Source organism: Pseudomonas frederiksbergensis, assembly GCF_000802155.2.
Classification (GTDB): Bacteria; Pseudomonadota; Gammaproteobacteria; order Pseudomonadales; family Pseudomonadaceae; genus Aquipseudomonas; species Aquipseudomonas frederiksbergensis_A.
Window position 1 is genome coordinate 55,376 of the sequence record NZ_JQGJ02000014.1, and the last position, 54,738, is coordinate 110,113.

Annotated in this window: 59 protein-coding genes, 1 tRNA gene and 1 pseudogene (2 of these 61 only partly in view); 39 read left to right on the forward strand and 22 right to left on the reverse strand. The window is 61.1% G+C overall.

Annotation, left to right across the window (positions count from 1 at the left end; all coding sequences use genetic code 11):
* The 3 genes in view from JZ00_RS21900 to JZ00_RS21910 are tightly spaced (at most 55 nt apart) and all read right to left on the reverse strand, a layout consistent with a single transcriptional unit that may run on beyond the window.
* On the reverse strand, positions 1 to 994 hold the 5' portion of the coding sequence (locus tag JZ00_RS21900; RefSeq protein WP_039593304.1) for a tripartite tricarboxylate transporter permease. Its footprint begins 521 nt before the window's first position; only the first 994 of its 1,515 coding nucleotides appear in the window; it begins with the start codon at positions 992 to 994; its stop codon lies beyond the left edge, outside the window.
* A gap of 1 nt (position 995) precedes the next feature.
* Positions 996 to 1,457: a tripartite tricarboxylate transporter TctB family protein gene (locus tag JZ00_RS21905; RefSeq protein ID WP_039593305.1), complete on the reverse strand. Its 462-nt coding sequence runs from the start codon at positions 1,455 to 1,457 to the stop codon at positions 996 to 998.
* 55 nt (positions 1,458 to 1,512) lie between these two features.
* Entirely contained in the window at positions 1,513 to 2,505 is a 993-nt protein-coding gene (locus JZ00_RS21910) for a Bug family tripartite tricarboxylate transporter substrate binding protein (protein ID WP_039593306.1), read from the reverse strand.
* A gap of 421 nt (positions 2,506 to 2,926) precedes the next feature.
* Between JZ00_RS21910 and JZ00_RS21915 the strand changes: the two genes are divergently transcribed.
* Together JZ00_RS21915 and JZ00_RS21920 are read left to right on the forward strand one after the other, a co-directional pair.
* Positions 2,927 to 3,598: a response regulator gene (locus JZ00_RS21915; RefSeq protein WP_039593307.1), complete on the forward strand. Its 672-nt coding sequence runs from the start codon at positions 2,927 to 2,929 to the stop codon at positions 3,596 to 3,598.
* On the forward strand, positions 3,591 to 4,976 hold the full coding sequence (locus tag JZ00_RS21920; RefSeq protein WP_039593308.1) for a sensor histidine kinase: 1,386 nt from the start codon (positions 3,591 to 3,593) through the stop codon (positions 4,974 to 4,976). The genes JZ00_RS21915 and JZ00_RS21920 overlap by 8 nt, the downstream gene beginning before the upstream one ends.
* 56 nt (positions 4,977 to 5,032) lie before the next feature.
* On the opposite strand, the gene JZ00_RS21925 is transcribed toward JZ00_RS21920, so the two are convergent.
* Both JZ00_RS21925 and ygfZ read right to left on the reverse strand, forming a co-directional pair.
* On the reverse strand, positions 5,033 to 5,854 hold the full coding sequence (locus tag JZ00_RS21925; protein ID WP_039593309.1) for an HDOD domain-containing protein: 822 nt from the start codon (positions 5,852 to 5,854) through the stop codon (positions 5,033 to 5,035).
* A gap of 35 nt (positions 5,855 to 5,889) precedes the next feature.
* Positions 5,890 to 6,831, reverse strand: a complete 942-nt coding sequence (gene ygfZ, locus JZ00_RS21930) for a CAF17-like 4Fe-4S cluster assembly/insertion protein YgfZ (RefSeq protein WP_039593310.1) — start codon at positions 6,829 to 6,831, stop codon at positions 5,890 to 5,892.
* 149 nt (positions 6,832 to 6,980) lie between these two features.
* Here ygfZ and JZ00_RS21935 point away from each other — a divergent pair, with 149 nt between their 5' ends.
* Complete coding sequence (locus JZ00_RS21935) at positions 6,981 to 7,235, forward strand: FAD assembly factor SdhE (RefSeq protein WP_039593311.1); 255 nt, start codon at positions 6,981 to 6,983, stop codon at positions 7,233 to 7,235.
* Positions 7,219 to 7,671, forward strand: coding sequence for a protein YgfX (locus JZ00_RS30485; RefSeq protein ID WP_080942489.1), 453 nt, complete (start codon positions 7,219 to 7,221; stop codon positions 7,669 to 7,671). Before JZ00_RS21935 ends, JZ00_RS30485 begins: the two co-directional genes overlap by 17 nt.
* Here the strand turns inward: JZ00_RS30485 and nadB are convergent.
* Entirely contained in the window at positions 7,640 to 9,256 is a 1,617-nt protein-coding gene (nadB, locus tag JZ00_RS21945; protein ID WP_039593312.1) for an L-aspartate oxidase, read from the reverse strand. The genes JZ00_RS30485 and nadB overlap by 32 nt on opposite strands.
* A gap of 558 nt (positions 9,257 to 9,814) precedes the next feature.
* Between nadB and rpoE the strand changes: the two genes are divergently transcribed.
* The 4 genes from rpoE to JZ00_RS21965 all read left to right on the forward strand — a co-directional run bounded on the left by rpoE (position 9,815) and on the right by JZ00_RS21965 (position 13,628).
* Positions 9,815 to 10,396, forward strand: a complete 582-nt coding sequence (rpoE, locus tag JZ00_RS21950; RefSeq protein WP_003172477.1) for an RNA polymerase sigma factor RpoE — start codon at positions 9,815 to 9,817, stop codon at positions 10,394 to 10,396.
* Positions 10,397 to 10,426: 30 nt separating this feature from the next.
* Positions 10,427 to 11,014, forward strand: a complete 588-nt coding sequence (locus tag JZ00_RS21955; RefSeq protein WP_039593313.1) for a sigma-E factor negative regulatory protein — start codon at positions 10,427 to 10,429, stop codon at positions 11,012 to 11,014.
* Positions 11,015 to 11,022: 8 nt separating this feature from the next.
* The gene (locus JZ00_RS21960) at positions 11,023 to 11,970 is read left to right on the forward strand and encodes a MucB/RseB C-terminal domain-containing protein (RefSeq protein WP_039593314.1); all 948 of its coding nucleotides are present in this window, start codon (positions 11,023 to 11,025) and stop codon (positions 11,968 to 11,970) included.
* A 230-nt stretch (positions 11,971 to 12,200) separates the two neighbouring features.
* A complete protein-coding gene (locus JZ00_RS21965) occupies positions 12,201 to 13,628 on the forward strand; it encodes a DegQ family serine endoprotease (RefSeq protein WP_039593315.1) in 1,428 nt (475 codons plus the stop codon).
* Positions 13,629 to 13,694: 66 nt separating this feature from the next.
* On the opposite strand, the gene JZ00_RS21970 is transcribed toward JZ00_RS21965, so the two are convergent.
* A complete protein-coding gene (locus tag JZ00_RS21970) occupies positions 13,695 to 15,128 on the reverse strand; it encodes a M48 family metalloprotease (RefSeq protein WP_039593316.1) in 1,434 nt (477 codons plus the stop codon).
* Between the two features lie 98 nt (positions 15,129 to 15,226).
* On the opposite strand from JZ00_RS21970, the gene JZ00_RS21975 reads away from it, so the two are divergent.
* Together JZ00_RS21975 and JZ00_RS21980 are read left to right on the forward strand one after the other, a co-directional pair.
* Positions 15,227 to 15,466, forward strand: coding sequence for a sulfurtransferase TusA family protein (locus JZ00_RS21975; RefSeq protein ID WP_039593317.1), 240 nt, complete (start codon positions 15,227 to 15,229; stop codon positions 15,464 to 15,466).
* A gap of 29 nt (positions 15,467 to 15,495) precedes the next feature.
* Positions 15,496 to 16,566 carry an AI-2E family transporter gene (locus JZ00_RS21980; RefSeq protein WP_039593318.1) on the forward strand — a complete coding sequence of 357 codons (1,071 nt, stop codon included), beginning with the start codon at positions 15,496 to 15,498 and terminating at the stop codon, positions 16,564 to 16,566.
* 75 nt (positions 16,567 to 16,641) lie between these two features.
* On the opposite strand, the gene JZ00_RS21985 is transcribed toward JZ00_RS21980, so the two are convergent.
* Together JZ00_RS21985 and JZ00_RS21990 are read right to left on the reverse strand one after the other, a co-directional pair.
* The gene (locus JZ00_RS21985; protein WP_039593319.1) at positions 16,642 to 17,115 is read right to left on the reverse strand and encodes a peroxiredoxin; all 474 of its coding nucleotides are present in this window, start codon (positions 17,113 to 17,115) and stop codon (positions 16,642 to 16,644) included.
* A 10-nt stretch (positions 17,116 to 17,125) separates the two neighbouring features.
* Positions 17,126 to 17,686 (reverse strand): glycine cleavage system transcriptional repressor, encoded by a 561-nt coding sequence (locus JZ00_RS21990; protein WP_003184325.1) that lies wholly within the window; start codon positions 17,684 to 17,686, stop codon positions 17,126 to 17,128.
* A gap of 315 nt (positions 17,687 to 18,001) precedes the next feature.
* Between JZ00_RS21990 and dapA the strand changes: the two genes are divergently transcribed.
* The 5 genes from dapA to JZ00_RS22015 all read left to right on the forward strand — a co-directional run bounded on the left by dapA (position 18,002) and on the right by JZ00_RS22015 (position 21,691).
* Complete coding sequence (gene dapA, locus JZ00_RS21995) at positions 18,002 to 18,880, forward strand: 4-hydroxy-tetrahydrodipicolinate synthase (RefSeq protein ID WP_039593320.1); 879 nt, start codon at positions 18,002 to 18,004, stop codon at positions 18,878 to 18,880.
* A 17-nt stretch (positions 18,881 to 18,897) separates the two neighbouring features.
* The gene (gene bamC, locus JZ00_RS22000; RefSeq protein ID WP_039593321.1) at positions 18,898 to 20,013 is read left to right on the forward strand and encodes an outer membrane protein assembly factor BamC; all 1,116 of its coding nucleotides are present in this window, start codon (positions 18,898 to 18,900) and stop codon (positions 20,011 to 20,013) included.
* 4 nt (positions 20,014 to 20,017) lie between these two features.
* Positions 20,018 to 20,776, forward strand: a complete 759-nt coding sequence (locus JZ00_RS22005) for an MBL fold metallo-hydrolase (RefSeq protein WP_039593322.1) — start codon at positions 20,018 to 20,020, stop codon at positions 20,774 to 20,776.
* A gap of 28 nt (positions 20,777 to 20,804) precedes the next feature.
* Entirely contained in the window at positions 20,805 to 21,518 is a 714-nt protein-coding gene (purC, locus tag JZ00_RS22010; protein WP_030141208.1) for a phosphoribosylaminoimidazolesuccinocarboxamide synthase, read from the forward strand.
* Between the two features lie 83 nt (positions 21,519 to 21,601).
* Positions 21,602 to 21,691, forward strand: a tRNA-Ser gene (locus JZ00_RS22015).
* Between the two features lie 106 nt (positions 21,692 to 21,797).
* Here the strand turns inward: JZ00_RS22015 and JZ00_RS31260 are convergent.
* A complete protein-coding gene (locus JZ00_RS31260) occupies positions 21,798 to 21,935 on the reverse strand; it encodes a hypothetical protein (protein ID WP_196304753.1) in 138 nt (45 codons plus the stop codon).
* A gap of 428 nt (positions 21,936 to 22,363) precedes the next feature.
* On the opposite strand from JZ00_RS31260, the pseudogene JZ00_RS32040 reads away from it, so the two are divergent.
* From JZ00_RS32040 to JZ00_RS22025, 3 genes and pseudogenes are all read left to right on the forward strand, one after another.
* Positions 22,364 to 23,140 (forward strand): annotated as a pseudogene (locus tag JZ00_RS32040) (MCP four helix bundle domain-containing protein); the annotation flags it as partial.
* A gap of 78 nt (positions 23,141 to 23,218) precedes the next feature.
* A complete protein-coding gene (locus JZ00_RS32045; RefSeq protein ID WP_412177688.1) occupies positions 23,219 to 23,998 on the forward strand; it encodes a methyl-accepting chemotaxis protein in 780 nt (259 codons plus the stop codon).
* Between the two features lie 13 nt (positions 23,999 to 24,011).
* Complete coding sequence (locus JZ00_RS22025; protein WP_039593324.1) at positions 24,012 to 24,758, forward strand: phytanoyl-CoA dioxygenase family protein; 747 nt, start codon at positions 24,012 to 24,014, stop codon at positions 24,756 to 24,758.
* Positions 24,759 to 24,769: 11 nt separating this feature from the next.
* Here the strand turns inward: JZ00_RS22025 and JZ00_RS22030 are convergent, their stop codons facing one another.
* The 3 genes from JZ00_RS22030 to JZ00_RS22040 form a co-directional block, all read right to left on the reverse strand.
* Positions 24,770 to 25,138: a cupin domain-containing protein gene (locus tag JZ00_RS22030; RefSeq protein ID WP_039593325.1), complete on the reverse strand. Its 369-nt coding sequence runs from the start codon at positions 25,136 to 25,138 to the stop codon at positions 24,770 to 24,772.
* A gap of 103 nt (positions 25,139 to 25,241) precedes the next feature.
* Positions 25,242 to 26,048, reverse strand: a complete 807-nt coding sequence (locus tag JZ00_RS22035; protein WP_039593326.1) for an AraC family transcriptional regulator — start codon at positions 26,046 to 26,048, stop codon at positions 25,242 to 25,244.
* Between the two features lie 62 nt (positions 26,049 to 26,110).
* The gene (locus JZ00_RS22040; protein ID WP_039593327.1) at positions 26,111 to 26,302 is read right to left on the reverse strand and encodes a YegP family protein; all 192 of its coding nucleotides are present in this window, start codon (positions 26,300 to 26,302) and stop codon (positions 26,111 to 26,113) included.
* 164 nt (positions 26,303 to 26,466) lie between these two features.
* Here JZ00_RS22040 and JZ00_RS22045 point away from each other — a divergent pair, with 164 nt between their 5' ends.
* The 10 genes from JZ00_RS22045 (at position 26,467) to JZ00_RS22090 (ending at position 36,570) form a co-directional block, all read left to right on the forward strand.
* Positions 26,467 to 27,402 (forward strand): LysR substrate-binding domain-containing protein, encoded by a 936-nt coding sequence (locus JZ00_RS22045; RefSeq protein WP_039593328.1) that lies wholly within the window; start codon positions 26,467 to 26,469, stop codon positions 27,400 to 27,402.
* A 69-nt stretch (positions 27,403 to 27,471) separates the two neighbouring features.
* Entirely contained in the window at positions 27,472 to 27,837 is a 366-nt protein-coding gene (locus tag JZ00_RS22050) for a 5-carboxymethyl-2-hydroxymuconate Delta-isomerase (protein ID WP_039593329.1), read from the forward strand.
* Between the two features lie 378 nt (positions 27,838 to 28,215).
* A complete protein-coding gene (locus JZ00_RS22055) occupies positions 28,216 to 29,583 on the forward strand; it encodes a glutamine synthetase family protein (protein WP_162488975.1) in 1,368 nt (455 codons plus the stop codon).
* A 164-nt stretch (positions 29,584 to 29,747) separates the two neighbouring features.
* Complete coding sequence (locus JZ00_RS22060; RefSeq protein WP_039593331.1) at positions 29,748 to 31,400, forward strand: phosphoethanolamine transferase; 1,653 nt, start codon at positions 29,748 to 29,750, stop codon at positions 31,398 to 31,400.
* Between the two features lie 68 nt (positions 31,401 to 31,468).
* On the forward strand, positions 31,469 to 32,110 hold the full coding sequence (locus JZ00_RS22065) for a class I SAM-dependent methyltransferase (protein ID WP_039593332.1): 642 nt from the start codon (positions 31,469 to 31,471) through the stop codon (positions 32,108 to 32,110).
* A 121-nt stretch (positions 32,111 to 32,231) separates the two neighbouring features.
* The gene (gene rnd, locus JZ00_RS22070; RefSeq protein ID WP_039593333.1) at positions 32,232 to 33,365 is read left to right on the forward strand and encodes a ribonuclease D; all 1,134 of its coding nucleotides are present in this window, start codon (positions 32,232 to 32,234) and stop codon (positions 33,363 to 33,365) included.
* A complete protein-coding gene (locus JZ00_RS22075) occupies positions 33,362 to 33,655 on the forward strand; it encodes a YcgL domain-containing protein (protein ID WP_039593334.1) in 294 nt (97 codons plus the stop codon). Before rnd ends, JZ00_RS22075 begins: the two co-directional genes overlap by 4 nt.
* A gap of 122 nt (positions 33,656 to 33,777) precedes the next feature.
* Positions 33,778 to 34,710 (forward strand): D-2-hydroxyacid dehydrogenase, encoded by a 933-nt coding sequence (locus JZ00_RS22080; protein ID WP_039593335.1) that lies wholly within the window; start codon positions 33,778 to 33,780, stop codon positions 34,708 to 34,710.
* A 150-nt stretch (positions 34,711 to 34,860) separates the two neighbouring features.
* Positions 34,861 to 35,310 (forward strand): YcgN family cysteine cluster protein, encoded by a 450-nt coding sequence (locus JZ00_RS22085; RefSeq protein WP_039593336.1) that lies wholly within the window; start codon positions 34,861 to 34,863, stop codon positions 35,308 to 35,310.
* 30 nt (positions 35,311 to 35,340) lie between these two features.
* On the forward strand, positions 35,341 to 36,570 hold the full coding sequence (locus JZ00_RS22090) for a hypothetical protein (protein WP_039593337.1): 1,230 nt from the start codon (positions 35,341 to 35,343) through the stop codon (positions 36,568 to 36,570).
* A gap of 217 nt (positions 36,571 to 36,787) precedes the next feature.
* Here JZ00_RS22090 and JZ00_RS22095 read toward each other — a convergent pair whose 3' ends face one another.
* The 4 genes from JZ00_RS22095 to JZ00_RS22110 form a co-directional block, all read right to left on the reverse strand.
* A complete protein-coding gene (locus JZ00_RS22095) occupies positions 36,788 to 37,165 on the reverse strand; it encodes a YgaP family membrane protein (RefSeq protein WP_039593338.1) in 378 nt (125 codons plus the stop codon).
* Positions 37,166 to 37,242: 77 nt separating this feature from the next.
* Entirely contained in the window at positions 37,243 to 37,713 is a 471-nt protein-coding gene (locus tag JZ00_RS22100; protein WP_030141187.1) for an RNA methyltransferase, read from the reverse strand.
* Between the two features lie 176 nt (positions 37,714 to 37,889).
* A complete protein-coding gene (locus JZ00_RS22105) occupies positions 37,890 to 38,264 on the reverse strand; it encodes a YajD family HNH nuclease (protein WP_003184246.1) in 375 nt (124 codons plus the stop codon).
* 48 nt (positions 38,265 to 38,312) lie between these two features.
* Positions 38,313 to 38,999 carry a spermidine synthase gene (locus JZ00_RS22110; RefSeq protein WP_039593339.1) on the reverse strand — a complete coding sequence of 229 codons (687 nt, stop codon included), beginning with the start codon at positions 38,997 to 38,999 and terminating at the stop codon, positions 38,313 to 38,315.
* Between the two features lie 76 nt (positions 39,000 to 39,075).
* Between JZ00_RS22110 and JZ00_RS31805 the strand changes: the two genes are divergently transcribed.
* A complete protein-coding gene (locus JZ00_RS31805) occupies positions 39,076 to 39,360 on the forward strand; it encodes a hypothetical protein (RefSeq protein ID WP_039593340.1) in 285 nt (94 codons plus the stop codon).
* Here the strand turns inward: JZ00_RS31805 and JZ00_RS22120 are convergent.
* Positions 39,357 to 39,830, reverse strand: a complete 474-nt coding sequence (locus tag JZ00_RS22120; protein WP_039593341.1) for a cyclic nucleotide-binding domain-containing protein — start codon at positions 39,828 to 39,830, stop codon at positions 39,357 to 39,359. The genes JZ00_RS31805 and JZ00_RS22120 overlap by 4 nt on opposite strands.
* A 129-nt stretch (positions 39,831 to 39,959) precedes the next feature.
* Positions 39,960 to 42,014 carry a S9 family peptidase gene (locus JZ00_RS22125; RefSeq protein WP_039593342.1) on the reverse strand — a complete coding sequence of 685 codons (2,055 nt, stop codon included), beginning with the start codon at positions 42,012 to 42,014 and terminating at the stop codon, positions 39,960 to 39,962.
* Between the two features lie 159 nt (positions 42,015 to 42,173).
* Here JZ00_RS22125 and JZ00_RS22130 point away from each other — a divergent pair, with 159 nt between their 5' ends.
* From JZ00_RS22130 to JZ00_RS22160, 7 genes are all read left to right on the forward strand, one after another.
* Positions 42,174 to 42,668 carry a hypothetical protein gene (locus JZ00_RS22130; RefSeq protein ID WP_039593343.1) on the forward strand — a complete coding sequence of 165 codons (495 nt, stop codon included), beginning with the start codon at positions 42,174 to 42,176 and terminating at the stop codon, positions 42,666 to 42,668.
* A gap of 31 nt (positions 42,669 to 42,699) precedes the next feature.
* Entirely contained in the window at positions 42,700 to 43,476 is a 777-nt protein-coding gene (locus JZ00_RS22135) for a class II glutamine amidotransferase (RefSeq protein ID WP_039593344.1), read from the forward strand.
* A 12-nt stretch (positions 43,477 to 43,488) separates the two neighbouring features.
* Positions 43,489 to 44,031, forward strand: coding sequence for a DUF2937 family protein (locus JZ00_RS22140; protein ID WP_039593345.1), 543 nt, complete (start codon positions 43,489 to 43,491; stop codon positions 44,029 to 44,031).
* Between the two features lie 218 nt (positions 44,032 to 44,249).
* Positions 44,250 to 45,536, forward strand: a complete 1,287-nt coding sequence (locus JZ00_RS22145; protein ID WP_039593346.1) for an MFS transporter — start codon at positions 44,250 to 44,252, stop codon at positions 45,534 to 45,536.
* Between the two features lie 63 nt (positions 45,537 to 45,599).
* Complete coding sequence (locus JZ00_RS22150) at positions 45,600 to 46,352, forward strand: 5-oxoprolinase subunit PxpA (protein WP_039593347.1); 753 nt, start codon at positions 45,600 to 45,602, stop codon at positions 46,350 to 46,352.
* Positions 46,349 to 47,053: a 5-oxoprolinase subunit PxpB gene (pxpB, locus tag JZ00_RS22155; protein WP_039593348.1), complete on the forward strand. Its 705-nt coding sequence runs from the start codon at positions 46,349 to 46,351 to the stop codon at positions 47,051 to 47,053. The genes JZ00_RS22150 and pxpB overlap by 4 nt, the downstream gene beginning before the upstream one ends.
* Entirely contained in the window at positions 47,050 to 47,970 is a 921-nt protein-coding gene (locus tag JZ00_RS22160; protein ID WP_039593349.1) for a 5-oxoprolinase subunit C family protein, read from the forward strand. Before pxpB ends, JZ00_RS22160 begins: the two co-directional genes overlap by 4 nt.
* Positions 47,971 to 48,071: 101 nt before the next feature.
* Here JZ00_RS22160 and JZ00_RS22165 read toward each other — a convergent pair whose 3' ends face one another.
* The 3 genes from JZ00_RS22165 to JZ00_RS22175 all read right to left on the reverse strand — a co-directional run bounded on the left by JZ00_RS22165 (position 48,072) and on the right by JZ00_RS22175 (position 51,438).
* Positions 48,072 to 49,250: a vWA domain-containing protein gene (locus JZ00_RS22165; RefSeq protein WP_003198888.1), complete on the reverse strand. Its 1,179-nt coding sequence runs from the start codon at positions 49,248 to 49,250 to the stop codon at positions 48,072 to 48,074.
* Positions 49,251 to 49,284: 34 nt separating this feature from the next.
* Positions 49,285 to 50,130, reverse strand: coding sequence for an AAA family ATPase (locus tag JZ00_RS22170; protein WP_003184225.1), 846 nt, complete (start codon positions 50,128 to 50,130; stop codon positions 49,285 to 49,287).
* A gap of 231 nt (positions 50,131 to 50,361) precedes the next feature.
* Positions 50,362 to 51,438 (reverse strand): DUF748 domain-containing protein, encoded by a 1,077-nt coding sequence (locus tag JZ00_RS22175; protein ID WP_039593350.1) that lies wholly within the window; start codon positions 51,436 to 51,438, stop codon positions 50,362 to 50,364.
* A 127-nt stretch (positions 51,439 to 51,565) separates the two neighbouring features.
* On the opposite strand from JZ00_RS22175, the gene cysK reads away from it, so the two are divergent.
* The 3 genes from cysK to JZ00_RS22190 all read left to right on the forward strand — a co-directional run.
* A complete protein-coding gene (gene cysK, locus JZ00_RS22180) occupies positions 51,566 to 52,540 on the forward strand; it encodes a cysteine synthase A (protein ID WP_039593351.1) in 975 nt (324 codons plus the stop codon).
* A gap of 220 nt (positions 52,541 to 52,760) precedes the next feature.
* The gene (locus JZ00_RS22185) at positions 52,761 to 53,699 is read left to right on the forward strand and encodes an aspartyl/asparaginyl beta-hydroxylase domain-containing protein (RefSeq protein ID WP_039593352.1); all 939 of its coding nucleotides are present in this window, start codon (positions 52,761 to 52,763) and stop codon (positions 53,697 to 53,699) included.
* 334 nt (positions 53,700 to 54,033) lie between these two features.
* Positions 54,034 to 54,738, forward strand: the 5' portion of a protein-coding gene (locus tag JZ00_RS22190; protein ID WP_039593353.1) for a DMT family transporter. It continues 159 nt past the right edge of the window; only the first 705 of its 864 coding nucleotides appear in the window; the start codon lies at positions 54,034 to 54,036; its stop codon lies beyond the right edge, outside the window.

The following is a 54,738-nucleotide window of genomic DNA, read 5'->3' on the forward strand; positions in this document are numbered from 1 at the left end:
CGGTGGTGCCCGAACCGGGAACGCCGAGGGTCAGCATCGGTACGAGTGCGCCGCAGGCTGCGCCGCCGATGGCGGTTTCCGGGGCCGCGAGGCCGCGCTTGTCGCCCTGGCCGAACGTACCGCTGGCGCCGGCCATGCGTTTTTCAGTCATGTAGGCCACGGCACTGGCCAAGGTCGCCCCGGCACCTGGCAACACGCCCATGATGAAGCCGAGCACGCCGCAGCGCATGTTCACCCAGAACACCGAGGCCGCTTCCTTGACGTTGAACATCATCCGTCCGGTGGCTTTCACCGCTTCCTGGCCGCGGTGGGTTTTTTCCAGCAGCAACAGGATCTCGCTGATGGAGAACAGGCCCAGCACCAGCACGACGAACTGGATGCCATCGGTCAAATGGATGTTGTCACCGGTGAAGCGGTAGACGCCGCTGTTGGCGTCGATGCCGACGCACGACAGGAACAGGCCGATCAACGCCGCGATAAACGTCTTCAGCGGGCGATCGCCAGCCATGCCGCCCAGGCAGACGATGGCGAACACCATCAGTACGAAATATTCCGCCGGTCCGAAGGCAATGGCCCATTTGGCCAGCAAGGGAGCAAACAGCACCATCCCGCAGGTGGCGATGAGCGCGCCGAGGAACGAACTCCACGCCGACAGCGACAAGGCGACCCCGGCCAAGCCTTGGCGAGCCATTGGATAACCGTCCAGCGTGGTCATTACAGTGGACGCTTCGCCTGGGATGTTGAGCAGGATCGAGCTGATACGCCCGCCGTATTCACAGCCCAGGTAAACGGCCGCCAACAGGATCAACGCCGACTCCGGCGGCAGGCCCAGGGCGAAGGCAATCGGGATCAGCAGCGCCACGCCGTTGATCGGGCCCAGGCCCGGCAGCAGGCCAACGACGGTGCCGATCAACGTGCCGCTCAACGCGGTGACCAGGTTGTACGGGGTCAGTGCAACGCCAAAACCCTGGCCGAGATAATTCAGGGTATCCATATCAATTCTCCAGGACGTCGAGCAGGCCCAGGGGCAGCGGCACGTCCATCAGCTTGTCGAACAATAGATAAAGACCAATGGCCATCAGGCTGATGATCACCACGCTCGGTACCCAGCGGCCGCCATACAGGCGCGCCATCGGCACACCGGTGACAATGCTGGCGAGGATGAAGCCCAGGGGTTCGAAGGTCCCGGCGAAGACCAACAGGAGCAACACGCAGATGCCGATTTTCTGCAAGGTTTCGCGGTCCAGTTGCGGGTCGTCTTCGCTGTGTACGACCGGCGTGGGGCGAAACAGCATGTACAGCAGCGCCAGCCCCATCAGCCCGAGTATCAGCAGGGGAAAGGCACGCGGGCCGACGGGTTCATAGGAAAAGGCTGCCTGATAAGGCCAAGCCATCAGCGCCAGGCCGATACAGGCCAGCAACAGCACTGCGGCAACAATACGTTGGATGACGAACATGACTAACTCCTGGGCGGCGCCGGTTGTACCAGCGCCGCCGCGAGAACAGAGGCGATTACTGGATCAGGCCGAACTCTTTGGCCAGCATCTTGTAGTCGGCCACTTGTTTCTTCACGTAGGTATCCAGTTCGGGGCCGGTCAAGGCAAAGGGGAACAGTTCGCGCTGATCGCGCAGCTTGGCGAACTCGTCGGAGGCCAGCAGCTTGTCGAAGGCATTTTTCCACCATTCGTATTCTGCATCGGTGACCTTCGGGCCCAGGTAGAAGCCACGTACCACCGGCCAACGGATGTCGTAGCCTTGTTCCACCGCGGTCGGGATGTCTTTCATTTCCGGCTCGTCCAGGCGCTTATCGGAGAACACCGCCAGCAGACGCATGTCGCCGCTCTGGATATGTGGCATGGAGTCGGAGATGTCCGTACTGCCCACCTGGATATGGCCGCCGAGCAGGGCCGTGGCGATTTCACCGCCGCCTTCAAGGGCCACGTAGCGCAGTTTGCGCGGGTCGATACCGGCGGCCTTGGCAATCAATGCGGTCTGCATCCAGTCCTGGCTGCCGACGGTGCCGCCGGAGCCGATCACCACCGAGCCAGGATCTTTCTTCAGGGCCTGTACCAGATCGTCAAGATTTTTGTAGGGCGAATCGCTTTTCACGGCGATGGCGCCATAGCTGGTGCCGACGGCAGCGAGCCAGCGCACGTTGGTTTCATCAAAACGGCCAAACTTGCCTTGCGCCAGGTTCAGCAACGAACCGCTGGACCAGGCCACCAACGTGCCTGCGTCGGCCGGGCGTTGTGCGACCACTGCGTTGTAGGCCACCGCGCCGACACCGCCGGGCATGTAGGTGACGCGCATCGGCTTGGTCAGCAGCTTTTCATTGACCAGTGCGCTTTGCGCCAGTTTGCAGGTCAGGTCGAAACCACCACCTGGAGCGGCGGGGGCGATGCATTCGGGGCGCTTTGGCTCTTTGGATGGATCGGCGGCGAGCGTTTGCCCGGCGAGCATCAGGCATCCAACGGCAAGGGCTACTTTACGCAGTGCTAGGTTCATTGTTGTCTCCACAGGAGTTGTTGTTTTGTGTTTCAAATCAGGCTTCGCAGCGCATGTACGGTGCAGACTTGCAAACGCGTTTCAAAGACGCGGCAGTGCGGTCTGCGCAGTGGCACAGGCAAGGGTAGTCTGGTTGGGGCAGGAAAGGCGGGTGGGCATTGAAGCCATGAGCTGTAGGGACAGCATGATGAATACTCCGCTTATTGTTTTTATTCGGCGAAAACGCTTCGAGGCGTTTTTCGTTTCGCGAGGTGTCTCGCGACCGGCAGTCGAAACTGTCCGTGGAGCGACTCTAGCGGCCCAACCTTTCGCTAACCTTTCAAAAGCTTTCAGGATGATTTTTGGCTTCACAGTGGCGGATGCGGCTGTAAACTCCGCGCCAAAGAATGGCGCCGGCCATCCCTGAATCGAGGAAAAACCCATGCGTGTTCTGCTCGTCGAAGACCATCTGCAGCTGGCCGAAAGTGTCGCCCAGGCGCTCAAGAGCACGGGTTTGACAGTGGACGTGCTGCACGACGGGGTAGCCGCCGACCTGGCCCTGGGTAGCGAGGAATATGCGGTGGCGATTCTCGATGTCGGATTGCCACGCATGGACGGTTTCGAGGTGCTGGCGCGCTTGCGGGCGCGGGGCAAGACCTTGCCGGTGCTGATGTTGACCGCTCGCAGCGACGTCAAGGACCGCGTCCATGGCCTCAATCTCGGCGCCGATGATTATCTGGCCAAGCCATTTGAACTGACCGAGCTGGAAGCCCGGGTCAAGGCGTTGTTGCGCCGCAGCGTGCTCGGTGGCGAGCGCCAGCAGCGCTGCGGTGGGTTGGTCTACGACCTGGACACCCGGCGTTTTACCCTGGATGAGGAACTGATGACCTTGACCTCCCGCGAGCAGGCGGTCCTGGAAGCGCTGATTGCCCGCCCTGGGCGGGTGATGAGCAAGGAACAACTGGCATCCCAGGTATTTGGCCTGGACGAAGAAGCCAGCCCTGACGCCATCGAAATCTACGTTCATCGACTGCGCAAGAAGCTCGATGGCCATGCGGTGGCGATCGTGACGTTCCGGGGCTTGGGCTATCTATTGGAAACCCGCGATGCATAAGCCCGACAGCCTGCGCTGGCGGCTGCTGCGCAATCTTGCGTCGTTGCTGGTGGTGCTGATGCTCGCCAGCGGCCTCAGCGCCTATTGGAATGGTCGCGAAGCGGCCGATACCGCCTACGACCGGACGCTGTTGGCTTCGGCCCGGACCATCGCCGCCGGCCTTTCCCAGCGAGACGGCACGCTCAGCGCGGACGTGCCTTACGTGGCCCTGGACACCTTCGCCTATGACAGCGCAGGGCGTATCTACTACCAGGTCAACGATATCCACCAGAAGTTGATTTCCGGCTACGAAAACCTTCCCGGTCCGCCGCCGGGTACGCCGCGCACGGACGATTACCCAGCGCTGGCACGTTTCTACAACGCCACCTACCAGGGCCAGAATGTGCGGGTCGTGAGCCTGCTCAAGGCCGTGAGCGAGCCTGAGATGAACGGCATGGCGGAAATTCGCGTGGCGGAAACCGAAGAAGCGCGGGTCAGCATGGCGCGCAGCTTGATGGCCGATACGTTGCTGCGGTTGGGCATGCTGGCCGTGGGGGCGCTGTTGTTGGTGTGGTTCGCAGTGAGTGCCGCGCTGCGTCCGCTGGAGCGCTTGCGCACCGCAGTGGAAGAGCGCCAACCGGATGACTTGCGGCCGCTGCCGCTGGTGGAAGTCCAGCACGAGTTATGGCCGCTGGTGCGAGCGCTCAACCATTTCACTGAGCGCCTGCGCGGCCAATTTGAACGCCAGGCGCAATTCATTGCCGATGCCGCTCATGAGCTGCGAACGCCCTTGGCCGCCCTCAAGGCGCGCCTGGAGTTGGGCTTGCGCGCCAGCGAACCGGCCACGTGGCGCGAAACCCTGGAGACCGCGGCCCAGGGCACCGACCGCTTGACTCACCTTGCGAACCAGCTGCTGTCGCTGGCCCGAGTGGAAAATGGCGCGCGGGCGATTGCCGAGGGTGGCGCGCAATTGCTTGACCTGAGCCAGCTCGCCCGTGAACTGGGCATGGCCATGGCGCCATTGGCTCATGCCCGGGGTGTCGCATTGGCGCTGGAGGCCGATGAGCCCGTCTGGCTGCGGGGCGAACCGACTTTGCTGAACGAGCTGTTGAGCAATCTGGTGGACAACGCGCTGGCCCATACGCCATCGGGTGGTAACGTGATCCTGCGGGTCGCCGCGCCGGCGGTGCTGGAGGTCGAGGATGACGGCCCCGGCATTCCTGAAACCGAGCGGGAGCGGGTGTTCGAGCGCTTCTATCGACGCAACCAGCAAGTGGCCGGTTCGGGCTTGGGGTTGGCGATCGTCGGGGAAATCTGCCGCGCGCACCTGGCACAGATCAGCCTGCATGATGGGCAGGAGAGCGGATTGAAGGTGCGGGTGAGTTTTATCCCTGGTTGACAACAACGCGTAACCCTGTGGCGGGGGAGCTTGCTCCCTGGCCGCAACAGGCTCTGTCAGTAAAACATTGACCGCGCTTCTTCCAGGTCCGCGCAGCGGTCCTGGTTGTCCAGGTCGATGCCCAGCTTCTTGATCGCGGGGACTCCAAACGCGTCGATCCTGCTCAGCGGATGGTCGCAGTCCTTGTAGCAGTACAGCGCGGCAACCTGCACCAGGTCGACATAATCGAGTTGTTTCGAATCCCGGGTGAAATCCAGATACAACCCCGGCAATTTCACCAAGCGCTCCGGAAACTCCCAGACGCTGAGCAGCTTATCCCCCAACACGGGATGGATCGTCTCGATGACATGGTTCAGGCTGACCGGGTCCGACAGTAGTTCGTTGTTGTCTTCGGCATACGTCAGGATCGGCAGCACGCCGATCTGATGCACCAAGCCGCCCAGCGCGGCCTGGTCAGGCTTGAGGTGCGTGTAGCTGCGGCACAGCGCATAACTGACCCCGGCGATTTCCAGGCTCTTGCGCCACACTTCCCGCATCTTTTGTTCGACGACATCGGAGCGGGCATGGAATATCTGCTCCATGACCAGGCCAATCGCCAGGTTGCTGCTGTAGTTGACGCCCAGCCGGGTGATGGCCGTGTGCAAGTCCGTCACTTCCTGCGTGGCGCGCAGCAGCGGGCTGTTGACCACTTTTATCAGGCGAGCCGAGAGTGCCGTGTCACGGCCGATCACTTTGCTCAGATTGCTGACGCTGATCTCCGGATCTTCGGCGGCCCGGCGAATCTGCATGGCCACTTCCGGTAATGTGGGCAGGACCAGATCGTCATTATCGATGGCCGCCACCAAATCCCGCTGGACCTTATCCGCCAAATCGCTCATTTCGGTTCTCTAGGTGTTGCGACAAAATGTTGCGATCAACGCTGGATTTCGCGGTCGCGATCCAGTTCGTAAGGCAAGTCCAGCAATTGTAGCGCGGGGCCTTCCAAAGCACCGAGGTGCAAATTGCCATCCCCTGCCGCTTCGGCCTGCAATACCGCCAGCAGTTCAATGTTTCGCTCGGCATGGGCGGCAATGACGACCTCACCGATGGAGCTGCCGTGAGTGGGGGAAAACAGCGGGGTGCCGGGCTCCGGCAATTCGCTGGCGTCCAGTTGCAGGCGATAGAGGCGACGCTTGAGCTTGCCGAGGTACTGCATGCGAGCGACGATTTCCTGGCCGGTGTAGCAGCCTTTCTTGAAACTCACGCCGCCGACGGCTTGCAGGTTGAGCATTTGCGGAATGAACAATTCGCGCGTGGCCGGCATGACCTGGCCGATGCCCGCACGGACCTGGCCCAGCAGCCAGCGGTTCAAGTCGCCTTCGGCCAGCTCGGCGCCCAGGCGAGTGCGTAGCGTCTCGGCCTGTTCGGCGCGGGCCCAGAGCTCGGCGCGGCCGGGGGAGACGCGAATGGCGATCAAGGATTCCTGGCGGGCCACGCTGTCGGTGTCGGCCGGCAACTCCAGGCCCAGTTCGCTGAGTGCGGTGTCAGCGTTTTCCAATCCGAAGCGAACCCATGCCGGGCTTTCATCGGTGAGTTTGGATTTGGAGAACACTGCGTACTTCTTCAGGTCCGCCAGTTGGGGTTCGAGTAACTCGCTGGCCATCGCCATGAGGACGCCGTCGCCTTCGAGCACGATCCGGAAGCTCGATTGCATCCGGCCTTTTTGCGTGCAACGGGCGCCGAGGCTGGCCCGGGTGTCGCTCAGGTAGTTGAGGTTGCAGGTCAATTGGCCTTGCAGGAATTTGCCGGCATCCACGCCGCGGACCGCGAGAACGCCTTCGTGGGACAGGGTGCAGAAAAAAGCGGAATCAGCCATGGGTCATCGCAGGGTAAAAAGTCTGGTAGACATCATAAGGGGACGCCCTTGAAATGGGTAGTTTACAAAGGTTCGGCGATGACCGACCAAAGCCGTCTGTTCCGCCACGGCCGGGCCTGTATACTTGCGCTCTATTTGAGGAGCGCTCCATGGTCGAAGATGTTGAACTGAATCGCCTCTACTGGCACAGCCGCCGCGGCATGCTTGAGCTTGACGTGTTGCTGGTGCCGTTCGTGAAAGAGGTCTATCCCCACCTCGATGAGGTTGACCGTGCATGCTACGTCCGCCTGCTCGAGTGCGAAGACCAGGACATGTTCGGCTGGTTCATGGAACGCAGTGAGTCCGAGGATCCGGAGTTGCAACGCATGGTCCGGATGATCCTGGATCGTGTCCAGCCCAAGTAATCGCTTCGAATGCCGCTGGCGCGCCTCCAGACGATTGCTGGCGGCGTACCTTTTGGCGCTGGTGCTCGCCCTTGTTTCGTTGTTGCTATTGGCTATCCCCCTCGGGTATGCAGTCGTAGGTATCCTGCTGTGCCTGGGCCATGGCGCCTGGGTACTGCCGCGACATCTGTTATTGACCCATCGGCGAGCGTTTCGTGGCTTGCGTCGCGATGCCGATGGCTGGCAGCTCTGGAGCACCGGGGGCGGCTGGCAGGCGGTGCAGTTGCGGCCCGACAGCCTCGCATTGCCGATGATCGTCGTGCTGCGCTTTCGCCTCCAGGGTGAGCGGCGGGTTCGCTCGCTGTGTGTGCCCCGCGATGCGCTGGCGCCGGATGTCCATCGGCGCCTGCGGGTACGACTCAGGTTCAGCCGGCGTAGGTGGGCGGCACCAGGATAGTGTCCAGCGCCTCCGGCAACAGGTCCGGGTAATCGAGGGTGTAATGCAGTCCTCGGCTTTCCTTGCGTTCCATGGCCGAGCGAATCATCAATTCGGCCACCTGAGCCAGGTTGCGGAGTTCGATCAAGTCCCGGCTGACTTTGTAGTTACTGTAGAACTCATCGATCTCGTCGAGCAGCAGGCGAACCCGATGCTGGGCCCGTTGCAGGCGTTTGTTGGTGCGCACGATCCCAACGTAATCCCACATGAAGCGCCGAAGTTCGTCCCAGTTGTGGGCAATGATCACGTCTTCGTCAGAGTCGGTGACCTGGCTGGCGTCCCACGAGGGCAGGGCGGCCGGGATGGCGATCTGCGGCAATTGCTCAAGAATGTCGGCCGCTGCCGAGCGGGCGTAGACGAAACATTCCAGCAGCGAGTTGCTGGCCATGCGATTGGCGCCGTGCAGCCCGGTAAAGCTGGTTTCGCCGATCGCATACAGGCCTGGGACATCGGTGCGGCCGAATTGGTCGACCATGACGCCGCCACAGGTGTAATGCGCCGCCGGAACCACCGGAATAGGCTGCTTGGTGATGTCGATGGAAAATTCCAGGCAGCGTTCGTAGACCGTCGGGAAATGGCTCTTGATGAACGCTTCGGGCTTGTGGCTGATGTCCAGGTAGACGCAGTCGATGCCCAGGCGCTTCATCTCATGGTCGATGGCCCGGGCAACGATGTCCCGTGGGGCCAGCTCGGCGCGGGGATCGAAGCGTTGCATGAAGCGTTCCCCGTTGGGCAGCTTCAGGTGCGCGCCTTCGCCGCGCAGGGCCTCGGTCACCAGGAAGCTCTTGGCCTGCGGGTGGTAGAGGCAGGTGGGGTGGAACTGATTGAATTCCAGGTTCGCCACCCGGCAACCGGAGCGCCAAGCCATGGCGATGCCGTCACCGCAGGCGCCATCGGGGTTGCTGGTGTAGAGATAGACTTTTGCCGCGCCACCGGAAGCCAGGATGACGAAGCGCGCGCCGTAGGTGTCAACTTCACCGGTGCCGCGGTTGAGCACGTAGGCGCCCAGGCAGCGATCACCGTCCAGGCCCAAGCGTTTCTCGGTGATCAGGTCGATCGCGACTCGCTGCTCCAGCAACTCGATGTTCGGTCGCTGCCGGGCCTGGGCCAGCAGGGTCTTGAAAATTGCCGCGCCCGTCGCGTCGGCGGCATGGATGATCCGGCGGTGGCTGTGACCGCCCTCGCGGGTCAGGTGAAACTCGAAGCCGCCGTCTTCAGTGCCGGACTGCTCATCGCGGGTAAACGGCACGCCCTGGTCGATCAGCCATTGGATCGCCTCCCTGCTGTGCTCGACGGTGAAACGCACCGCGTCCTGATTGCACAGCCCGCCTCCGGCGTTGAGCGTGTCGTCGACGTGGGATTGGATCGTGTCGGCGTCATCCAGCACGGCCGCGACGCCGCCCTGGGCCCAGAACGTCGAGCCGTTGGCGAGGTCGCCCTTGCTCAGTACGGCGATGCGCAGATGCGCGGGCAGGGTCAAGGCCAGGCTCAATCCGGCGGCACCGCTGCCGATTACCAGTACATCATGTTGGAACTGTTGGCTCATTCGAATGATTTCCGCTCAAAGCGACCCGTGAGGGGTTGGCGCCGGACATCCGCTTCAACGGGTCAGGCAGCCTTGCAGCCCACTAGTATATAGAGGGGGGGATCGGCACAATAGCCGGGCAATCATGGCGATGTGAAACCAGCGTGACGGAAAAGCGACACGCTTCGTCGGAACAGGGTTTTCCTGAAATGGCGACAACGCGACGTTTTCGAGGACGGAACGTTGTTTATCTCGTCACGGTTGCCAAATCTTCGTTTCGAAGGGCAGAAAATAGCGGGAACTTTTGCCAAGCGGCTACGTTCAATAGACGGTTGTCTGCAAAAGGGAACAGCGTCGGGTTGGTGCAGGACTTCGATTCGAATCCTCGCCCGGCAGGCCCGGCGACAGATTATTCGCGCAGCCGGGGAATCTCGTGCTGCGTTTTTCGTGCGTGCCGGATCAGAGCGCGCCGGAAACTTGCTTGGAAGGGGGAGAACTTTTGCGAAAAGCCCGAGTCTATGTTTGCAAGCCCGGTCGATTAGTAGTGCAAGCCTCCTTCGAGCTTATCGAGGAGTGTTCATGCTAACCCAGGAAGAGGATCAGCAGCTGGTCGAACGCGTTCAGCGCGGCGACAAGCGAGCTTTCGATCTGCTAGTGCTGAAATACCAGCACAAAATTCTCGGGTTGATCGTGCGTTTTGTGCACGACACCCATGAAGCCCAGGATGTTGCCCAGGAAGCCTTCATCAAGGCCTACCGCGCACTTGGAAATTTTCGCGGGGATAGCGCGTTTTACACGTGGCTTTACCGCATCGCCATTAACACGGCGAAAAACTATCTGGTTTCACGCGGCCGCCGGCCGCCGGATAGCGATGTGAGTTCTGAAGATGCGGAGTTCTACGATGGCGATCATGGCCTCAAGGACCTCGAATCACCGGAGCGAGCGTTGCTGCGGGATGAGATCGAAGGCACCGTCCATCGAACCATCCAGCAACTGCCCGAAGATTTGCGTACGGCTTTAACTTTACGCGAATTCGACGGTCTGAGTTACGAGGACATTGCGAGCGTCATGCAATGTCCGGTGGGTACCGTGCGCTCCCGGATCTTCCGCGCTCGGGAGGCCATCGATAAAGCCCTGCAACCGTTGTTGCAGGAAAACTGAGACAGCGGCGACAGCCAAGAGAGGAACGCCATGAGTCGTGAAGCCCTGCAGGAATCGCTGTCCGCAGTGATGGATAACGAAGCGGACGAATTGGAATTGCGTCGGGTATTGAATGCCTTCGACGATGTTGAAACCCGTGAGACCTGGGCCCGTTACCAGATCGCCCGGGCTGTCATGCACAAGGACCTGCTGCTTCCGCGCCTGGACATCGCTGCGGCCGTTTCTGCTGCATTGGCTGATGAAGCCGTACCGGCGAAAGCCTCCCGTGGTCCATGGCGTAGCCTGGGTCGCTTGGCTGTAGCTGCTTCGGTCACCGTCGCGGTATTGGCCGGTGTCCGGTTGTACAACCAGGACGAGATCGCTGGCGTGCAGATGGCGCAGCAATCCAACCAGCCAAGCCTGGCAACGCCACAGGTCAAGGGGCCTGCGGTACTGGCCGGCTACAGCGAAGGTTCGGAGGCCGCTGGCCCGATGAACAACGGTGTCTTGCAAGGACAGCCAGGCTGGCACGATCAGCGCCTGCCGAACTACCTGCGCCAGCATGCCCAGCAGGCTGCGTTGAAAGGCACTGAAAGCGCGCTGCCTTACGCTCGTGCGGCCAGCTTGGAAAACCGTTAAGGAGGACCATGCGCGCCATACCTCTCTTCTCGCTTCTGCTTGGTGGCTGGTGCGTGATTCCAGCCCATGCTGGCGAGGCTCAAGACTGGCTTAATCGTCTGAGCCAAGCCGAGCAACAGCAAAGCTTCCAGGGCACTTTCGTTTACGAGCGTAACGGTAGTTTTTCTACCCATAACATCTGGCATCGTGTTCAGGATGGTAAGGTCCGCGAGCGGTTGCTCCAGCTCGACGGTTCGGCACAGGAGGTCATGCGCATTGATGGACATACTCAATGCGTCAGTGGCACCTTGATCGCCGGGCTGGGAAATACACCAGATGGCACTGCACGTACGCTCGATCCGCAAAAACTCAAGAATTGGTATGACCTTGCCGTAATCGGCAAGTCGCGCGTGGCTGGGCGTCAGGCGGTCATCGTGGCGCTGACTCCGAAGGACCAGCATCGTTATGGGTTCGAACTGCATCTGGACAAGGAAACCGGGTTGCCGCTCAAGTCCTTGCTGTTGAATGACAAGGGACAGTTGCTCGAACGCTTTCAATATACCCGCCTGAATACCGCCGCACCTTCGGAGGCTGACCTGCAGGCCAGTGCCGAATGCACGGCTGTTGCCAAGGAGCCTGACAAGGCGACGGCAGTCAAGACCGCATGGCGTTCGGACTGGCTTCCGCCGGGCTTTGAATTGACCAGCAGTGTTACGCGAAATGACCCGGACACCAAGGTGCCGGTCAACAGCCTCATGTACGACGACGGCCTGGCTCGGTTCTCGGTATTCCTGGAGCCGTTGAATGGCGCCACTGCCACCGATACCCGTACGCAGTTGGGGCCGACCGCCGCCGTATCCCGCCGTCTGACCACGCCGCAAGGCGAAATGATGGTCACGGTGGTCGGTGAGATTCCTATCGGGACGGCCGAGCGGATCGCGCTTTCCATGCGCTCCGACGTCACGGCAGCCAAATAGCCCAGTGCCCAGGTGATTCGATTGCGCAGGAGGCCGTTAACGCCAAGGCTTGATCGGTATGCGGAAACTTCCTGTCAGCATTTTCATTTGCAAAAAAACGATTTTTTTTCTATTAGGTCAGAGCCGCTCGGCTCTGGCCTTGTCTGTTTGCGGAACAAAAATACCGGAGTATCGTTCTCCCGTGTTTCTGCTCCATATCGCTTAACCATGCTCGTCGTAACGGGAGCCGTATGTCGATACTACGCTTGAAAACCTATCTCTCCATTTTTGCCACCGTGCTTGTGCTCGGCCAGGCCGTTCCTGCCGTGGCGGTCGAATTGCCCGATTTTACGCAATTGGTCGAGCAGGCTTCGCCCGCCGTAGTGAACATCAGTACGACGCAGAAGCTGCCGGAACGTCGGGTAATGGACCCGCAGATGCCCGACCTGGAAGGCCTGCCCCCCATGTTGCGCGAATTCTTCGAGCGCGGGATGCCGCAACCACGGTCGCCGGGTGGTGGCCGCCAGCGGGAAGCGCAGTCCCTGGGCTCGGGTTTCATCATTTCACCGGATGGCTACATCCTGACCAACAACCACGTGATCGCCGATGCCGATGAGATCCTGGTACGCCTGGCCGATCGCAGTGAGCTCAAGGCCAAGCTGATCGGCACCGACCCTCGGTCCGACGTGGCGTTGCTCAAGATCGAAGGCAAGGACTTGCCCGTGCTCAAGCTTGGCAAATCCCAGAATCTGAAGGCCGGCCAATGGGTCGTCGCGATCGGTTCGCCGTTCGGCTTCGACCACACCGTGACCCAGGGCATCGTCAGTGCCATCGGCCGCAGCCTGCCCAACGAAAACTACGTGCCGTTCATCCAGACCGACGTGCCGATCAACCCAGGCAACTCCGGCGGCCCGCTGTTCAACCTCGACGGTGAAGTGGTGGGGATCAACTCGCAGATCTATACCCGTTCGGGTGGCTTCATGGGCGTTTCCTTCGCGATTCCGATCGACGTTGCCATGGACGTGTCCAACCAGCTGAAAAGCGAAGGCAAAGTCAGCCGTGGCTGGCTGGGCGTGGTCATCCAGGAAGTGAACAAGGACCTGGCCGAATCGTTCGGGCTGGAAAAACCCGCCGGTGCCCTGGTGGCGCAAATCCAGGACGGTGGTCCGGCAGCCAAGGGCGGCTTGCAGGTCGGCGATGTGATCCTCAGCCTCAATGGCCAGCCGATCGTCATGTCTGCTGATTTGCCGCACCTGGTAGGTGCCCTCAAGGCCGGGGCCAAGGCCAACCTCGAAGTCATTCGCGAGGGCAAGCGCAAGAACGTTGAACTCACGGTCGGCGCTATTCCGGAAGAGGGCAAGGAGCTGGATTCGCTGCCCAAGTCCGGCGTCGAGCGCAGCAGCAATCGCCTGGGCGTCGCGGTGGTCGAACTGACCGACGAGCAGAAGCGCACCCTGGAGTTGCAAGGTGGTGTGGCGATCAAGGAAGTGCAGGAAGGTCCTGCTGCACTGATCGGCCTGCAACCAGGCGACATCATTACGCACCTGAATAACCAGGCCATCGGATCCGCCAAGGAATTCACCGATATCGCCAAGGCGCTGCCGAAGAATCGCTCGGTATCGATGCGCGTCCTGCGTCAAGGACGTGCGAGCTTCATCACGTTCAAGCTGGCCGAATAAGCCAGTTACCGGCTGAAAAAAACCGCTTCGATATCGAGGCGGTTTTTTTATGCCGGGCTGCTAGGTTCAGCCCATCATGTCCTTGACCATTCGCTCCTGCTCCATGAGCTCTCGCTGCCGTGCGTCGATCCGCGACGACAATGGGAAATTGCTTCCTGCGCGACGTTTGGCGAAATCCAGTTGTTGGATCGCCTGGCGATAGTCTCCCACCAACGCGAAGTACTCGGCGCGGGCCTGGTGCAAGCCGATGATGTTGCCCGACAGGCCGCGTGTCTCGGCGACCATGTACCAGACGTCCGGATCGTCCGGACGGCTTTTGAGCAGGGTTTCCAGCGCTTTTTCCGCATCAGCGGGACGATTCTGCTTGAGTAGCAGGTCGACACGAACTTGGTTGAGCGGGTAATTGCCCGGGTACTGGGTCAGCAGCCGGTCGACACGCGATTGAGCGTCCGGCAGCTTGTTGCTGGTGATGTCCAGATCGACCTGGGCCAGGTTGTAGATGATTTCGTTGGGCGATTTAGCCAGCAAGGGCTTGAGGTTCTCCCGCGCTTCATTCAACTGGCCGCCCTTGATCTGTGCGATCGCCAGGCCATAGCGGGCCACATCGTTCTTTGGATTTTCGTCCAGCAGCGCGCGAAAGCGCTTGGCGGCAAGCCCCGGGGTTTCTTCATACGTCAATTGGACTCGGGCGCGAATCAGCTGATAGCGCATGCTGTCCTCGATCCCCCCCGGCTTGGCCTGTTCGGCGCGGTTACGGGTGTCGGCGATACGCGACTCGGTGACCGGGTGAGTCAGCAGGAACTCGGGAGGCCTGGCATCAAAGCGGTATTGGCGCATCAGGCGTTCGAACATAGTTGGCATGGACCGTGGGTCATACCCGGCTTTTTCCAGGTTCTGGATGCCGATGCGGTCCGCTTCCTGTTCGTTCTGGCGCGAGAAGCGTCGCTGTTCCTGGATGGCGGCGGCCTGGGTCCCGGCGATGGCGGCAATCCCGGCGTCGCCACCGCCAGCGGCGGCGACCACGATACCCGCCAGCAGAGCGGCCATCATCGGCACCTGCATGCGCTGTTGTGCTTCGACGCCACGGGCAAAGTGGCGCTGGGACAAATGCGCCAGTTCGTGGGCCATGACCGACGCGTATTCGCCTTCGGTCTGTGCGTTGAGGAACAGGCCGCCATTGACCCCGACGATTCCGCCAGGAGCGGCGAAGGCGTTGAGCTGCGGGCTGTTGATCAGGATGAATTCCAGGCGCCGGTCATTGACCTGGCTGGTTTCCACCAGCTTGTAGACGCTGGTTTCGACGTAGTCCTTGAGCTGCGGGTCGTTGAGCTGTGAAACCTGGCTGCGCAGCAGAGCCAGCCAGGCGCGGCCCAATTGGTGCTCCTGCTCTGGCGAGACGATGGCAGAACTGGCATCGCCAAGTGACGGCAGGTCGTCGGCGAAGCCCGGTGAGGCGAGCAGGCAAGCGAGCGTCAGCAGGGTGGGGCGCAGAAATGTCATGCACGAAGCCTTAGTCGACAAAGACCTTACTGTAGCCGGACAGCGTGTCCGGGACCAGATATTCTAGGCGGCTCGACGACCCGTTGCGGAGTGAAACAATGATCGATGCTGTAGCCCATGATGCCGAGCTGGACGCCAGCGGCCTGAATTGCCCGTTGCCGTTGCTCAAGGCCAAGCTGGAACTCAATCGCCTGGCCAGCGGTGCGGTGCTCAAGGTAACCGCCACGGATGCTGGCTCGCAGCGCGATTTCCGCACCTTCGCCCGATTGGCCGGTCATACGCTGCTGCGCGAAGAGGACGAAAACGGCGTCTACCGTTACTGGTTGAAGAAAGCCTGAAAACAGGCGACACCCCTTAAGGATTTTTAATGTTCAAAGTGTTACGGGACTGGATTCAGCGCTACTTCTCCGATGAAGAAGCCGTGGTGCTGGCGGTGCTGCTGTTCCTGGCATTCACCGCGGTACTGACGCTGGGCGGCATGCTTGCACCGGTATTGGCAGGGATGGTGTTGGCGTACCTGATGCAAGGTCTGGTCACCACGCTGGAGCGCTTGCGACTGCCCGGTTCCGTCGCGGTAGGGCTGGTGTTTGCGTTGTTCATGGGGCTGCTTTTGGTGTTTCTGGTGGTGATCGTGCCCTTGCTCTGGCACCAGTTGGTGACGTTGTTCAACGAATTGCCGGGCATGCTCGTCAAATGGCAATCGCTGTTGTTGCTGCTGCCGGAACGTTATCCGCACCTGGTCTCGGATGAGCAGGTATTGCAGACGATCGAAGTGGTACGCGGCGAGATCGGCAAGTTCGGCCAGTGGGCGCTGACGTTTTCGCTGTCCAGCTTGCCGTTGCTGGTGAACATCATGATTTACCTGGTGCTGGTACCGATCCTGGTGTTTTTCTTTCTCAAGGACCGGGAAATGATCGGGCGCTGGGTCCGCGGTTACCTGCCCCGCGAACGGGCGTTGCTGACGCGGGTGGCCCAGGAGATGAATCGGCAGATCGCCAATTACATCCGCGGGAAAGTCATCGAGATATTTATCTGTGGCGGCGTGACGTACATCGGCTTTGTCGCCCTGGGACTCAACTATGCCGCCCTGTTGGCGCTGTTGGTGGGCATTTCAGTAGTGGTTCCTTACGTCGGCACCGTGGTGGTGACCGTGCCGGTGGCGCTGATTGCGCTGTTCCAGTGGGGCTGGAGCGATCAGTTCATCTACCTGATGGCGGTCTACGGAATCATCCAGACCCTGGACGGCAACGTGTTGGTGCCGCTGTTGTTCTCCGAGGCGGTGAACCTGCATCCGGTGGCCATCATCTGTGCGGTGTTGCTGTTCGGTGGGTTGTGGGGCTTCTGGGGCGTGTTTTTCGCGATTCCCCTGGCGACGCTGTTCAAGGCGGTGCTGGATGCGTGGCCGAGCAAGGAACCGGTGGTGGCGCCGTTGTTGTAGCTTGAGCAATGGGGTGATGCTGATGGCCCCTTTGCGAGCAAGCTCGCGAAGGGGCCAGTACCGACAGCGGGAATTTCAGCCCTTGTTCAATGCCTGAGCCGCCGTCAACACAGCATCCACATGCCCCGGCACCTTCACGCCGCGCCATTCCTGGCGCAGCACGCCATCCTTGTCGATCAGGAAGGTGCTGCGATCAACGCCCAGGTATTCCTTGCCATAAAGCTTCTTCAGCTTGATCACATCGAACAACTGGCAAACCGCTTCGTCCTTGTCGCTGATCAGCTCGAAGGGGAATTCCTGCTTGCACTTGAAGTTCTCGTGGGACTTGAGGCTGTCCCGGGAGACACCGAACACTTCGGTGTTGGCGGCCTGGAACTGCGCGTACTGATCACGAAAACCCTGGCCTTCGGTGGTGCAGCCAGGGGTGCTGTCCTTGGGGTAGAAGTAGATGACCACCTGCTTGCCCTTGAGGGCGGCGAGGCTCACGGTCTGCCCGCTGGTGGCGGGCGCCTGGAAATCGGTGACCGGCTGGTCGATGGCAACGGCCATGAACGCTTCCTTACATTGGGTTTTGTGGGCGCCACGGTTCGATCAAGGCATCCAGGTTCATCGCGTCGGCGAAATCCAGGAACTGATCGCGCAGCCAACTGATCTGGGTGCCGGCCGGCAATGTCACGGTGAACGTGGCGTTGAGCATGGTGCCGCCGGTCTGCGGGGCCTGGTAGGTATCGCAGGTCAGGTTTTCCAGTTCGACGTGATGGTCCATGAAGAACTGGCACAACTCGTTGATGATGTCCGGGCGGTAGGCCGAACTCACATAAGCCACGTAGGGCAGGGCCTGGGGACGATTCTCCAAGGCGGCGCTGCGTACCACGTTGACGGTGAACGCGTGTTTCTTGGCCAGCACGGGCAGGCTGCCCTCGAGGCGGGCCAGGGCGTCCCAACTGCCGGAGATTTCCAGCACGAGCGCGCTGCACTCGCCATGACGGGTCAGGCGTGACGTCACGACGGCGCAGCGATTCTCATGGCTGGCGCGGCACAGGACGTTAGTCAGCTCCATGGGGTTGGCGCCAAGGGCACTGATAACAAGGAATTGTTCGCGGACTGTGGGGGTGGACATGCAGCATTCCTAAAGCGATGAGCGGTCGGTACGTTTCAGCTCGTTGCGGTGCCAGCCCTGGGAAACCGAACGATTCAAGCCCTTCGTCTTGTGGATGTGCTGCGTTGCAAAGCAACGCGAATACACCGGGACACACGCAGGATCGGGGCTTGTAGCGACGAAAGCGGAGGCTGGGGACCGGCGTATGAGCTTATCGGTACCGATCAAAGCCTGAAGGGTAGCGAAAACCATCGCCAAGGGGAATGGGAGTTCGCTTGTACAAGCATCTTGGCGCCAGTACCATTACGGCTCTCTTTTTCCGGCAGGAGCGGTTTCATGATTGCGGGCAGTATGGTGGCACTGGTCACACCCATGGATGCACAAGGGCGTCTTGACTGGGCCAGCCTCAGCAAACTCGTGGACTTCCACCTTGAAAACGGCACCCATGCCATCGTTGCCGTCGGCACCACCGGCGAGTCGGCAACCCTCGATGTCAACGAGCATATCGAAGTCATCCGCGCCGTAGTCAAGCAGGTCAACGGGCGCATCCCCGTCATCGCCGGTACCGGCGCGAACTCGACCCGCGAGGCCGTCGAGCTGACCCGCAATGCCAAGGAAGCCGGGGCCGATGCGTGCCTGCTGGTCGTTCCGTACTACAACAAGCCGACCCAGGAAGGCTTGTACCAGCACTTCAAGCACATTGCCGAAGCGGTCGACATCCCGCAGATCCTCTATAACGTTCCCGGCCGCACCTCCTGCGACATGCAGGCCGAGACCGTGATCCGCCTGTCCACCGTGCCGAACATCATCGGCATCAAGGAAGCCACCGGCGACCTGAAGCGTGCCAAGGCCATTATCGATGGCGTGAGCAAGGATTTCATCGTGCTGTCCGGCGATGATCCTACCGCCGTCGAGCTGATCCTGCTGGGCGGCAAGGGCAACATCTCCGTCACCGCCAACGTCGCGCCGCGCGAAATGGCCGACCTGTGCGAGGCCGCGCTCAAGGGCGATGCCGAGACCGCACGGGCGATCAACGAAAAATTGATGCCGCTGCACAAGGACCTGTTCATCGAAGCCAACCCGATCCCGGTGAAGTTTGCCCTGGTCGAAATGGGCCTGATGCACGAAGGCATTCGCCTGCCACTGACCTGGCTGAGCACCCCCTGTCACGAACCGCTGCGGCAGGCCATGCGCCAGTCCGGCGTCCTGGTTTAATTGAGGAAGTACAACGCATGAAGCGAATGGCCGGACTTTCCGCACTTGCCTTGATTATCTCCAGCACCAGTGGCTGCGGATGGATCTGGGGACCGGAAGGTTACTTCCGCGACCGTGGTAGCGACTACCTCGAAGCGCAACAGACTGCCCCGATGCAATTGCCGCCGGACGTCAGCGTCGCCAAGCGCCTGGATCCGCTGTTGCCGATCCCGCGCAACGTCGCCGACGACAGCGTCAAGGGTGAATACATTGTCCCGCGTCCGCAGCCGCTGTCGGCCGTGGCCGATGCCAGTGATTACACCCTGCAGAAGAGCGGCGATTCCAGCTGGGTCATGGGCCAGCATCCACCGGCCGAAGTCTGGCCTGTAGCGATCCAGTTCTTCGAGGACAACGGTTTCCGCCTGGACGAACAGCGCCCGCAAACCGGCGAGTTCACCACCACCTGGCAGCGCTCCGATGAACTGTCCGCCGCCATGGCCAAGCGCCTGAGCGCCGCCGGTGTTGCAGCCGACAGCGAAACCCGCGTGCGCGTGCGGATCGAGCCGGGCGTGCAGCGCAACACCAGTGAAATCTACGTCGTCAGCGCCGAGCGTCCCGCCGGCAGCACTGCCGACGTGGCCTTCACCAATCGTTCGGTCAATACCGGTCTCGACGCTGCGCTGGTGGACGACATGCTTGCCAGCATGAGCCGTACCGCCGAACAGGGTGGTTCGGTGTCGATGCTCGCCACCCGCGACTACGACACGCCAAGCCGCGTCAGCCTGAGCGAAGACGGCAGCGGCAACCCGGTGCTCAACGTCGGCTCGGACCTCGACCGCGCCTGGTCGAGCGTGGGGCGTGCGCTTGAGCAGGGCGAATGGCGCGTTGAAGACATCAACCGCAGCCTGGGCCTGTACTACATCAACCTGGCCGAAAAAGCCGAGAAGAAAGACGAGAAACCTGGCTTCTTCAGTGGCCTGTTCGGCAGCGCGCCGGACAAGGAAGAAATCGAAGCCCGCGCCGAGCGCTACCAGGTTCGCCTGAGCAAGGTCGGCGACAACGTCCAGGTCACCGTCGAGAAAAACATCAACACCGTGGCGCCGGCCGATGTGGCTCGCAAGGTGTTGGGCGTGATTCAGGACAACCTGGGCTGATCCGATGCGTTTTGCCGTTCTCGGCAGCGGTAGCCAGGGGAACGGCACGCTGATAGCCAGTGCTGGAACCTACGTACTGGTCGATTGTGGTTTCTCCCTGCGCGAAACCGAGAAGCGCCTGTTGCGCCTGGGTGTACACCCGGCGCAACTGAGCGCGATATTGGTGACCCACGAACATGCCGACCACGTGCATGGCGTGGGTTTGCTGTCTCGGCGCTACAATCTGCCGGTGTATCTGAGCCGTGGCACGTTTGAAGGCCTGCGCAAGCCCATCGAGCCAGCCGGTTTCGTGGCAGGTGGCGAGCAACTGCGCATCGGTGGCCTGGATATCAGCGTAGTCAGCGTGGCCCACGATGCCCGTGAGCCGACGCAGTATGTGTTCAGCGACGGCGAGCGGCGCTTTGGCTTGTTGACCGACCTGGGATCGTACTGCGACAGGGTGATGGACAGTTACCGGGACCTCGATGCGTTGATGATCGAGTCCAATCACTGCCGTGACATGCTGGCCCGTGGTTACTACCCGTACTTCCTCAAGCAGCGGGTCGGCGGGGAGCACGGACATTTGAACAACCACCAGGCAGCGTTCCTGGTGGCCGAGTTGGGCTGGCAAGGCCTGCAACACCTGGTCCTGGCCCATCTGAGCAGCAAGAACAACCTGCCGCAGCTGGCCCGGCAATGTTTTGTCGACACCCTCGGGTGCGACCCGGACTGGCTGCAATTGGCCGATCAAGATTCAGGGCTCGACTGGCGACATATCGCCTAGCCCATCTACTTAGCAAGCGGAGCCCATCATGGAAAAACGTGAAGAACTCTACCGCGGCAAAGCCAAATCGGTTTACAAGACCGACGACGCTGACCGCTTGATCCTGCTGTTTCGCAACGACACCTCGGCGTTCGACGGCAAGCGCATTGAACAACTCGACCGCAAGGGTATGGTGAACAACAAGTTCAACGCCTTCATCATGCAGAAGCTCGAAGCCGCCGGCGTGCCGACCCAGTTCGACAAGCTGCTGGGCGACAACGAGTGCCTGGTCAAGAAGCTGGACATGATCCCGGTCGAGTGCGTCGTGCGTAACTACGCCGCCGGCAGCCTGGTCAAGCGCCTGGGCGTGGAAGAGGGCATGAAGCTCAACCCGTATACCTTCGAACTGTTCCTGAAGGACGACGCCAAGGGCGATCCGTTCATCAACGAATCCCACGTCGTGGCGTTCGGTTGGGGCACCGCCGAGCAACTGGCCCGCATGAAGGAGTTGTCCCTCAAGGTCAACGACGTGCTGACCAAGCTGTTCGATGACGCCGGCCTGCTGCTGGTGGACTTCAAGCTTGAGTTCGGCGTCTTCAGCGACGGCTCCATCGTCCTGGGCGACGAATTCAGCCCGGACGGTTGCCGCCTCTGGGACAAGGACACCAAGAAGAAGATGGACAAGGACCGCTTCCGCCAAGGCCTCGGTGACGTCATCGAAGCCTACGAAGAAGTCGCCCAGCGCCTGGGTGTACCGCTGTAATCGACGCAAGCATCTGATAGCACGGAAAAAATTTCGCTCGGGGGTTCGCTTCCGGCGAATGTGCTGGTATGATGCGCGCCACTGGAGAGATGCCGGAGTGGCCGAACGGGACGGATTCGAAATCCGTTGTACTGGCAACAGTACCTAGGGTTCAAATCCCTATCTCTCCGCCATTATTGTGTATGACTAAGCCCCTGAAATGGTTGAACATTTCAGGGGCTTTTTCGTTTCTGGCGTTTGGTTCAGGTCGGTTCGAGCAGGCTGGCTGAGGTGACATCTTCACCAGTTGATAGGAAGCTTGCCCGTGATTACAAGTTTATCGAACACTTTCTGACCATCACGTGCGGCTTGCCGAACATCAAGAAATGTCAGCTCATTTGGAGCGTTTTTTTTGGGCGTCTTTTTGGCTTTTTTCATGGGACCATCGGAGTCTCCGAGGTGTGATTAATAGAGTGCGGGCAAACTGGAAGGCCAGGGTCCAGCGCCATGGATCCATCCCCGTTGTGCTGCGAAGCGATCCCAGCGTTAACCCAAATCAATCAGACATACCCGGGTCTGGCTTTAGGGCTGCTTCGCAGCCCCGCGGGGCGGTGCGACGTTTCGCTAAATTCCCCTCGCCACAGGGGCTTGCGTCGATTAGCTGATCGGCATCAGCGGAAAAATGTCAGAAGATTCCCCGACGATACGGCGTCAACCCGATACGTTTTATCCAGCTCAACTCCCTCCGCACCCTGAATAACCCCAGCCCTTCACACCAAAACCTTTGTGACAATCAGACTAATGGTCTATAGCTCAAGACAAGGCTGCCGATAGGCAGGTAATCCCCCCGTGTAAGGAATGACACCATGCTGCGGTTCTTCGCCGACTTGGGCTTTCGCTGGAAAATCACTCTGCCGATAGCCTTCCTGGCTGTGTTGCTGGTCTTGATGGGGGGAGCGGGGATGCGCGGCATCAGTCAGGTGACTGAATCCAGCACGCAATTGACCAAACGTTATCTGCCGGCGATCAGTCTGTTGCTCAATGCCGACCGCGATCTTTATCAGGCTTTCGTCGCCGAGCGCAGCCTGCTGGATGGTCATGCCGATGAGCATTTGAAAGCGCTGAGCGCCAGTCATGGCGAGAATGCGAAGCAGGCCTATGACCGCGTGCAGCAATATGCCGCAATGCAACCTGGTGCCGAGGCGCAGGCATTGGTCAGTCAGTTCAATGACAGCTTCGGCAAATGGATGCAGGTGTCGCGGCGGGTCCTCGAACTGTCGGTAGGCGATCCGCAGGGGGCCAGCGCGCTGAGCTTTGGTGACAGTGAGCGCCTGTTCGAAACCATGCGTGACTCCATCGACAAGTTGGGTGAGCTGGAAGATGCAGCGTCCCACCGCGAAGGCGATGCGGCGATTGAAAACGGCGAGGCGGTCGGGGTGCACCAGGGCATGATTCTGCTGGTCGGCCTGTTCGGTTGCATCCTTGTGCTGGTTGCCCTGCCTATGGTGGTGTTGAGCCCGATGCGCCGGCTGCTGCATCGCGTCGAGCAGATTGCCGAGGGTGGTGGCGATCTGAAAGGCCGCCTCGAGGTACGTTCGGCCGATGAGCTGGGCCAGCTCAGCGGGGCCTTCAACCGTTTTCTCGACAAACTGCAACCGTTGATCGCCGAGGTTGGGCGGGTCACCGCAGAGGTGGATTCCGCAGCGCGGGCCATGGCCGATATGGCCGCGACCAACGATCGGCTGATCAGCAGCGAGCACGCGGCGCTCGACCAGGTCAGTACCGCCGCCACCCAGATGAGCGCGGCGGTGCATGAAGTGGCGCATAACGCGGTGAGCGCTTCGGATGCCGCGCAACAGGCGAGCAGCCAGTCTCGTGACGGCGCCGAGGTGGTCAGTAGCACCATCGAGTCGATCCGCCAGTTGGCCCAGGAAGTGGAGAGCGCTTCGGGCACGATCGAGGCATTGGCCCAGGAAACGTCCAGTATCGGCGCCGTGCTTGAGGTGATCCGTGGCATTGCCGAACAAACCAACCTGTTGGCGCTGAACGCTGCCATCGAAGCGGCGCGGGCCGGTGAACAGGGCCGTGGTTTTGCCGTGGTGGCCGATGAGGTGAGGGCGCTTGCGGCCCGCACCCAGGACTCCACCAAGGACATCCAGGTTCGCATCGAGCGCTTGCAGAGCGGTGTCGCCAAGGCTGTACAAGCCATGCACGTGGGCAGCAGCAAGGCCCGCGACAGTGTCGAACGCGCAGCGGGTGTCGACCAGGTACTCAGCGGTACCGGCGGTTCGATCCAGCGGATCAACGACATGGCCGCGCAGATTGCCAATGCCTGTGAGGAACAGAGCAGCGTCACTGAAGAAATAGCCCGCAACATTTCTGATATCCGCGACCTGTCCAACGAGGCGGCCGCCAATTCTGCCCAGAGCATGCACGCCAGCCAGCAGCTTTCCAATCTGTCGAGAAACCTCGCAGAGCTGACCGGCCGCTTCCGCACCTGAGACAGGTGGTGTCGTGGCGATTGACGACCTTCTGCGAGCCCTGCATCAGGACGGTTTTGTCCTGATGCCCGGTGTGTTGGATGCCGGGCAGATCGCCGACCTGCGTCGCGCTATCGACGTGCTGAAACCCCAGCACTGGGATTACAGCGGCGTCATAGATCATTACAAATGCGTGTTCAACCGGGATCCGTTCTGGTTGCCGTATTTGGAAGTGAGCGGCGTGATCGAGCTCGCCGAAGCGGCTTTGGGTGACGATTGCCACATCATCGGGCAGACGGCCTGGCGCTGTCATCCCGGGTTTGTCGGCGCTCCACTGCATCTGGATTACCTGCCGATGGAGCTGCCGCCGGCGCTGTTGGCCGACCCCGGTTTCGAACTGCCGATGCAGGTGTTCACCGCACAGTTTTACCTCGATGACATCGACGCCGACCTGAGTCCGACACGGGTGATACCCGGCAGCCACAAGGCGGGCCGCGCACCCGTGGCGGGTGAAACACACTGGCAAGGGCGTTCGGCGCAGCCAGTATTATGCAGGGCGGGCGATGTGCTGGTTATGCGCAGCGAGTTGTGGCACGCCGGCAGTGACAACCGGACCGCCGACCGCACGCGGTACATGCTCCAGGTGCACTATGGCCGGCGAATGATTGCGCAGAAGTTCTCGCCCTATCTGCACTGGCAGTTCAATCCCGTGGTACTCGCCGCCGCGACGCCTCGCCAGCGACGGCTGCTTGGTGATCATCAGGAGGCGGAGTACGACTGAGCCAGGCGCGCTCAGATCCAGACGTCATTGACCGCCGTTCGCTCGTTGGTTTCTTCACCGGTATTGATGACGCCGCGAGGCTCGATCAACAAGAGTTTCACTTCCCGCTCGGCACTGGGTTTGTGCTCGACGCCTTTCTTGACCACGTACATCTCGCCCGGGCCAATCATGACGGCGCCGTCGCGAAAGTCGATACGCAGCTCACCGTCCAGCACGATGAAGGTTTCATCGGTATCGGCGTGGGTGTGCCAGATGAAATCACCTTCGAGCCGGGCGATCTTGAATTGGTAGTCGTTCATTTCTGCGACAACCTTTGGCGCCCACTGCTCGTGGAACAACGCGTATTTTTGAGCGAAGTTAATGGGGGAGTACTGATTCATCGGGGCACGCTCCTCAACTGGAAAAAGATGAGCGCTACGTTACGGCCCGGGGCGGGGCGGGTATTGGATGATCGTGCAGCTTTTGCAGGGTGACCCATGGGCTTCAGCGCAGCATTTTCAACCAGCGCGCCGGCGAAATGCCGAAGGCTTGGGTGTGCAGTCGGGTCATGTGGCTCTGGTCGAAAAAACCACAGGCCAGGGCTGCTTCGCTCAACGGCAGGCCATGCAATACCAGGCGCCGGGCTTCGTTCAATCGGCGTTGGGTGATGTAGCGATAGGGGCTGGTGCCGTACAGGGCGCGGAAATCCCGTGACAGGCTCCACCGATCCCGACCGCTGGCCTCGACCAGGTCATCCAGGGTGATGGGTTGGCCAAGGGTGTCATGAATAAACAGGCGCGCACGCTCAGCGGCGGGGTAGTCCAGCAGCCGGCGTCCGCGTCGACGACCCGCCGCGACAGCGAGCGCCTGGGCCACATCATAGATGGCGTCGTCTTCCTCCAGCGGATCGAGACGATGCTCCAGCGTATTCAGCAATCTGCGGGTCGCAATGTTGAGCCGGGGATCGTTCGACAGCCCGCCCTCGATGAAGGGCAATGGCCTGCCACCCAGCACTTGTTGGATCAGGGAGGGCTCGATGTAGGACATCCGGTAATGAAAGCCGTCGCTGGTGCCTGCTTCGCCGTCATGAACCTCATCGGGGTGCAACACGATGGTTCCACCGGGCTGGCTATGACGTTTGCTGTGCCGGTAGTTGAAGCTCTGGACGCCGGAAAGCGTAAAGCCGATGGCGTAGGTGTCATGCCGGTGGGCGCTGTAGCCGTGACCACTGAAATAGGCCTCGATGCGCTCCAGTTTCCCCGATTCAGGCGCACGCACCAGCCAGTCGCTACGGTTATCGGGTTGAGTCATGGGCGCGACCTCTCGCTGTTCGCTGCATACGATACTTCAGGATGGTCGGCCCGTGGACGGCTTCAGATTTCTTTTACAGGTGTCTCGCCGTGCGCGCTCTTGATCAACCCGATGACGTGCAGGCAATCAGCCTTGTTCACGTAGGATTCACCGCTGGCGATAGTTTCGTGATTGCCGGCCCTCAAGCGCCAGCGCCATTGGCCTTGTCCGGTGCTTGGGGTGCCTCGGGTCTGTCGGTAGATTTCAAAATACATCGGTTCGCTCCATGCGATTTATTTATTCAGGACATGTTCTGTACATGTCGTCGCAAGCCTAGCCAAGCTGATAATTTTCGCTATTGGCAATACGTTTCCAATGATTGTGAGATATTTCAGAAAATTGCAGGGCCTGCCACACCGACTGGAACCAGGAGCAATGGATGAACCGCAACGAATTGCGCAAGGCCGACATCAACCTGATGGTGGTTTTCGAAACGTTGATGCTTGAGCGTAACGTGACGCGGGCTGCAGAAAAGCTGTTCCTCGGCCAACCGACCATCAGCTCGGCCCTCAATCGCCTCAGGGCGATGTTCAACGACCCGTTGTTCATCCGCGTCGGGCACCGCATGGAGCCGACGGCGCGGGCCGAGGAAATCATCCAGCACCTGTCGCCGGCACTGGACTCGCTGTCGGTGGCGCTGAGCCTGACCCATGATTTCGACCCAGCCAGCAGCACCATGACATTCCGCATCGGCCTGTCGGACGACGTGGAATTCGGCCTGCTGCCGCCGCTGTTGCGCAGCCTGCGCCAGGAAGCGCCCAACGTCGTGTTCGTGGTCCAGCATGTCGATTACTGGCGCATTCCCGACTTGCTTGCCTCGGGGGACATTACGGTCGGCATCAGCCAGACCCGAGGGCTGCCCGCCAATGCCAAGCGCAAGCTGCTGCGGCACATCCGGGCCCGTGTGCTGCGGGCCGATGCCTCGGACACACCGCTGACCCTGGATGAATACTGCGCGCGGCCACAGGTTCTGGTTTCCCATACGGCCAACATTGCCGGCCTGGCTGACGAATGGCTGGCGGAAATCGGCCGCAAACGCCACGTGGTGTTGTCGGTGCCACAGTACAGCGCCTTGCCGGCGTTGCTGGCCGGCACTGATCTGATCGCCAGCCTGCCGGACTACACCGCCACGGCCATGGCCGCTTCCGGCCAATTGTTCTGTGAACCCTTCCCCTTCGAGACGCCGACCGTGGATTTGTCCATGGTTTGGCTGAGCCACGTCGACAACGACCCGGCCGAGCGGTGGCTGAGGTCGCGGTTGGAGGCGTTCATGAGCGAGCGGACGCCTCTGGCGCAAGAAACAAAACCTGCCTGAACGCACCAAGTCGCGGTATGGTTGCGCAAACCCATTCCAACAGTACATTTTCGAATCGGAGTCGAACGCATGCCCCACCTGCACATGGAGTACACCGCCAACCTGACCGAGCTGAATGCCGACGTCGCGCTGTTGCGCTTGAACAATGCGCTGGTGGCATCCGGGCAGTTCGCTGCGGAGTTCGACATCAAGAGCCGGGCCGTGAAGCTCGAGACATTCCGCGTCGGGACCGGCATGGGAGAGCGGGGCTTCCTGCACGTGAAACTGGCCTTGCTCAGCGGGCGTTCGCCGGAAATCAAAAAGCAGCTGGCCGACAGCCTGCTGGCCGTGCTTCAGGACCTGGGCCCATGGCCCGCTGGGGTCAGCGTGCAGTTGTGCGTGGAGCTGCTGGATATTGACCGCGTCCCTTATGCCAAGGCCGCTATCGGCGTTTAAGTCGGGTGGGACGGGGACAATTGTTTAGCGGGTGTTGATCCAGACTCCGCTAAATGATGATTTAACGGTACACGGCGTCGTGTGACGCTTCGACCGAATACTTGCTGTGATATCCCTATGGACGGTTGGCCCGCAGGCCCTGCATACCCGCCACTCGCCGCCAACGGTCCGGCCGGCGGGCACGCACCTGCCGTGGCCCCATCATCTTGCGCGCTGCCTTGTGAATTGGCGTTTTGGGCGCTCTGGCATTGTCGTCATGCGCGCCCTCCAGACCTTTGTATTTCCTGTTGATCCTTGAACCGTGCTCGTCGTTGGCGAGCACAGGCTGACGGCGCCTGGTCGCCCGTCCGACATGAATATACGAGCGTTCCCATGAATCTGTCTTTTGCATCCGAGCAACAGGCCCAGGCGTTCCTGACGGAAAACCCGGATATCGAGCTGTTCGAACTGTTTATTGTCGACAACAACGGCGTGCCCCGGGGCAAGTGGCTGCATCGGGACGAATTACTCGCGGTCTATCAAAGTGGCCGGCCACTGCCCAGTACGATTCTGGGGCTGACCATCAATGGAGACGATGTGGAAAACTCCGGCCTGGTCTGGGACGTCGGCGACATCGATTGCCGGGCCTACCCGTTGGATGGCAGCTTGCAACGCATGCCCTGGCGGCTGATCCCGACTGCCGCGGTGCAAGTCGCCATGCATCCCCGGGAGGGCATGCCGGCGGTCATCGCCGATCCCCGCTACCTGCTCAGCCGCGTCATCGAAGGCTTGCAGGCGGACGGTTATTACCCGGTAATGGCGGCTGAGCTGGAGTTCTATCTGTTGGATGCACAGCGCGACAGCGAGGGCCGACCACAGCCGGCGCGGGACGCCGACGGCAACAGGCCTCGCCATACCCAGGTCTACGGTTTGCGTGAGCTGGAGCAGATCGAGCCCTTCCTTGCAGACCTCTACGCGGCATGCAGGCTACAGGGTATTCCCGCTCGGACCGCCATTTCGGAATACGCACCGGGGCAGGTGGAGATCACGCTTGAACACCGCTCCGACGCCCTGCAAGCCATGGATGAAGCGGTGCGCTACAAGCGACTGGTCAAGGGCGTGGCCCATAGACACGGGATGGCGGCGTGTTTCATGGCCAAGCCGTTCGAGCACCTGGCGGGATCCGGCCTGCACATGCACGTCAGCCTCGCGGATCGGGAAGGCAATAATCTGTTCGCCAGTGAAGCTGCCGATGGCACGCCGTTATTGCGTCAAGCGGTAGGCGGAATGCTCGAAACGCTGCTGGACTCGCTATTGATGTTTTGTCCGAACGCCAACTCCTACCGTCGTTTTCAAAGCAACAGCTACGCCCCGCTGGCGGCGACCTGGGGCGTGGACAATCGCACCGTCAGCCTGCGGGTGCCTGGCGGCCCGGCGTCGTCGCGGCACATCGAGCATCGTATCTGCGGCGCCGATGCCAATCCCTACCTGGCCGCGGCGGCAATATTGGCTGGCATCCATCGCGGCATCCGGGAGCGGCGTGATCCCGGTGCGCCTGTCGAAGGCAACGGCTACGCCCAGGCCGCCCAGTTACTGCCCACCGACTGGCTCACCACCTTGCGCGCCCTGGAGACTTCAACGTGGGCGCGGGACGCTTTTGGCGAGGCGTTCCTCGGTGTGTACCTGGCGGTGAAGCACGCCGAATATCGCCAGTTCATGGGTGAAGTCGGCGAGCAGGATTGGCGTTGGTACCTGAACCAGGCCTGAAGATATTCAGGTTGCTGTTTAAATAATTATTTAAGCGCAACTTTTTCACGAAAAATTGATGGTGGGCTGCCTAAAGTTTGTGTTGCCGTAGAGAAATGATTTTTTCACATTTGCCTACGGCGTCTTCTTTTCAAAGAGCAACTTTCAGGAAGTTTCCGTCCATCATGCTGACTATTAAAGCCGTGCGCCCCGAGTGGGTGACGCTGGTTGCCAGTGCCTTTTTGCTGGTGGGTTTCAATCTGGTCCTGTGGCAGCACCTGTCCACTATCACGGCATCATCGGATGGTCACGGTGTCTTGCTGTGCCTGGCCTTTGGCGTGATGGTGTTCTGCGCGTTCAACCTGGTGCTCACGCTGTTGGCTTTCCGTCCGCTGCTCAAGCCAGTGTTGATGACGCTGTTCTTGATCAGCGCGGGCGTCGCGTATTTCATGGACCAATACGGCGTGTTGATCGACGCCGGCATGTTGCGCAACTTCGCCGAAACCAATGCCACGGAAGTTCGTGACCTTTTGTCGTTTAAGTTGTTTGCCTATTTGCTCCTGTTGGGTGTGCTGCCAGCCTGGTTGTTATTAAAGACACCCATAAACTATCGTCGCTGGCCCACAGAGTTGTTAAGTAAGCTTATTGTCGCCATGGTCACGGCTGCGGTACTCGGCGGGGTGGCGCTGATCAACTACCAGGGCTTGGCGTCGCTGTTTCGCAATCATCATGAGTTGCACTTGATGCTCGTCCCGAGCAATTACATCGGCGCTTCGATCGGCTATGTGCGCGAGCAGGTCGCATCGGCCAAGCAGCCGTTCATTGCCTTGGGCGAGGATGCGAGCCGAAACCCGGCCTGGCAGACCCATTCTCGAAAATCCCTCACCGTGCTGGTCGTGGGCGAGAGCGCCCGGGCCGAGAATTTCGGCATTCTTGGCTATAACCGCGATACCACGCCGCAACTGGACAAAGAGGCCGGCCTGATCGCATTCACCGCCGTGCATTCCTGCGGCACCGAAACCGCCGTGTCAGTGCCATGCATGTTTTCCAACATGGGGCGCAAGAATTACGACGCGAGTACGGCCAAGAACGAAGAGGGCCTGCTCGATGTGCTCAAGCGCGCCGGGCTGGACGTGATCTGGCGTGACAATCAGTCCGGTTGCAAAGGCACCTGCGACCGGGTCACCGTGCAGGACGTGAGCAATCTCAAGGACCCGACGCTGTGCGCCAACAGCGAGTGCCGCGATGAAATCCTGCTCCAGGGCTTGCAGCACTTCATCGACACCCTGGACAAGGACACTGTGCTGGTATTGCACCAGATGGGCAGTCACGGGCCGGAATATTTCAAGCGCTACCCCAAGGAATACGAGCATTTCACCCCGGTATGCGAGAGCAACGCGTTGAACAATTGCAGCCGGGAGAGCATCGTCAACGGCTACGACAATACGTTGGTGTACACCGATCACGTGTTGTCGACGCTGATCGATCTGCTGCGGGCCAACCAGGACAAGGTTGATACCGCCATGCTGTACCTGTCGGACCATGGCGAGTCCTTGGGCGAATACAACCTGTTCCTCCACGGCACGCCCTACATGCTCGCGCCGGAGCAACAGAAGCATGTGGCGATGCTGGCGTGGTTCTCCGACAGCTACCAGAAGTCCTTTGCGGTCGACACCCATTGCCTGCAGTTGAGCCGGGACAAGCCCCTGAGCCAGGACAATCTGTTCCATTCAATGCTTGGGCTGCTGGAGGTCAACAGCAAGGTCTACAACCAGGACCTCGATATGTTTGCCGGGTGCCGAAGCGCGGTGATCGACGGTGTACTTGCCCGGGAATGATTCCTACACCTTTTTTTCACGCGGCATTGTTTAACCTGTTGCCCAACCTTCGTGCATGAGCTGTGAGTATGTCCGGGCAACCCCCATCCACCGTCGAGCTTGAATTCGCCAGGCTGCATGAGCAGGAGCATGCGCAGATCTGCCGCCAGCCAGTGCCGCGCCGTTTGCGCCTGACCTTCTGGCGTGACGAACAGCTGGTGCGCAACGCCATGAAAGTCGCCGGTGAGCCGGGGCTGGTGCTGGATGTCGCGTGCGGGGCGGGGCGGTTCTGGCCTGTGCTGGCCGAACATGCCAACCGGGTCATCCTCGCGGCGGCCCCCTCGCCGGACACGCTCGATCATGCCCGCAGCCATCACCCTGGCGCATTGCTCAAGCGGGTCAAGACCTTCCCCAGCTCGGCGTTTACCCTTGGGTTGTCGGGCAATGCGGTGGATTGCATTTTCTGTCTGCAATTGTTTCTGCACATCAAGGCCCGCGAACATCGCCTGGCCCTGTTGCGAGAGTTTCATCGGGTCAGTCGCGACACAGTGATCGTGTCGGTCCGGATCGAAGGGCAATTCAACATCGGCCAAGCGCCGCGCCAAGTCCTGGCTGACAGGAGCGACGTCGAGGCGGAGTTCCTGCAGGCCGGTTTCTCCATCCTGTGGTATCAGGATTTCCTTCCTGGTTTTGCCGTGAAACGGGTTTATGTACTACGTAAGGTCAGTTAATTTTCGATGTAGGACTATTCTTGCGATTGCGTAGGCGATTTCTCTCAAGCTCTTGCTCCGTAGATGCTCGCAATCGCCGACGGCGATATATACTGCGCGCCATTCTTCAAGGGAGAGCCGTGTGGCCATCGATATTCACTGGATTCGCGACAACGATAGCCTCGCTCGGTTTTGCGCCGAATGGCAACAGTTGCCGTTCGTCGCCCTCGACACCGAATTCATGCGGGTCGACACCTTTTATCCCATCGCCGGCTTGCTGCAGATTGGCGATGGCAAAAGTGCATACCTGATCGACCCCTTGACCATCGACAATTGGCAACCCTTGGCCGCGCTGCTGGAGAACCCGGCGGTGCTCAAGGTATTGCACGCCTGCAGCGAAGATCTCGAAGTCCTGCTACGCCTGACCGGCAGCCTGCCTGCGCCGCTGTTTGACACCCAACTGGCCGCCGCCTACCTGAACCTGGGTTTTTCCATGGGGTATTCGCGGTTGGTGCAGGAAGTGCTGGGCATCGAGTTGCCCAAGGGCGAGACGCGTTCCGACTGGTTGCAGCGCCCCTTGTCCGAGACACAGATCAGCTACGCCGCGGAGGACGCGGTGCACCTGGCTGAAGTGTTCGTAGAACTGCGCCCGAAGCTTTCCGAGGACAAGTACGCCTGGGTGCTGGAAGATGGCGCCGAACTGGTCGCCAACTTGCGCCGCGAAGTGGACCCCTATGAGGTCTACCGCGAGGCCAAGCTGGCCTGGAAACTGTCCCGTGCGCAATTGGCCGTGCTACGCGAACTGTGTGCCTGGCGCGAGCGCGAAGCGCGGGCTCGGGATTTGCCGCGCAACCGGATTATCCGCGAGCATTCGCTATGGCCCTTGGCCCGCACCCAACCGGATAACCTCGGCGCGCTGGCGAAAATCGAAGACATGCACCCGCGTACCGTACGTCAGGACGGTGAGTTCCTGCTGGACCTGATCAAGCGCGCCGGCAGCGTGCCGCCGGAGCAGTGGCCACCCGCCGTGGCCGAACCGTTGCCCATCGAGGCCTCGGCGCTGCTCAAGCGCCTCAAGGCGCTGGGGCAGGCTGAAGCCGAGCGCCTGGGCGTTGCCCCGGAACTGATGCTGCGCAAGAAGACCCTCGAAGCCTTGATCAAGAGCGGCTTCCCAGAAGGTCCCTACCAATTGCCCGACTCGCTGCGTGGCTGGCGTCGCGAGTTGATGGGCCAGGCGTTGCTCGACAGCCTGGCCACCGCCGGAGAACAGCCTTGAAACGTATCTGCTCCATTTATCGAAGCTCGAAGAAAAACGAGATGTACCTGTATGTGCTCAAGAGCGACGCGTTGGCCCGTGTGCCGGAGCCGTTGATGGCGGCCTTTGGCAAGGCTATCCACGCGTTCGACCTGGTGCTGAGCCCGGAGCGCCAGTTGTCCCGTGAGGACATCGCCAAGGTGCTGGAGAATCTCGATACCCAGGGCTATCACCTGCAAATGCCGCCGGCCGAAGACGAGTACATCGAGCATCTGCCTGAAGAGTTGCTGCGACGCAACGATCCGGTCTGACAATGCGCGGGGCGCCTGTCCAGGCGCCCCTTGAAATGAAAAATGATTATTGGCGATAGGCCGCAAGGATGGAGCGATACTCTGTCAGCGGTCGTCTGTACTGTTTTTGAAAGGTTTGATTCATGCGCGTTCTGATTGCCGAACACGACCACGCGGTTTATGCCCAGCTCCTGCGCCAGGCTGCACCCGATATCGAGGTGCTGACCAGCGGCGACTCTGCCGAACTGTCGCGGCTCGCCTCCGACTGCCCGGTCTGGCTCGGCCAGCCTGATCTCTTGGCGACGCTATTGCGTCAAGGGCACCAGCCCCGTTGGTTGCAATCGACCTGGGCGGGCATCACGCCGCTCTTGGCAGAGGGCTTGAATCGCGATTATCGCCTGACCCGCGCAGTCGGCATCTTTGGCCAGGTGATGGCCGAATATGTCCTCACCTATATGCTCGGGCATGAACGCGAAGTCCTGGCGCGACTGGTCAGCCAGGTGGAGCGCAAGTGGGACAACCGCCAGGGGCAAAGCCTGGCGGGGCGCAAGGTGTTGATCGTCGGGACCGGCGATATCGGCCAGCGCGTGGCGCAATTCCTGATGCCGTTTGGCGTGCATTTGTATGGCATCGCCAGCGAAGCCCGTGAGTTGGCGCCGTTCATCGAAGTCGGTGCGCTGGCTGACTTGCCACGGCTGGTGGGCGAAGCGGACTACGTGATCAACCTGCTGCCGAATACCCCGGACACCCATGACATCTACGACGCCGCGCTGTTCAAGCGATTCAAGCCCACCGGGTTGTTTATCAATGTCGGCCGTGGCGTGGCCGTGGTCGACGCAGACCTGGTGCAAGCCTTGAAGGAAGGGCATCTGGCCGGTGCGGTCATCGACGTGTGTCGCCAGGAGCCGTTGCCACAGCGGCATCCGTTCTGGACGGCCTGGGGGCTGCTGTTGACCGGCCACAGTTCGGCACCGACCTCGCCGCCGATGATGGTGCAGTTGTTCCTGGAGAACGTGCGCGCCTACCAGGCCGGTGAGGCGCTGCGTGGGGAAGTGGATTTCGCCCGAGGCTACTAAGCTCAAAGTTACTCTGGGCCTATGAGCCACCGTGGCGCGGGCTTCGTGGCCTGACAAGTCCCTGCTACCGACAGTCGCCGACGCTTGGCCTCAAGAGGCCCCGGCACTAGACTGTCGGCCTTTTCACCACGTGATGTTGATGCTCGAGCCATGGCCGCCAAAGTCGAACCGTTCTGGATACGCAAAACCCTCGATCAGCTCGATCCGCAGGAGTGGGAATCGCTGTGCGACGGCTGTGGCCTTTGCTGCCTGCAAAAGCTCGAAGACGAAGACGACAACACCGTCTACTACACACGCATCGCCTGCAAACTGCTGGACCTGAAAACCTGCCAGTGCACCGACTACCCCAACCGCCGCGACTTCGTCCCCGATTGCATCCAGCTCACGCCTGGCAAGGCCGATCAGTTCAAGTGGCTGCCGCCGACCTGCGGTTATCGCCTGGTCAGCGAGGGCAAGGATTTGCCGTTGTGGCATCACTTGGTCTGTGGCGACCGGGATGCCGTGCATCACGAACGCATCTCCCAGTCCGGGCGCATGCTGGCCGAAGGCAGCGTGGCTGAAGACGACTGGGAAGATCATTTGATTTTCCGCGCTGGCTGAACCAAAGACATCGCATCACGGGGAATGCCCATGGCTGCAGGATTTAAACAGGTACTGGCGGTGGGGCTGCTGGTGATGTGCGGACCGTTGTGGGCGGCGCAGAAAGTCGATCTGGATTATCACGTGCACTTGTTGCCGCAGAGCGACCAGGCCGAGGTGCGCCTCACCTTGGCCCGGGGCTCGGCGGTGCGAAGCCTGGATTTCGACCTCGGCGACGACGGGCGCTACAGCGACTTCAAGGCCGACGGTCAATGGCAGTTCACGCCTGGCCAGGCATCACGCGGCGTTTGGCGTCCGGCTGCCGACAAGGCCAGCCTGACGTACCGCGTGCGCCTGAGCGAGTCGCGCAAGAACGGTGCCTTCGAAACCCGCATGACCCCCGGCTGGGCGCTGCTGCGAGGTGATGACCTGGTACCGCCGGCGAAGCTGGATCAGCAGGACGGCGTGGAGTTGGTTTCTCGCCTGGCGTTCGAATTGCCGAGCGGCTGGCAAAGCATCGAGACGGCCTGGCCGCGTATCGGCAAGCAACGTTTTCGTATCGATAATCCCTCGCGCCTGTTCGACCGACCTACGGGTTGGATGCTTGCAGGCAAGCTTGGCAGTCGCCGCACGCGCCTGGGCGAAACTGATGTGACGGTGGCTTCGCCCAAGGGCCAGGGCATGCGCAGGATGGATGTCCTGACGCTGCTGACCTTTGTCTGGCCGCAGGTGCAGGCGGTGGTGCCGCGCCATCCCGCCAAGTTGCTGATTGTCGGCGCCGGCGATCCGTTGTGGCGTGGCGCGAAGGGCGGTCGCGAATCGATCTATCTGCACAGCCGCCCAGCGCTGGTCAGCGAACGGGGCAGCAGTCCTTTGCTGCGCGAACTGATGCAAGTGCTGGCGCGCATCAACGACGATGATCGCAGTGATTGGATCAGCGAAGGGCTCAACGAGTACTACGCCATCGAACTGCTGCGCCGCGCTGGCGGCATGAGCGACGAGCGTTATCAGGCCTTGAACGATCGACTCGCCCGTGACAGCAAGGGCGTCAGCACTTTGCGCGGCGAGCAGGTGAGCCCGGCGATGGTGTCCAGGGCGGTGTTGCTATTGCAGGAGCTTGACCGGGAGATTCGCCTGAAGACCCGCAACAAGCGCTCGCTCGATGATGTGCTGCAAGGGGCGATGCGGCTGGAGACGGTGGATACCGCGGAGTTCGTGCAGCTCAGCGAGAGCATCCTCGGTGGGGGCTCCAGTGTTCTGGATACGCGGTTGCTTCAGTAATACAGTTTTCGCGAACAAGCCCCACAGTTTCGCGCGATGGCCTGGAAGCTGTTGTGGCGAGGGAGCTTGCTCCCGCTGGGGCGCGCAGCGGCCCCAAAAAAAGCCGATGAGCGCTTCGCAATGGAGCGCCAGCCCGGTCAAGCGGGAGCAAGCTCCCTCGCCACGAGACTGTGCAATTCTCAAACTTCTATGGAAGAAAACTTGCTCCGGGGCAAATTCAGAGCCCAGCCTTAGGCGAAACCAACGAATCATTCCCCGTCACCGTAGCCGTGCCAGTCGCCGCCTCGGCATTGGCCTTCATGCGGCTCAGTTCGTCGCCGGCCTGCTCGATGCGGGCACGGGCGTCGTGCAGATGCTGACGATTTCTTTCCAGCATACTTTTGGCCGAGCAGTGCCCGGTAATGCCCCGTGCCAGGGCCATGCCGCCGATTGCCAGCTGAGCCAGGCCGAGCACTCCGCCGCGACGTAGACCCTTGCCCATCATCAGCACCCCACCAGCCAGTGAGCCAATGCGCTCCCAGCCGTGGACGTTCTGCGGGCTGCGGGATTGGAAAGGGGTGGTCTCAACCGGCCCGAACGGATTGTTATCGCTCATGATCTGTCTCCAGTGTGGGGATGTGTATAAAGCTGACTGCCTGAGCGAATCCGTCGTTCCATGGAATTTCCCGCCGGTCAGCGGAATTGCGGTCCCGAGCGAGTGTTGTTGCCTTTGGCCATGCGGTCGTACAACACGACGTTGACCGTGGCTGCCAGGTTCATACAGCCGTTGGTGGGGATGTAGATCACGTCTTCGCACCAGTCGCGGATGTCTTTGTCCAGCGAGCCGTCTTCCGGGCCGAAGATATACAGGGCGCGGTCCGGATGGGTGTATTCGGGCAGGGGACGGGCGCCTTCCACCAGTTCGACGGCCACCGGCACGCAGCCCAGGGGCAGGATTTTCTTCAAGTCATCGATGCCGATCAACGGGATGTCGTAGTGGACTTTCTTGGTGTCGGTGACAAAGTCGGCGGCGCGTTCATAGCGCTTGCCGGTGTAGAACACCGACGCCACGCCGTAGCAGCCGGCGGCGCGCATGACCGAACCGACGTTTTCCGGTGACTTGGGGTTGAACAGACCGATGCAGCTGTAGCGTTTGTTGGCCACGGACGGGAGTGCCTTTGGGAAAAGGCGCGATTATACGGGAACGGGGGAGGGTGGTCAGGTTCGAGATATGTAGTGTTTGTTTGATCGCCATCGCGAGCAAGCTCGCTCCCACAAGATTTTGCGTACGCCGAAATTCAATGTGGGAACGAGCCTGCTCGTGAAGGCGGCCCGCAGGTTCACTCGTCTTTCTTCATCAACCCAGCCAACGCGGCGAACGGGTTATGCGTCGCCTTGGCGATCTTCGGGGTGCTCAGGGAGCCGTCGCCGAAGTATTGCTGGTCGGTGTAGCGCGAATGTTCGTTGTCGTGGCAATACAAGCACAGCAGTTCCCAGTTGGAGCCGTCCTGGGGATTGTTGTCGTGGTTGTGGTCGCGGTGGTGAACGGTCAGTTCGCTGAGGCGCTTGCCGGAAAATTCACGGGCGCAGCGGCCGCAGACGTGTGGGTACATTTTCAGGGCTTTGTCGCGGTAGCCCATTTCCCGGTCGCGCTGGGCGTCGGCGAGGATGCGGTCCAGCTTGGCGGTGTTGGACGGCGGGGTGGACGAACTCATGGGTTCACCTTTGTAGAAAAGACGGATGACGGTTGGACAGAGTTTAGCTTAGCCCTTGAGCTTCTCGGCAATCCAGATGGTGTGGCGGGTGCCTTTGTTGCCGTGGGCGAAGACCTGTACCTCTTCGGCCTTGAAACCGGCCTTCTTCAGCTTGTCGGAAAACTGCCGGTCGGCGCTGGCCGACCACACCGCCAAAACGCCCTTGGGCCGCAGGGCCTTTGCACAGGCGGCGAGGCCACCGGCCGAATACAGCCAACTGTTGGCCTTCTGGGTCAGGCCTTCGGGACCGTTGTCGACATCGAGCATGATCGCGTCGAACCCTTGGGGCTCGGCTTGCAGCACCTTGGCGACGTCTTCCAGGCGGATCACCGTGCGCGGGTCCGACAGCGGTCGCCCGGCCTTTTCGCCCAAGGGACCGCGATTCCACTCCACGACGCCCGGCACCAGTTCGGCCACCACCACTTCGGCGCTCTTGCCCAAGTGCTTGAGGGCCGAGGCGAGGGTGAAGCCCATGCCGAGGCCGCCAATCAACACGCGCGACCCCGGGCGGCCGGCGACTTTGCGGCATGGGATCTCGGCCAAGGCGTCTTCGGAACCGTGCATGCGGGTGTTCATCAGTTGCCCGCCGTCGCCGCCCTGGATCTTGATCACGAAGTCCTCGCCGTACTCGAACAGGCACAAGGCACCGCCGTTGTCGGGAATGGGCGTGGTGTCGAGCAGAACAAAACGTTTCATGGAAATCTCATGGGGAAAGAGCAGACCGGCCCGGCAAGGGCTAGCCTGAAAGCAGACAATAGCCACGGAGCCATTGATGAAGTGCATCATTCTAACGGCCATTGCCCTGACGGCGCTCTCGATAAGTTGCGCCCAGGCCCAGCAACCGACGATTCCGGTCGCGCCGCCGAGCATTCCCGGCTCTCCCGGCACCGCCACGCCCATGCCGTATCCGAAGGTTGCGCCCAGCGGAGTGCCCACGGTGGCCCCAGGGAACGGCCCGCCCCTGCTGCCGCCCATCGAGGTGCCCCGACCGCCGAAAGACCAGCCGATACCGGGAATGGAGCCCAAGCCGCCGAAGGCGAAGTCGCCGGGGGGCTAGACCTGCTGCGAGAGCAACTGCCCGTCCGCCATGCGCAGGCGCTTGGACAGGGAAACGGCGAGGGCGCGGATGATCTTGGCGGCGACTTTGGGCGCGTCGTTGAGCATTTTTTCCAGGGAGTCCTTGCCCAGGTTCAGCAATTGGCAATGGGTGGCGGCGATGCAACTGGCCGAGCGCCGTTCCCCGTCAAGCACGGCCATTTCGCCGAATGCCCGGCCGCTGCGCAGCGTAGCGATAGTGACGGGTTGACCGTCAGGGCCGGTTTTCTGCACGGCCACCTGTCCGGTGTGGAGGATGCACATGAAGCTGCCCGCATCGCCTTCACGGAAAATCGCCTCGCCCTGGGCGACGGTGCTGATGCTGAAGTAACCCGACGCAGCGGCAAAATCGACGGGCAGCAATTGGTCGAACAGACCGCAGTCCATCAGCCAGTCGCGGATTTCGTTGTTCAGTAAGGTCGGTTCTGACATGTCGTGACGGTCTTTTTTCTTGTGTTTGTTGCGGTTCTGGATTGTCTTGAATGTAAGTCAAACCCTTATGGCAGTGCCATGCCCGGGCCCAGCGCATGGAGCTAAGACCCGGCCATCCCACAGAGTTCCTCAGGCCACCCCTAAAACCTTCAACACAAACGCATATTCGAGCGCTACGTCACGCAACCCCTGGTAGCGACCGCTCATGCCGCCATGGCCGGCGCCCAGTTCGGTCTTGAGCAGCAATGGGTTGTCGTCGGTCTTGGTAGCCCGCAGCTTCGCCACCCACTTGGCTGCTTCCCAGTACTGCACGCGGCTGTCGTTGTAGCCAGCGATCACCAGCATTGCCGGGTACGCCTGGGCGCGGACGTTTTCGTACGGGGCGTAGGCCCTGATCCGATCATAGACGTCCGGCTCCTGCGGATTACCCCATTCGTCGTATTCGGTTACGGTCAATGGCAGTTCGGGATCGAGCATGGTGTTGAGCACGTCGACAAATGGCACTTCGGCAATTGCGACCTTGAACAGTTCCGGACGCTGGTTGAGCACCGCGCCGATCAACAGCCCACCGGCGCTGCCGCCGCTGATCGCCAGTTGGTCGGCGGTGGTGAAGCCATTGGCGACCAGGTGTTCGGCGCAGGCAATGAAGTCGCTGAAGGTGTGGTGCTTGTGCTCTTGTTTGCCGGCGCGATACCAGGCTTCGCCCAATTCGCCGCCACCGCGCACATGGGCGATGGCGAACGCCACGCCGCGGTCCAGCAGGCTCAGCCGCGCGTGGGAAAACCACGGGTCGAGGCTTTCGCCGTAGGCGCCGTAGCCGTACAGATACAGTGGCACCGGCTGGCCCAGGGCTTCGCGCTTGACCACCAGGCTGATGGGCACCTGCGTGCCGTCCGGCGCCGTGGCCCAGAGTCGTTGACTGACGTAGGCATCGGCATCGAACGGACCCAGGACCGGGGTTTGCTTGAGCACGACCTGATCGCCGCTGGCCAGGTCCAACTGGCGGATCTGTGCCGGGCGATTCAGCGCCTCGTAGCGCAGGCGGATACGCTCGCTGGCGAACTCGAGGCTGTTCTGTACGTGCAGGCTGTAGGCCGCGTCTGGCAATTGCACCCGATATGTCGGCAAGCCCTGTGGGTGAACTTCGATAATGGGCAGGCCGCCTTCGCGCAGGCTCAAGGTCATGGCCGTGGCGTTCAGGCTCAGGCCATCGATCATCACCGTATCGCTGTGGGGGATCAGGTTCTGCCAGTCGGCCTCGGTCGGCGCCTCGCCGGTGTCGGCGGCCTGGTACAACGCGAAGTTGATGCCGTCGCGGTTGCTGCGGATAAACCACGTCCATTGACCGTCGAGCAGGCCGTGATCGATGTCGTATTCATGGTCCTCCACCCGTGGCGCTACGCAGGTAAACGGCTGCTGCGGTTGCGCCGCGTCGAGCACCCAGACTTCACTGGTGGTCTTGCTGCCCAGGGACAGGATCAGTTGGCGCTCGGAGCTCGAACGGTAGCAATGCAGGAAAAAACGCCCGTCCGGCTCATGGAATACCTCTTCGGCGGCGGTGCCATCCAAACGATAGCGGAACAGCTTGTGTGGCCGATGGGTGTCGTCCAGTTCGCCGAAGAACAGCGTCAGGCTGTCGTTGGCCCAGGTCATGCTGCCGTCGCAGTTCTCGAAGGACAGTTCGCTGACCTTGTCGTTGGATAATTCCTTGACGAACAGCGTGTAGATCTCATCGCCCGTGGTATCCAGGCTGTAGGCCAGGCGCTGGTGGTCGGGGCTGATGCTGAACGCGCCCAAGGCAAAGAATCCGCCGCCGGCCAGGGCGTTCGGGTCCAACAGCAACTGTTCACGGCTCTGATCCACGGTCAGGCTGTCGTCCGCCGGACGCGGGCAGCGGTAATGGCGCGGGTATTCGTCGCCCGCGGTGGTGCGGGTGTAATACAAGTAGGGACCCCAGGGCGAGGGCAGGGACAGGTCGGTCTCGAGGATCCGTCCCTTGATTTCCCGGAACAGCGTTTCGCGCAGCTCGGCCTGGTCGGCAAGCACGGCTTCCTGGTAGCTGTTTTCAGCCTTGAGGTATTCGAGCACGGCGTCGGTGTCGCGGTCCTGCAGCCAGGCATAGGGATCGACACCAGGGTTTTTGTGGGCTATCGGGGCGTCGAAAACGTGGGCAGATCGGGGCATGGAGAAACTCTCGAGCGTAATACGAAAAGGGACAAGTGGCTGGCGGGGTCGGTTCTGTCGTCGGACCGAAAAACTCACCCTGCCGGGCATCCGCAAGACGCCGGGGCAGCCTGACGAGCGAAAAGCCGTTACTATAAGCGCCTCTTTGCCTGCCTTGCCATGGACACCATGACCGAGAACGACTATCTGATTGCCTGGGGCCTGTACGCCTTCGCCGCCCTGGGTTGCCTCCTGGTATGGATGCGCATGACCCGCTTCATGTGGCGCTGGTTGCGCGAGCCGCTGCGGTTGCTGATGGCGGTGTTGCTGTTCAGCCCCACCATCGTCGACCCGGTGAAGGAAAAGGTCGCCCCGGCCTTGGCCATCGTCGCCCTGGACGTGTTGTTCAAGGTGGGCAACAACGTATGGCGCGCCGCGTCCGACTTGCTCATGTACGCCATGATCGCCTTCGGCTTGTATCTGATCGTGGTGCTGATCCGCTTGCCCATCGAACGCGCTGCCAAGGCTCGCAAGGAACGCGCCGCCGCCGCGAAAGCCGCCGCTGCTGCCGAGCCTGACGACGAGCCGCCGTTCGGTGTGGCTGGTGACGACCGTTACGGCCGTCCACCCGTGCCGAGCAACCCCCAGCGTTCGCGTATCGAACCGCGCCTGTAACCGGGCTGCCCCATCCAACGAGGGTTCGAGCATGTGTGAATTATTGGGCATGAGCGCCAATGTGCCGACCGACATCGTGTTCAGCTTCACCGGGCTGATGCAGCGCGGAGGCAAGACCGGGCCGCATCGCGACGGTTGGGGTATCGCTTTCTATGAAGGCCGTGGCCTGCGGCTGTTCCAGGACCCCGCTGCCAGCAGCGAATCGGAAGTGGCGAACCTGGTGCAGCGTTATCCGATCAAGAGCGAAGTGGTGATCGGGCACATCCGCCAGGCCAACGTCGGCAAGGTCTGCCTGTCCAACACGCACCCGTTCGTGCGTGAGTTATGGGGCCGCAACTGGTGTTTTGCCCACAACGGCCAGCTCGCCGATTTCCAGCCGGGCGTGAGCTTCTACCGCCCGGTGGGCGACACCGACAGCGAAGCGGCCTTCTGCGACCTGCTCAACCGCGTGCGCCAGGCCTTCCCCGAGCCGGTGGAGGTGGAGCGGTTGCTGCCGTCGCTGGTCGAGGCCTGCTCCGAATACCGCAGCAAAGGTGTGTTCAATTGCCTGCTCAGCGATGGCGACTGGCTGTTCTGCTATTGCTCGACCAAACTGGCCCAGATCACCCGTCGCGCGCCATTCGGCCCGGCGAGGCTCAAGGATGTGGACGTTATCGTCGATTTCCAGGCGGAAACCACGCCCAACGATGTGGTCACGGTGATCGCCACCGAACCCTTGACCGAAAACGAAACCTGGACCCGCTATGAACCGGGCCAATGGAGCCTGTGGCGACGCGGCGAATGCGTCAGCCACGGCCGGACCGAATAAGGACGTCACGTTATGTTGCTCAGTTATCTACGGTTGGTGCTGTTCGCGGTGGGCTTGCTGGTGGGGGTCCAGGTGCCGGGGTTCATCAATGATTACGCCAAGCGGGTCGAGGCTCACCTGATCGAGGCGCAAACCGGTCTCCAGGGGTTCCAGGGCACCGCCAATCAATTCTTCAAGGGTGACATGCAGGCCTTGGTGGCCCATTACCGCGCCAGCGAAGACCCGATCTTTCGCAGTGACGCCGACAGCCTGAACACCTTGCTCGTGCGCCAGCAGGCACTGGACAAGCAGTTCCAGGCGATGCAAGGCCCGTGGTACATCCGCCTGTTGCAAGTGGCGCTGGCCGCCGATCCGGACATCCGCAAGGAGACCTGGAACGGCTACAGCTACCAGATCCTGCTGACTCCCGAAGCAATGATCTGGGGCATCAGCGGTGCGATGTTGCTGTCGTTCGGCCTGGAATGCCTGTTCCGCCTGATCGACTGGGTGGTATTGGGCGGCAAGCGCCTGCGCCAGGGCCGGCCGATCGAAGAGCGCGACCTGCGCGGGCTCTGACTCGATGGATCAGTGAGCTTGCTGTAGTGAGGGAGCAAGCTCCCTCATCACAAGAGCGGTCCGCTATCCTGGCGATGTACCGTCCAATCAAATTTTTCTTATGACCCGGCCAAGGTTTTATTCGTTGGACGAGATCGGCTGCGCGCTCAAGAATCGGGGCAACGGTCTCCACGTCTGCGTCGTCGAGACTCACAACAATAAAACCGTGGAGAACCACCATGAGTGCACCCGACACGCTCGGCGTCCCCCAACCCCAGGCCCGGTCCGGCCCGTTCGATTGGTACCGCAACATCAACCAGCAGGAACGTCGCACCTTCTGGAGCTGCAAGATCGGTTACGCCCTGGACGGCATGGACACGCAAATGCTCAGTTTCGTGGTGCCGACCCTGATTGCGATGTGGGGCATCACTACTGGCCAGGCAGGCCTGATCCACACCAGTACCTTGATCGCGTCGGCCATCGGCGGCTGGGTGGCGGGCATTCTCTCCGACCGCATTGGCCGGGTCCGTACCCTGCAACTGACGGTGCTGTGGTTCGCGTTCTTCACCTTCCTGTGCGGCTTTGCCCAGAACTACGAACAATTGTTGATCGCACGAACCTTGATGGGCTTCGGTTTCGGCGGCGAATGGACGGCCGGTGCGGTGTTGATGGGCGAAGTCATTCGCGCCAAGGACCGCGGTAAAGCGGTGGGCATGGTGCAATCGGGTTGGGCGCTGGGCTGGGGCATGACCGCGATCCTGTATGCGCTGCTGTTCTCGGTGTTGCCGCCGGAAGACGCCTGGCGCGCACTGTTCATCCTCGGCATCGTGCCAGCGGTGTTCGTGATTTTTGTCCGCCGGTTGGTCAAGGATCCGGAGGTCTACAACCAGACAAAGGCACGGCTGACGCCGGAAAATCCGGCGAAGTTCTACGAGATTTTTGCCCCTGGGATTCTCTTCACCACCCTGCGTGCCTCGCTGCTGACCACCGGTGCCCTGGGCGGTTACTACGCGATCACGTCCTGGCTGCCGACTTTTCTCAAGAACGAGCGTGGCCTGAGCGTCCTGGGCACCGGCGGCTACCTGGCGATGGTGATCGTCGGGTCGTATGTGGGTTACGTCATCAGCGCATACCTGTCGGACATCCTCGGGCGCAAGAAGAACTTCGTCCTGTACGCCATCGGTTCGTTCACCATCGTCCTGCTGTACACCCAAGTGCCGGTGAGCAATAACGTGATGCTCTGGTTGGGCTTTCCCCTGGGCTTTTTCGCTTCGGGGATGTTCAGCGGCATGGGCTCGTTCCTCACCGAACTGTTTCCCACGCGCATTCGGGGGTCGGGCCAGGGCTTCTGCTACAACATCGGCCGGGCAGTGGCGGCGCTGTTCCCACTGTTGATCGGTATCCTGAGCCAGAAAGTACCGTTGAGCGTGGGTATCGGCGCGTTCGCGGCGGTGTCCTACGGCGTGGTGATACTGGCGGCGCTGAGTCTGCCGGAAACCCAAGGCAAGCAGTTGGAAGCCGAGTAACTGATAACCTGTGGGATGCAAATCCCACGGTCTAAGAAGAAAGAACCTACAGGAGCGTTCACCGTGAACCGCCTGCTACTGAATTGCGATATCGGCGAAAGCTTCGGCAGCTGGACCATGGGTCTGGACGCCGAAGTGATGCCCTTCATCGATTGCGCCAACATTGCCTGCGGCTTCCATGCCGGCGACCCGAGCATCATGCGCAAGACCGTCAGCCTGGCCCTGAGCCACGGCGTACAGATCGGCGCGCATCCTGCCTATCAGGACCTGGCGGGCTTCGGCCGCCGTTCCATGGCCTATGGCGCCCAGGAACTGCAAGACTTGCTGCACTATCAGATCGGCGCCCTCGACGGTATCTGCCGAGCCCAGGGCGGGCGCGTCAGCTACGTCAAGCCCCATGGGGCGATGTACAACGACATGATGGCCAACCCGGCGCAACTGCGCGCGGTGATCCAGGCCGTCGCGGCGTACGACCGGCACCTGCCGTTGATGCTCATGGCGACCCGGGACAACCACGCCGCCCAGGCCTTGGGCGACGAGTACGGCGTGACCCTGTGGTTCGAAGCCTTCGCCGATCGCGCTTATGACAGTGCCGGCCGCCTGGTTTCACGGCAAGCGCCGGGCGCGGTGCACCATGACCCCGAAATCATCATCGAGCAGGCGTTGACCATCGCCCGTGGCGATGCCTTGACCGCCAGCGACGGCAGTGTCTTGCACCTGAAGGCCAACACCTTGTGCGTGCACGGTGACAACGCCAGCTCCGTGGCGGCCGTGCAACGCATCCGCGAAGCCCTGGACCGGCAGAGTGCGCCATGAAGCCACGGGTGGAGGTGGTGGCGGTGGACTGCCTGATGGTGCGTCTGTTCGATGGGATCGCCGAGGCCAACATGCCGTGGATGCTCGCCGCCAGCGAACGCCTGCGAGCGGTGTTTGCCGAGCGTTTGATCGACCTGGTCCCGTCCTACACGACATTGATGGTGCATTATGATTTGCTCGCCCTGAACCCGGTCCAGGCGCGCGAATTGATCGACGAGGCGCTGCATAACCTGTCACCGGATGCCCGGTCCGCCGGCCAATGCCACGTGCTGCCGGTGTGGTACGACGCCAGTGTCGGGCCGGAGTTGGGCCTGCTGGCGAGTCGCAGCGGGCTGACGGTGGAGCAGGTGATTCGTCAACACAGCGAGCGCGAATACCAAGTGTTTGCCTTGGGCTTCGCGCCTGGCTTTGCCTTCATGGGGTTGGTGGATGAAGCACTGGCCGCCCCACGCCTCGACACGCCGCGCAAACGCGTAGCTGCGGGCAGCGTCGGGATTGCCGAGCGCCAGACCGCGGCGTATCCGGTGATGTCGCCCGGTGGCTGGAACCTGATCGGGCGCACGCCGACCAGACTGTTCGATCGCGAGCGCGATGGCTACAGCCTGATGCAACCCGGCGACACGGTGCGTTTTGCTCCCGTGGATCACGCCGAATTCATTGCCTTGGGTGGCGACGACACACCGTTGGAGGCCCAGGCATGAGCCGGTTGTTGATCGAGGCCAGCACCCCGCTGTGCCTGTTGCAGGACGCCGGCCGGTTCGGCGTGAGGCACCTGGGCGTGACCCAGGGCGGCGCGGCGGATTGGTTGTCGATGGCATGGGCCAACTGGATGCTCGGCAATGACCTGGACGCGGCGGTGGTGGAGATCACCCTGGGTGGCTTTACCGTGGTGGCCGAAGATGATTGTGTGCTGGCGCTGGCCGGGGCGGACCTGGGGGCGCGGATAGACGGCCAGGGCGTGGCATCGTGGCGTTTCTTCAGCTTGCGCAAAGGCCAGGTGCTGGCTCTCACTCAACCCGTGCTCGGTGCCCGGGCCTATCTGGCGGCCCCCGGTGGTTTTGATGCGCCTGCGGTATTGGGCAGTCGGGCGACCGTGGTGCGGGAGGAACTCGGTGGCCTCGATGGGCGGGGGCGGGCGCTCTGTCGCGGCGAGCATTTGAGCTATTCAGGCCCGGCGACACCGCGGCCCATGCCGCATGTGCGAATTCCAGATTTCCAGCAAGCGCAGCCGCTGGACCTGATCCTCGGCGCGCAGAATGGCGCATTCAGCGGACGCAGCCTCTTCGATGCGTTCAACACTGCGTGGACGCTGGACAGTCGCGCCGACCGCATGGGTATGCGGTTACTGGGCACAGCGTTGGAATATCAGGGGCCGGCGATGATCTCCGAGGGTATTCCGCTCGGTGCCGTGCAGGTGCCGCCGGACGGCCAGCCGATCGTGCTGCTCAATGATCGGCAAACCATTGGCGGATATCCACGCCTGGGTGCGTTGACGCCGCTGTCCCTGGCCCGGCTGGCGCAATGCCTGCCGGGGGCGCAGGTGCGGTTGCGGCCGGTGGTGCAGGCGGTTGCGCATCGGCAACAGGTGGAGTGTTTGCAGGTGTTTTCCAAGCGCTGACAGCTTCGCGAGCAAGCCCGCTTCCACAAGGAATCTACTGTGCGACGCAGATCCAGTGTGGGGCTTGCTCGCGAAGAAGCCCTTACAGGCACCGGAAGACTTTATTTGGAAAGAAACCGCATCCCTTCCTCCAACCCCCGCAACGTCAGCGGATACATGCGGTCTTCCACCAATTCGCGCACGATGTTGGTCGAGGCGGTGTAGCCCCAGGTGTCCTTGGGGTACGGGTTGATCCAGATGAGCTTCTTGTACTTCTCCATGAAGCGCTGCATCCACACATAACCGGCTTCTTCGTTCCAGTGCTCGACGCTGCCGCCGGCCTGGGTGATTTCATAAGGCGCCATGGCAGCGTCGCCGATGAAGATCACTTTGTAGTCGGCGCCGTACTTGTGCAGCAAGTCCTGGGTCGAGGTGCGTTCCGAAGTGCGGCGCAGGTTGTTCTTCCACACCGATTCGTAGACGAAGTTGTGGAAGTAGAAGTACTCCAGATGCTTGAACTCGGTCTTGCAGGCCGAAAACAGTTCTTCGCAGATCTTCACGTGGGCATCCATCGAGCCACCGATGTCGAACAGCAGCAACAACTTGACGGTGTTGCGGCGCTCCGGGCGCATCTGGATGTTCAAGAGCCCGGCGTCCCGGGCGGTGTGGTCGATGGTGCCGTCGATGTCCAACTCTTCGGCCGCACCCTGGCGGGCGAACTTGCGCAAGCGGCGCAGGGCGATCTTGATGTTACGGGTGCCCAACTCCACCTGGTCGTCGAGGTTCTTGTATTCGCGCTGGTCCCAGACCTTCACGGCCTTGCCCTGGCGCTTGCCGGCGTCGCCGACCCGAATGCCTTCGGGGTTGAAACCGCCGGAGCCGAATGGGCTGGTGCCGCCGGTGCCGATCCACTTGTTGCCCCCGGCGTGACGTTCCTTCTGTTCTTCCAGGCGCTTCTTGAATTCTTCGATCAGCTTGTCCAGGCCGCCCAGGGATTGGATCTGCGCCCGTTCCTCGTCGGTCAACGAGCGCTCGAATTCCTTGCGCAGCCAGTCCTCGGGAATCAGCGCCTGGAGGTGATCGTCGAGTTTCTCCAGGCCGTTGAAGTAGGCGGCAAACGCCCGGTCGAACTTGTCGAAATGCCGTTCGTCCTTCACCAGGATCGCCCGGGACAGGTAATAGAACTCGTCCATGTCGGCGAAGATCACCCGCTGTTTAAGCGCGTTGATCAGGTCCAGCAGTTCACGCACCGACACGGGCACCTTGGCGGCGCGCATCTCATTGAACAGGTTAAGCAGCATGGCAATCGCCCTCGCTCTTGTTAAACGAAGAGGATCAGCGGGTGCCGCGACGGCTCATGAACGCCAGGCGCTCAAGCAGCTGCACATCCTGTTCGTTCTTGACCAGGGCGCCGGCCAGCGGTGGAATGGCCTTGGTCGGATCACGCTCGCGCAGCACCGCTTCGCCGATGTTGTCGGCCATCAGCAGCTTGAGCCAGTCCACCAGTTCGGAAGTGGAAGGTTTTTTCTTCAGGCCCGGCACCTTGCGAACGTCGAAGAACACGTCCAGCGCTTCGCTGACCAAGTCCTTCTTAATGTCCGGGTAATGCACATCGACGATTTTTTGCAGGGTGACGCGGTCGGGGAAGGCGATGTAGTGGAAGAAGCAGCGGCGCAGGAAGGCGTCCGGCAGTTCTTTTTCGTTGTTGGAGGTAATAATGATGATCGGGCGCTGCTTGGCCTTGATGGTTTCGTCGGTCTCGTAGACGTAGAACTCCATCTTGTCGAGTTCCTGCAGCAGGTCGTTGGGGAACTCGATGTCGGCCTTGTCGATTTCGTCGATCAGCAGGATCACCCGCTCCTCGGACTCGAACGCTTCCCAGAGCTTGCCCTTCTTCAGGTAGTTGCGCACGTCATGGACCTTGTCCACGCCCAACTGCGAGTCTCGCAGGCGGCTGACCGCGTCGTACTCGTACAGGCCTTGGTGGGCCTTGGTGGTGGACTTGATGTGCCAGGTGATCAGGCGCGCGCCGAAGGACTCGGCCAATTGTTCGGCGAGCATGGTCTTGCCGGTGCCCGGCTCGCCCTTGACCAGCAGCGGCCGTTCCAGGGTGATGGCGGCGTTCACGGCCAGTTTCAGGTCATCGGTGGCCACGTAGGCGCTGGTGCCTTCGAACTTCATCTGCAATTTCCTCGAACGTGTCGTCGGCCCGGCGAGGCGGGGCGCGCGAAATAAATAGCGTGCCCGACTATACCGCGAGGCCCCGCCGACTGTGAACGCAGACGCTGTATTCAGTCTCTGAATGGGGCGTCACATGTTGACTCAGTCTCGGCGCCTTGCCAGCATTTCGTATCGCCAATTTGGCGATACATTCGATGGCATGTCTACTGCGCTGGAAGATCGGCGCCAAACCTAATCCTTTGAGGGCGGCGGCTGCTCGTAGCGGGCATTGAAGGCCTGGACGAAACCGTTGCGCAGGATCTGCAGGAAAGCTTCGAAGGCGCTGATGTCCTGCTGGTGGACATTGCCGCTGAGTTCCACCCGGGTGGCGAATTGGTTCTTGCGTTGGTTCTTGAGGGCCGTTTCGCCTGCGCCGACCAGGGCTTCCCAGACCGAGCGGAAGATGTTCTTGTTATGGTTTTCCACGTCCTGCTGCCAGTCGAACACGTCGACATCACGCAGCAGTGGCTTGATGTAGCCGCTGAGCTTGGCGTTGTCGGCTTCGGCCTCGACCACCAGGTCGCCATGGCCGGCATTGAAATCGAATTTGCCATAGGCCGCGGCGAAATCATTCAGGCGCTTGAGTTCGATGTTCGTCGCCCGAAGGCGGAAATCGAAGTCTTCGAAATTGCTCAGGGGGTCGAAGGTGGCTTGCATCTCCAGGGGCGCATGTTCGGCCACCAGGGCCTTGCCTTCAAAGCGGGCGTCGCGCTTGCCTTCGGTGTCGACCACATTGGTCAGGTTGTAGAAACTGGCGTTGACGTCGGTGGCCCTCAGGTTGACCGGCGGCTTGGAATTGAAATTGCGAAAGGTGACCTTGCCGTCCCGGATACGCACTTCGTTGAAGGTGATGGGCAGCAGTTTTTCCAGTTGCTCGCGCCAGTTGGTGCCCTGGCCGGTTTGGGAATCCTGCCGGTTGGCGCCGCCATCGACAAAGTTGACTTCGGGACGGGCGAACTCCACTTCCGCCACCACCGCATGGTCATACCACAGCGAGTGCCAGCTCACGGACAGGTCGACCAGCGGAGCATCGACGAATGGCACCGGGACCTTGCCGTCGACCTTGACGATCCTCAGGCCGTTGATCCGATAGGCGCCGCGCCAGAGCGCCAGGTCGACATCGACGACCTGGCCGCGGTAATCGCCCATGTCCGCCAGCTTGTCGTTCAGGTAGTCGCGTACCAGGTAGGGCAAGGCGAAATGCAGGGCCACCAGCAGCGCAACGATGGCGACGAAAGCCCACAGTGGCCAGCTGTATCGACGCTTCATGACAGTAGTCTCCGTTGTTAAAGTCATTGACTCCTGTAACAACTGGAACGTTCGGTGCAACTGGACGCCCTTGGGTAACAGGCTTACCTTTAAGCGCTAAATTCCCTCTGCATTCAAGGACCCGGTCATGAGTCGTATATACGCTGACAACGCCCATTCCATTGGCAATACGCCACTGGTGCAGATCAATCGCATCGCCCCGCGTGGCGTGACCATCCTGGCGAAAATCGAAGGGCGCAACCCGGGTTATTCAGTTAAATGCCGGATTGGCGCCAACATGATCTGGGACGCCGAAAGCACTGGCAAACTCAAGCCGGGCATGACCATCGTCGAACCAACTTCGGGTAATACCGGTATCGGCCTGGCATTCGTGGCCGCCGCCCGTGGCTATAAATTGATGCTGACCATGCCTGCGTCCATGAGCATCGAACGGCGCAAGGTGCTCAAGGCCCTGGGCGCGGAGCTGGTGCTCACCGAGCCCGCCAAGGGCATGAAAGGAGCCATCGAGAAAGCCGCCGAGATCATGGCCAGCGACCCGTCGAAATATTTCATGCCGCAGCAGTTCGACAATCCGGCAAACCCGGCGATCCATGAGAAAACCACTGGCCCGGAAATCTGGAACGATACGGATGGCGCGGTCGACGTGCTGGTCGCGGGCGTGGGCACGGGCGGAACGATTACCGGGGTCTCTCGGTATATCAAGAATACCTGCGGCAAACCGATCCTGTCGGTGGCGGTGGAGCCCGAGGCTTCGCCGGTGATTACCCAGGCGATGGCTGGGCAGGAAATCAAGCCCAGCCCCCACAAGATCCAGGGCATCGGCGCGGGTTTCGTGCCGAAGAACCTCGATTTGTCGATCGTCGATCAGGTCGAGCGGGTGACCGATGAAGAATCCAAGGCCATGGCCCTGCGCTTGATGCAGGAAGAGGGCATCCTGTGCGGTATCTCCTGCGGCGCGGCGATGGCCGTGGCGGCACGCTTGGCGGAAAAGCCGGAAATGCAGGGCAAGACCATCGTGGTGATCCTGCCGGACTCGGGCGAGCGGTACCTGTCGAGCATGCTGTTCAGCGATCTGTTTACCGAGCAGGAGACCCAGCAGTAACCGCAGGCCGGATATGGCGGTAGGCGCCATGTAGCGAGGCACGTTTGAAAGCGCGTCAGCCAAGGTTCAGGTGACGCGTGTTAGAAGGTGATTGTTGCGTTTTACTCAACAGAGAATGTTGCGTCAGACGGTTTTTACCCGGGCCATGGGTGTTTAGCATGGCCCTTGGCTACGTCGGGCAGTTGGCGTTGCGTCAGTGGTTTCGAGAAGGAGCTTTGACATGACCGTTTCGTTTATCGCCAAGTCCTCGGTACTGTTGCTGTTCATGGGCAGTACGCTTTATGTGCATTTACGTGGCAAGGCGCGTTTGCCGGTGTTGCGCCAGTTCGTCAACCATTCGGCGCTGTTCGCCCCTTATAACGCGCTGATGTATCTGTTCTCCGGCGTGCCCTCCAAACCTTACCTGGATCGCAGCCAATTTCCCGAGCTGGATGTGCTCAAGGATAACTGGCAAGTGATCCGCGACGAGGCCATGCACCTGTTCGACGAGGGTTACATTCGGGCTGCCGAGAAAAACAATGACGCCGGTTTCGGCTCGTTTTTCAAGAAAGGCTGGAAGCGTTTCTACCTCAAGTGGTACGACAAACCGCTGCCGTCTGCCGAGTTGTTATGCCCCAGGACGGTCGAGCTGGTCAGCCGGATCCCCAACGTCCGGGGCGCAATGTTTGCCCTGCTGCCGGGTGGCAGCCACCTGAACCCCCATCGAGACCCCTTCGCCGGTTCGTTGCGGTATCACCTGGGGCTGTCCACGCCCAATTCCGAGAATTGTCGGATTTTCGTTGACGGTCAGATCTATGCCTGGCGCGATGGCGAAGACGTCATGTTCGATGAAACCTATGTGCACTGGGTCAAGAACGAAACCCCGCAGACCCGCGTCATCTTGTTTTGTGACGTCGAGCGGCCCTTGAAAAGCCGGCTGATGGCCCGCGTCAACCGCACCATCAGCGCGTTTCTCGGTCGCGCGACCGCGCCGCAAAACCTCGACGACGAACGCGTCGGCGGCATCAACCAGGCCTATGCCTGGAGCAAGTCGTTCAGCGACGGTATCAGCGGTCGGGTCAAGCAATTCAAGCGCAGGCATCCCAAGGCGTATCGGGTGATGCGCCCTGTGCTGGCCGTAGCCGTGCTGACGGCACTGGGTTATTGGTTGTTTGTTTAAACATTGCGTTACACAACGGGCGCTGGTTATAGTCAGCGCTCGGTTTTCGGACCCATCCTCCAAGAGATCGGCTCATGCCTGCATTTCCATTCACCGCGGTCGTGGTTCCAGCGTTCTACGCTGGCGTCGTGCCGTGCGGGAATAGGTCGCCTGAGCAGATCGGTCAATACCCTCCACCTGTCAGTCGCTCACCGGTATACGCCTGCGTATCACCGCCGGGTGTTGGCGTTCAGGGCTGATCGGCAACGGTTGCCGTTCCCTGTGCCCGCCTGAAAAAACGACTGGATTTCAGCTTCGGCTGAGTTGGCTTAATGCCTGACTACAGGTGGTTTTCATGTTTTCCTTTTCCAAAAACGCCTTATTGGCGACGGCTTCCACGAGCCTGTTCGTTCTGCTGTGGAGCAGCGGGGCGATCTTTTCCAAACTGGGCCTGGCCCACGCGTCACCTTTCGCCTTCCTGCTGATCCGTTTTGCCATCGCTTTGTGCGCGCTGGTGCTGTTGATTCCTATGCTGAAGTTCAAGCTCCCCAGCACGGGCAAGGCGATGCTGTACGCGGCAGCGACGGGGTTGGTGTTGTTGGGCGCCTACCAGATTTTCTATCTGCTGGCGCTGCAACTGAACGTCACCCCCGGTGTAATGGCGACGTTGATGGGCGTGCAGCCAATCCTTACCGTGGTGCTCATGGAGCGCCAGCGTTCCTGGCAGCGGATGTTCGGCCTGGCGCTGGGATTGGTGGGGTTGGTCATGGTGGTGTTCCAGGGCATCGGCCTGGCCGGCATGTCCCTGGCGGGCATGCTGTGCGGGTTGCTGGCGCTGGTGAGCATGACGGCAGGCTCCATCATGCAGAAACGCATCACCGACAATCCGCTGGGCACGCTGCCGGTGCAGTACCTTGCCGGGCTCGTGTTGTGCGCGGTGTTCGTGCCGTTCCAGCCGTTTCACTTCGAATACAGCATGGGGTTCTTCGGGCCGGTGCTGTGGATGGGGCTGGTGGTGTCGGTATTGGCGACGCTGTTGCTGTACCGGCTGATTGCCCGG

Coding starts and splice junctions, on each gene's coding strand:
- JZ00_RS21905 (WP_039593305.1), bottom strand. CDS start 1,457: ATGTTCGTCATCCAACGTATTGTTGCCGCAGTGCTGTTGCTGGCCTGT.
- JZ00_RS21910 (WP_039593306.1), bottom strand. CDS start 2,505: ATGAACCTAGCACTGCGTAAAGTAGCCCTTGCCGTTGGATGCCTGATG.
- JZ00_RS21915 (WP_039593307.1), top strand. CDS start 2,927: ATGCGTGTTCTGCTCGTCGAAGACCATCTGCAGCTGGCCGAAAGTGTC.
- JZ00_RS21920 (WP_039593308.1), top strand. CDS start 3,591: ATGCATAAGCCCGACAGCCTGCGCTGGCGGCTGCTGCGCAATCTTGCG.
- JZ00_RS21925 (WP_039593309.1), bottom strand. CDS start 5,854: ATGAGCGATTTGGCGGATAAGGTCCAGCGGGATTTGGTGGCGGCCATC.
- ygfZ (WP_039593310.1), bottom strand. CDS start 6,831: ATGGCTGATTCCGCTTTTTTCTGCACCCTGTCCCACGAAGGCGTTCTC.
- JZ00_RS21935 (WP_039593311.1), top strand. CDS start 6,981: ATGGTCGAAGATGTTGAACTGAATCGCCTCTACTGGCACAGCCGCCGC.
- nadB (WP_039593312.1), bottom strand. CDS start 9,256: ATGAGCCAACAGTTCCAACATGATGTACTGGTAATCGGCAGCGGTGCC.
- rpoE (WP_003172477.1), top strand. CDS start 9,815: ATGCTAACCCAGGAAGAGGATCAGCAGCTGGTCGAACGCGTTCAGCGC.
- JZ00_RS21955 (WP_039593313.1), top strand. CDS start 10,427: ATGAGTCGTGAAGCCCTGCAGGAATCGCTGTCCGCAGTGATGGATAAC.
- JZ00_RS21960 (WP_039593314.1), top strand. CDS start 11,023: ATGCGCGCCATACCTCTCTTCTCGCTTCTGCTTGGTGGCTGGTGCGTG.
- JZ00_RS21965 (WP_039593315.1), top strand. CDS start 12,201: ATGTCGATACTACGCTTGAAAACCTATCTCTCCATTTTTGCCACCGTG.
- JZ00_RS21970 (WP_039593316.1), bottom strand. CDS start 15,128: ATGACATTTCTGCGCCCCACCCTGCTGACGCTCGCTTGCCTGCTCGCC.
- JZ00_RS21975 (WP_039593317.1), top strand. CDS start 15,227: ATGATCGATGCTGTAGCCCATGATGCCGAGCTGGACGCCAGCGGCCTG.
- JZ00_RS21980 (WP_039593318.1), top strand. CDS start 15,496: ATGTTCAAAGTGTTACGGGACTGGATTCAGCGCTACTTCTCCGATGAA.
- JZ00_RS21985 (WP_039593319.1), bottom strand. CDS start 17,115: ATGGCCGTTGCCATCGACCAGCCGGTCACCGATTTCCAGGCGCCCGCC.
- JZ00_RS21990 (WP_003184325.1), bottom strand. CDS start 17,686: ATGTCCACCCCCACAGTCCGCGAACAATTCCTTGTTATCAGTGCCCTT.
- dapA (WP_039593320.1), top strand. CDS start 18,002: ATGATTGCGGGCAGTATGGTGGCACTGGTCACACCCATGGATGCACAA.
- bamC (WP_039593321.1), top strand. CDS start 18,898: ATGAAGCGAATGGCCGGACTTTCCGCACTTGCCTTGATTATCTCCAGC.
- JZ00_RS22005 (WP_039593322.1), top strand. CDS start 20,018: ATGCGTTTTGCCGTTCTCGGCAGCGGTAGCCAGGGGAACGGCACGCTG.
- purC (WP_030141208.1), top strand. CDS start 20,805: ATGGAAAAACGTGAAGAACTCTACCGCGGCAAAGCCAAATCGGTTTAC.
- JZ00_RS31260 (WP_196304753.1), bottom strand. CDS start 21,935: ATGAAAAAAGCCAAAAAGACGCCCAAAAAAAACGCTCCAAATGAGCTG.
- JZ00_RS32045 (WP_412177688.1), top strand. CDS start 23,219: ATGGCCGCGACCAACGATCGGCTGATCAGCAGCGAGCACGCGGCGCTC.
- JZ00_RS22030 (WP_039593325.1), bottom strand. CDS start 25,138: ATGAATCAGTACTCCCCCATTAACTTCGCTCAAAAATACGCGTTGTTC.
- JZ00_RS22035 (WP_039593326.1), bottom strand. CDS start 26,048: ATGACTCAACCCGATAACCGTAGCGACTGGCTGGTGCGTGCGCCTGAA.
- JZ00_RS22040 (WP_039593327.1), bottom strand. CDS start 26,302: ATGTATTTTGAAATCTACCGACAGACCCGAGGCACCCCAAGCACCGGA.
- JZ00_RS22045 (WP_039593328.1), top strand. CDS start 26,467: ATGAACCGCAACGAATTGCGCAAGGCCGACATCAACCTGATGGTGGTT.
- JZ00_RS22050 (WP_039593329.1), top strand. CDS start 27,472: ATGCCCCACCTGCACATGGAGTACACCGCCAACCTGACCGAGCTGAAT.
- JZ00_RS22060 (WP_039593331.1), top strand. CDS start 29,748: ATGCTGACTATTAAAGCCGTGCGCCCCGAGTGGGTGACGCTGGTTGCC.
- JZ00_RS22065 (WP_039593332.1), top strand. CDS start 31,469: ATGTCCGGGCAACCCCCATCCACCGTCGAGCTTGAATTCGCCAGGCTG.
- JZ00_RS22080 (WP_039593335.1), top strand. CDS start 33,778: ATGCGCGTTCTGATTGCCGAACACGACCACGCGGTTTATGCCCAGCTC.
- JZ00_RS22085 (WP_039593336.1), top strand. CDS start 34,861: ATGGCCGCCAAAGTCGAACCGTTCTGGATACGCAAAACCCTCGATCAG.
- JZ00_RS22090 (WP_039593337.1), top strand. CDS start 35,341: ATGGCTGCAGGATTTAAACAGGTACTGGCGGTGGGGCTGCTGGTGATG.
- JZ00_RS22095 (WP_039593338.1), bottom strand. CDS start 37,165: ATGAGCGATAACAATCCGTTCGGGCCGGTTGAGACCACCCCTTTCCAA.
- JZ00_RS22105 (WP_003184246.1), bottom strand. CDS start 38,264: ATGAGTTCGTCCACCCCGCCGTCCAACACCGCCAAGCTGGACCGCATC.
- JZ00_RS22110 (WP_039593339.1), bottom strand. CDS start 38,999: ATGAAACGTTTTGTTCTGCTCGACACCACGCCCATTCCCGACAACGGC.
- JZ00_RS31805 (WP_039593340.1), top strand. CDS start 39,076: ATGAAGTGCATCATTCTAACGGCCATTGCCCTGACGGCGCTCTCGATA.
- JZ00_RS22120 (WP_039593341.1), bottom strand. CDS start 39,830: ATGTCAGAACCGACCTTACTGAACAACGAAATCCGCGACTGGCTGATG.
- JZ00_RS22125 (WP_039593342.1), bottom strand. CDS start 42,014: ATGCCCCGATCTGCCCACGTTTTCGACGCCCCGATAGCCCACAAAAAC.
- JZ00_RS22130 (WP_039593343.1), top strand. CDS start 42,174: ATGGACACCATGACCGAGAACGACTATCTGATTGCCTGGGGCCTGTAC.
- JZ00_RS22135 (WP_039593344.1), top strand. CDS start 42,700: ATGTGTGAATTATTGGGCATGAGCGCCAATGTGCCGACCGACATCGTG.
- JZ00_RS22140 (WP_039593345.1), top strand. CDS start 43,489: ATGTTGCTCAGTTATCTACGGTTGGTGCTGTTCGCGGTGGGCTTGCTG.
- JZ00_RS22145 (WP_039593346.1), top strand. CDS start 44,250: ATGAGTGCACCCGACACGCTCGGCGTCCCCCAACCCCAGGCCCGGTCC.
- pxpB (WP_039593348.1), top strand. CDS start 46,349: ATGAAGCCACGGGTGGAGGTGGTGGCGGTGGACTGCCTGATGGTGCGT.
- JZ00_RS22160 (WP_039593349.1), top strand. CDS start 47,050: ATGAGCCGGTTGTTGATCGAGGCCAGCACCCCGCTGTGCCTGTTGCAG.
- JZ00_RS22165 (WP_003198888.1), bottom strand. CDS start 49,250: ATGCTGCTTAACCTGTTCAATGAGATGCGCGCCGCCAAGGTGCCCGTG.
- JZ00_RS22170 (WP_003184225.1), bottom strand. CDS start 50,130: ATGAAGTTCGAAGGCACCAGCGCCTACGTGGCCACCGATGACCTGAAA.
- JZ00_RS22175 (WP_039593350.1), bottom strand. CDS start 51,438: ATGAAGCGTCGATACAGCTGGCCACTGTGGGCTTTCGTCGCCATCGTT.
- cysK (WP_039593351.1), top strand. CDS start 51,566: ATGAGTCGTATATACGCTGACAACGCCCATTCCATTGGCAATACGCCA.
- JZ00_RS22185 (WP_039593352.1), top strand. CDS start 52,761: ATGACCGTTTCGTTTATCGCCAAGTCCTCGGTACTGTTGCTGTTCATG.